Raw genomic sequence first — 55,354 nt, 5'->3', positions numbered from 1 at the left:
GCGACTGGGTCAACACCCCGACCGAAGACATGGGGCCGCAGCAGCTGGAAGACGCCGCGCGTGCACTGGCCGATGCACATGGTGCGCAGGTCGAGGCGATCACCGGCGATGAACTGCTGAAGCAGAACTTCCCGGCCATCCACGCCGTGGGCCGCGCTTCGCACCGTGCGCCGCGCCTGGTAGTGCTGCGCTGGGGCAAGGAAACCGACCCGGCACTGGTGCTGGTCGGCAAGGGCGTGTGCTTTGATACCGGCGGCCTGGACATCAAGCCGGCCGACGGCATGCGCAACATGAAGAAGGACATGGGCGGCGCCGCGCATGCGCTGGCCCTGGCCGGCCTGGTGATGGCGCGCGGACTGCCGGTGCGCCTGACGCTGCTGGTGCCGGCGGTGGAAAATGCGATCGGTCCGGATGCGTTCCGCCCGGGCGAAGTGATCGCCACCCGCAAGGGCCTGAGCGTGGAGATCGACAACACCGATGCCGAAGGCCGCGTGATCCTGTGCGATGCGCTGACCTTCGCCGGTGAGCAGAAGCCGGACCTTGTGCTGGATTTCGCCACTCTTACCGGTGCCGCACGCATCGCGCTGGGTCCGGATCTGCCGGCGCTCTTCAGCAATGACGACACGGTGGCGCAGCAGTGGCTGCAGGCCGGCGACGCAACCCGTGACCCGGTCTGGCGCATGCCGCTGTGGCGGCCCTACCTGCGCTATCTGAGCAGCGGCATTGCCGACCTGGCCAATGCCGGTTCGCGCATGGCCGGCTCGGTGACCGCCGCGCTGTACCTGGAACGCTTCCTCGAAGACGGCCAGCGCTGGGCGCACCTGGACGTGTACGCCTGGAACGACGGTGAACGCCCGGGCCGTCCGGCCGGTGGCGAAGCGCTGGCGCTGCGCTCGGCGTGGGCGATGTTGAAGGCGCGTTACAGCTGATCGGGTGGGTGCCGACCTTGGTCGGCACGCCGTCCCCGGCAAACTTGACGAAAATTTGAATACCGGGCCTGGAAGGGTTCTGCGAGGATGTGTGGGTCGACCACCCACACGCTCCGTGAAGGCAGGACTCCGACCATGTCGCTCTTCGGCTACACCCGTGCCGGCCAGACGCCAGGCGCACCGCGCAAGCATTCCCCCCTGCTCTGGATCGCGCTGATCGCGCTCATCCTGGGTACCGTGGCGCTGGCCTTCGCCTGGCTGGCCGGCTGGATGGGCGACCGCCTCACCGCGCAGCGCTTCACCGACACCATCGAGGCCACCGGCCCGGCCCATCCGGGCTTCCGCCGTGCACACAGCAAGGGCGTCTGCGTAAGCGGCTGGTTCGAACCCAGCGCGCAGGCCCCTACCCTGTCCAGTGCCCGGGTGTTCTCGCAGACGCGTGTGCCGGTGATGGGCCGCCTGTCGATCGGTGGCGGCGACCCCTACGGCGCCGACAACACCGCACGCGTGCGCAGCCTGGCGGTGCAGATGGTCAGCGATGATGGCCAGGAATGGCGCATGGCGATGAACAGCTTCCCGTTCTTCGCGGTACCCACGGCCGAGGCGTTCTACGAGCAGACCCGCGCCTCGATTCCCGACCCGGCCACCGGCAAGCCGGACCCGCAGAAGATGGCGGCAGTGCTGGCGAAATACCCCAGTGCGCAGGCGTTCCAGCAGTGGGCGAAGACAGCGCCATGGACCAGCAGCTGGGCCGACACCACTTTCAACAGCGTCAACAGTTTCTGGTTCACCAATGCGCAGGGCCAGAAGCGTGCGGTGCGCTGGCGCTGGCAGCCGCTGGCGCCGGTGGTGGAGATGGATGCGGAAGCGCGCAAGCAGGCCAGCGTCGATTTCCTCAGCCAGGAACTGCAGCAGCGCCTGGCCCGCGGCCCGGTACGCTGGAACCTGGTCGTGACCACCGCCGAGCCCGGCGATGCCATCGATGATCCGTCGGTGCCGTGGCCCGAGTCGCGTGACCAGGTAGTGGCGGGCGTACTCAGCCTGGACCGCATGCAGTCGCAGGAAGAAGGCGCCTGCGGCCAGATCAACTTCGATCCGCTGATCCTGCCCAGTGGGGTGCGCGGCAGTAATGATCCGATCCTGGCGGCCCGCTCGGCGGTGTACTCGCAGTCCTTCAACCGCCGTGAACGCGAGCGCGCCAGCGGCAACGTCGAACAACCGAAGGAGGCCGCACGATGAGCACCGGCAACGGCCACTTCAACCTGCTGGCGCGGGTGCTGCACTGGTCCATGGCGCTGATGATCGTCGCCATGCTGTTCATCGGCGTGACCATGGTCGCCTCGCTGCACCTGCGTCCCGCGCTGATCGACCTGCACCGCCCACTGGGCATCGCGATCCTGTTGCTGGCGCTGCTGCGCCTGTACAACCGGCAGCGCCATCGCCCACCGGCGCTGCCTGCCGACCTGCCGGTCTGGCAGGGGGTAGCGGCCAAGGCCTCGCACTGGATGCTGTACGCGCTGATGCTGGCGATGCCGTTGATCGGCTGGGCGATGCTGTCGGCCGGCGGATACCCGATCGTGTTGTGGGGAGGGCTGCACCTGCCGCCGATCGTGCCGCACACCCCGGCGTTGTATGCCGCCTTGCGCAATGCGCACAGCCTGTTGGCGTATGTGCTGTTCGCTACGGTGCTGATGCATGTGGGTGCGGCGTTGTTCCACCTGTGGGTGCGTCGCGACGGGGTGTTCCAGGCGATGGCGCGCGGGAAGAAGTGATGATCGGGTTCGCCGGGAGTTCCCGGCGGATCGTTTCCGCGACCGCAGGGGGTGTCACTTTTCTTTTCGCGCGAAAAGAAAAGTAACCAAAAGAAACGCGCCGCCAGAGCGCGAGCCGGTGCTGCGCACCGGTGCCCTGTGCTTCTCGGTGAATCAGGGGACGGCGCCGAACTCGCTACGCTCAAACACCGGCGCCTCTTCGCCCCTGATTCCCCTGCGATGCTCGGCTCGCTCAAGGCGGACCCAACATCAAGAGCGACAGCTGCACCCAGTAGATCCACGCCATGCGTGGATGCTCTTGCTGTTGATCTTGACCTTCAAGTCCGCCTTGAGCGAGCCGAGCACCGCAGGTCCGGCGAGGGCGAAGAGGTGCGGGTGTCTGAGCGCAGCGAGTTCCCGCACCGTCCCTCGACGGACCGAGGAGCGCAGGGCACCGGCGTGCGAAGCGCGCCGGCTCGCGGCCGGCGGAGCGTTTCTTTGGTTACTTTCTTTGCGCGCAAAGAAAGTGACACCCACCCGCGGTCGCGGAAACGACATCACCAGGAAAGGCAGGCCGCCCCTACAGCCACCCTTTCTGCCGCGCCAGCCGGTACGCCTCAATGCGATTGGCCACGCCCAGCTTGCCGATGCACTCGGACAGATAGTTGCGCACTGTGCCGTGCGACAACCCCAGCTGTTCGGCGATCTCGCTGGCGGTGCGGCCCTCGCCCGCCAGCCGCAGCACGCGACGCTCGCGGTCGGTCAGCGGATCGGCCTGCGACCACGCATCCAGTGCCAGCTGCGGGTCGATCGCGCGGATGCCCTGCTTCACCTTGCGCAGTGCCTCGGCCAGGTTCTCGGCCGGTGCGTCCTTCAGCAGATAGCCCAGCACGCCCGCTTCCAACGCACGGCGCAGGAAACCGGCGCGGGCAAAGGTGGTCACGATCACCACCTTGATCGGCAGCTCGTGACGCGCGATGCGCTGTGCAAGCTCCAACCCGGACAAGCCCGGCATCTCGATGTCGGTCACCAGGATGTCCGGCTGCAGCTGCTGCAGCATGCGCCACGCGGTTTCGCCGTCGGCGGCGCTGCCCAGCACTTCGATATCCGCTTCCAGGCCCAGCAGCGCCGACAGTGCGCCGCGTACCATCGCCTGGTCTTCGGCCAGCAGGATGCGGATCATGCGGCACCGTCCTGCACCAGCGACGGCGGCACGCCTGGCGGCAGCGGTGTGGTCGCGGCGGCCAGTGGCACGCGCACGGTCAGCACCGTACCCTCACCCCTTGCGGACTGCACCTGCAGGCTTCCACCCAGGGCGGCCACGCGTTCGCGCATGCCGCACAACCCATTGCCCTCGGCCTGCACGCCGCCACGACCATCGTCGCGGATCTGCATCGCCAGCATGCGTCCCTCCAGCATGAACTCCACCCGTGCCTGCGTCGCCTGTGCGTGGCGCACGATATTGGTGGCGGCCTCGCGCAGCACCAGCGCCAGCCCACGTTCGACATCCACCGGCATCGCCGGTGGGGGTGCGTATTGAAGGTGGACCTGCTGGCACTCCAGCAGCAGCCGCGCCGACGCCAGCTCACCGGCCAGGTCACTGGCGCGGATGCCGGTGACCGCGCTGCGGACCTGTGCCAGCGCTTCGCGGGCGATGGCCTCGGCCTCGCCGATCTCCACCCGCGCGCGCGCGTCGCCGCGGTCGTGCAGCTTGCGCGCCAGCTCCAGCTTCAACGTGATCAGCGACAGGGTGTGACCGAGCAGGTCATGCAGGTCGCGGCCGATGCGTTCGCGCTCGGCAGTGGCCGCCAGCCGCCGCACCTCGTCCTGCGACAGCTGCAGTGCCGCATCCTTCTGCTGGTTGAGTGCCTCCACGTTCACGACCAGGCCGACGATATAGGACACGGCGGGGATCCAGACCAGGCTCTGCCACGGGTACTGGAACAGCAGGGCGAGGCTGCAGAACAGGAGGTTCAGGCCAGTGAGCTGCAGCAGATACTGCCACCACCCTCCGCGACCGCTCACCCGCAGCAGCACGCAGCCGAACACGAAGTAGGTCAGCCCGGACGGGTACCAGGGCAGCAGCACCAGCGACATCGCGATCAGGCCCAGGGCATAGCGCGGGGCGTGATGGCGCGGCGCCACCATCACCTTGGCGTACAGCAGCAGGAACACCGGGTAGCTGGCCAGCGTCAGCAGCAGCCAGCGCAGGGTGAAGCCATGGCCAAGCAAGGGCGTCAGGAAGATCCACACTGACCACAGCAGGTGGATTGCCTCGCCCCAGGGGGACTTTCCCCGGCGCAGCGTATCGGCCACCGCCGAGTCGGGCGCGGGGCGCAGCAGCGAGGCAAGCCAGATGGACGGCACGGGCGGTTCCAGGCGGGGACGATCGCCGCCGATCATGCCAGTTCAGCCGCCTGCGCGCAGGCGCCACCGTCGGCTGGGCGGCACTGGCGCAGCCGAGCGCAGATCACGGTACGCTTGGCGGCGCCGCTGCGGCGGGCCGGCAATAGGGCGATCGGATCCACGGGCGGTACCGGTAGCGGAGACGTTGCCATCCTGTGCCGTCGTGGTCACATTTCGCAGTTGCCGCCGTCAGTGTCATCGGATGACAGCTGTCACTGCCGTCATCGCTGTGCCTGCCTTCATGCTGTGCCGCACGCTCCACCGCCGGAACCGCCGTCGTCCGCGCTTCCGGCCACACCCGCCCGAACGCCTGTGATGGAACGAATGAACGCTTCTGCCGAGCTGTTGAAGGAACTCCGTATCGACCGCAAGTCGCCGCCGCCGGCCTCCGGAGGCAATGGCGGTGGTCGCCGCTGGTTGTGGATCGCGATCATCGTGGTCGTGCTGCTGGTCGCCGCGGCCGTGGCCTACCTGTTCAGTCGCGCACCGGCCGTAGAGGTGGAAACCGCTCCCGCCGTGGCCATCCAGCAGGGCAGCGCCAGCAGTTCGGTGCTCGACGCCAGTGGCTACGTGGTTGCCCGTCGCATGGCCACGGTGTCGGCCAAGATCACCGGCAAGGTGCGCGAGGTGATGATCGAGGAAGGCATGCGGGTCGAAGCCGGCCAGGTGATGGCCACGCTCGACCCGATCGATGCCGACGCGCAGCGCAGCCTGTATGCCTCGCAGCTGCAGGCTGCGCGCAGCCAGGTGGCCGGCCTGGAGGCGCAGCAGAAGCAGGCCGCCGCCGAAGCCAGCCGCCTGCAGGCGCTGGTTGGCCAGCAGCTGGTCTCGCGCTCGCAGTACGACCAGGCCGTGGCCCAGCGCGACAGTCTGCGTGCGCAGCTGGATACCGCGCAGCGCAACGTCAAGGTTGCCAACGACCAGCTGGCCATCGCCGATCTGGGCGTGGACAACAACATCGTGCGCGCGCCGTTCTCCGGCGTGGTCACCGCCAAGGCGGCGCAGCCCGGCGAGATCGTTTCGCCGCTGTCGGCGGGTGGTGGGTTCACCCGTACCGGCATCGGCACCATCGTGGACATGGACTCGCTGGAGATCGAAGTCGAGGTCGGCGAGGCTTTCATCGGCCGCGTGCAGCCGAAGATGCCGGTAGAAGCCACGCTCAACGCCTACCCGGAATGGAAGATTCCCGGCGAGGTGATCGCCATCATCCCCACCGCCGACCGCGGCAAGGCCACGGTCAAGGTGCGCGTTGCGCTGAAGGTGAAGGACCCGCGCATCGTGCCGGAGATGGGCGTGCGCGTCAGCTTCCTGGAACAGGCGCAGCCGCAGGCCGCGGCCAAGCCGCAGGGCGTGCGCGTGCCCAGCGGCGCCGTGGTGCAGCGCGACGGTGCCTCGGTGGCCTTCGTGCTGGGTGACGAGAGCCGCGTGCAGCAGCGCACGGTCGAGGCCGGCCAGGCGATGGGCAAGGACCGCCAGATCCTCAAGGGCGTGAGCGCAGGTGAATCGGTGGTGGTGAACCCGCCGGGCACCCTGCGCGATGGCGCCAAGGTGCAACAGAAACAAGCGCAGTAACGGCCTGGCGCCCGTGGGCGCGGCCGGCAGTATCGCTCGACGCACGCCTGCGGCCGCCGCAGGTGCGCTTCCCCGTTTCCCGCCTCCCGTGGAGAACCACCCATGTCGACCCTGGTTTCACTGCGCAACATCACCAAGACCTACCAGCGTGGCCCCGAGCAAGTGCAGGTGCTGCACGGCATCGACCTGGACATCGCCAGCGGCGACTTCGTCGCGCTGATGGGCCCGTCCGGTTCGGGCAAGACCACCCTGCTCAACCTGATCGGCGGCCTGGACAGCCCCACTGGCGGCGAGATCAGCATCGAGGGCGAGCGCATCGACCAGATGAGTGGCGGCCAGCTGTCGACGTGGCGCAGCCACCATGTCGGCTTCGTATTCCAGTTCTACAACCTGATGCCGATGCTGACCGCGCAGAAGAACGTGGAACTGCCGCTGCTGCTGACCCACCTCAGTGCGGCGCAGCGCCGCCGCAATGCCGAAATCGCGCTCACCCTGGTCGGCCTGGCCGACCGCCGCAGCCACCGCCCGAATGAACTGTCCGGCGGCCAGCAGCAGCGCGTGGCGATCGCCCGCGCGATCGTCTCCGACCCGACCTTCCTGATCTGCGACGAACCAACCGGCGACCTCGACCGCCAATCGGCCGAGGAGATCCTCGGCCTGCTGCAGCAGCTCAACCGCGAGCACGGCAAGACCATCATCATGGTCACCCATGACCCGAAGGCCGCCGAGTACGCCACGCACACGGTGCACCTGGACAAGGGCGAGCTGGCCGACGCGCCGCTGGCCCACTGACGGAGGCCACGGCGATGAAATACTTCTCGTTGGTGTGGGCACAGCTGTTCCGCAGCCGTACCCGCACCCTGCTGACCCTGCTGTCGGTGGTGGCCGCGTTCCTGCTGTTCGGCATGCTCGATTCGGTGCGGGTGGCGTTCTCGTCGGGTGGCAGCGTGGAAGGTGCCAACCGGCTGATCGTGGCCTCGCGGCTGTCGATCACCCAGTCGCTGCCGATCCGGCTGGAAGCACAGGTGCGCCAGGTAGCCGGTGTCCGTGACGTGGCTTATGGCATGTGGTTTGGTGGCATCTACCAGGACCCGAAGAACTTCTTCCCGAACTTCTCGGTGTCACCCAACTACTTCGATGTCTACCGCGAGCTGCAGATCGATCCGGCACAACTGGAGGACTGGAAGCAGACCCGCACTGGCGCCATCGTCGGCGAAACCCTGGCCAAGCAGTTCGGCTGGAAAATCGGCGATACCATCCCGCTGCAGGCGACGATCTTCCCGCGTGGCGGCAGCAATGACTGGCCACTGGTGCTCAAGGGCATCTACCGCTCCAAGGACCGCGCGCTGGCCGCCAACGAAGAACGCCAGTTGATGATGAACTGGAAGTACTTCGACGAATCCAACGACTACATCAAGAACCAGGTGAGCTGGTACACGGTGACGCTGGACAACCCGGACCACTCTTCGCGGGTCGCACAGGCGATCGATGCGATCTCGGCCAACTCCGACCACGAGACCAAGACCCAGACCGAATCGGCGTTCCAGCAGGCCTTCGTCAAGCAGTTCGCGGATATCGGCATGATCGTCACCTCGATCATGGGCGCGGTGTTCTTCACCCTGCTGCTGTTGACCGGCAACACCATGGCGCAGGCCGTGCGCGAGCGCGTGCCGGAGCTGGCCACGCTGAAAACGCTGGGCTTCAAGGACAGCACCGTGCTGACCCTGGTGATGGTGGAGTCGGTGCTGCTGATCGGCCTGGGCGGCCTGATCGGCATGGGCCTGGCCGCCCTGATCCTGCCGGCCATAGGCCCGAAGAGCATGGGCATGCTGCCGCCGCACGTGCCGACGCCAACCTGGCTGATGGGGCTGGGCCTGATCGTGGTGATCGGCATCATCGTCGGCCTGTTGCCAGCGCTGCGTGCCAAGCGCCTGAAGATCGTCGACGCACTGGCCGGTCGCTGAGGAGAACACCGACATGTTCAAGAGCAAACTCAAGAAGTGGCTGGGCAACGGCGTGACGGTGCTGCTGCTGGCGGTCGGCCTGGTGCTGTGGATCAGCCTGCCGTGGATCGGCGTGCTGGCCGTGGCCGTGCTGGTGGCCCTGTGGTTGCTGCTGACCCGCGGTGGACGGCTGGCGTTGGCCGCCACCCGCATCGGCGTTGCCAGCCTGCCGCAGCGCTGGGGCGCGTCCTCGGTGATCGTGGTCGGCATCGCTGGCGTGGTCGGCGTGCTGGTGGCGATGCTGGCGATGGGCGAAGGCTTCCAGGCCACGCTCAACAACACCGGCGATGACACCACTGCCATCGTGCTGCGCGGTGGCTCGCAGGCCGAGACCAACTCGGTGATCACCCGCGAACAGGTACCCATGCTGTCCACCCTGCCCGGCATCAGCCGCGATGCGCAGGGCCGGCCGTTGTTGTCACCGGAGCTGTCGCAGGTGGTCAACCTGGTGTCCAAGTCCGATGGCACCGACGTCAACGCGCAGTTCCGCGGCGTCGGCCCGCAGGCGTGGGCGGTGCATGACAAGGTCAAGATCGTTGAGGGCCGCAAGTTCGCCACCGGGCTGCGCGAGATCGTGGTCGGCCAGGGCGCCAAGGGCCAGTTCCGCGACATGGAGGTCGGCAGGACGCTGACGCTGGGCAACCAGACCTGGACCGTGGTCGGTGTGTTCGCCACTGGCGATGCGCATGATTCGGAACTGTGGACCGACGCCGATACGCTGGCCACCACCTACCAGCGCAGCGCCTGGCAGTCGATCAGCGTGCGTACCGATGGCAAGGCCGGCTTCGATCAGTTCAAGGCGGCCGTCGCTGCCGACCCACGCCTGAAGCTGGACGTGGAAACCACCCGCGTCTACTACAGCAAGCAGGGCGGCGGGCTGACCAAGCTGATCGACATTCTGGGCAAGGTGATCGGCACGATCATGGCGGTCGGTGCGGTGTTCGGCGCGCTCAACACCATGTATGCGGCCGTGGCCACGCGCGCCCGCGAAATCGCCACCATGCGTGCGATCGGCTTCCGCGGCCTGCCGGTGGTGACGGCCGTGATGCTGGAAACGATGCTGCTGGCGCTGCTCGGTGGCCTGCTCGGCTGTGCGGTTGCATGGCTGCTGTTCAATGGCTACAGCGTGTCCACCATCGGCAGCAACTTCAGCGCGGTGGTGTTCAAGTTCCACGTATCACCGGAACTGCTGTGGACCGGCCTGAAATGGGCACTGGGCATCGGCCTGGTCGGCGGCCTGTTCCCAGCGCTGCGCGCGGCGCGCTTGCCGATCACTACGGCGCTGCGCGAAACCTGAGCATCATGCAGCGGTGGACTGCGCATCACGCAGGGGGACGGAGCGAAGGCTCCGTCCCTTTTTCGTTGCTGAACTCAGGCATCCATCGCCGCAACATCGGATGGTGGGTGCCGCAGGGCCAAATGCCGGCGAACAGCCTCCTCCGGCGCGTACGCCGTGCCCAGCGCGTGCTGCTCACCCGTATGCCTGTCGATGAAGATCGGGCCATTGCCGGCCAGCGCGTCCGAGATCTCGCCGGATTGCAGGTAGCGCAGCGACTGGAAGCAGAACAGCCAGCCTTCGACCATCTCATGCTCGTGCGTGATGGCAACCGGCTCATCGTCGCTGGCAAGTGCAGCCTGCACGCGACGGCGTGCTTCGTCGAGCTGGATCATTCCTTCGCCTCTTGTTTTCGATGACAGCGCGAAGAGCATTTCATGCGGGTGGATGCATCGCAACGGATAGGCACCTGCGTACAAGTGCGCACTGCAGCGTGTTGTCACAACAGCTCAAGCGTGGCGGTTCTGTGCCGCTATCGATGCCTCTACTCATCGCAGACGCAGTGCGCGTGACGCTGCGCACAGTGCATCTGTGGATTGTTGGTTGCGATTCATCTTCGCGCACTTCCAGCGGCGTCGAGACAAACAGTTACGAATGAAAACATTCTAGAATCGCGCCCCCCACGTTGGTTTGCAGCACCCCACGCGCCCATAGAACGGGCGCATGTTTTTACTGAAACACGAGATTTCACGGATGTCCCTGAAAACCAATCCGCTGCGCAACGCGATCGTCATCGCGCTGGCCGCCAGCTGCACCACCCCCGCCTTCGCACAGAGCGCCGGCGATACCCCGACCAACCTCGACCGCATCGAAATCACCGGCTCGCGCATCCGCCAGGCCAGTGTCGAAACCGCACAGCCGGTGGTCGCGCTCAACCGCGCCGAGATCGAGAAGAAGGGTTACGTCAACGTCGCCGACATCCTGCAGGACATTCCTGCCGCCGGTGCGCCGAGCATGAGCCGCGCCTCGTCGCTGACTTCTTCGCGCGATTTCGGCGGCATGTACGTCAGCCTGCGCAACCTTGGCCCGGAACGCAGCCTGGTGCTGATCGACGGCCGCCGCATGGGCGTCAGCGCCGGCGGCTACTCCGACCTGGCCTCGATCCCGTCGTCCATCGTCGAGCGCGTGGAAGTGCTGACCGACGGCGCCTCCGCGCTGTACGGCTCCGATGCCATCGCCGGTGTGGTCAACATCATCACCCGCAAGAATTTCGATGGTGGCGAGGCCAGCGTCTATGTCGGCCAGTACGGCCAGGGTGACGGCCAGAAGCGCGCATACAGTGCAACCTTCGGCAAGACCTTCGAGCGCGGCTGGTTCAGCGTGGGCGCCGAGCGCACCAAGGAAGACGAGGTGCTGGGCAAGGACCGCGAGTTCAGCCGTTACACCAACGGCCCGCGCCACCCGAACGATGGCCTCAACGGCAACACGCCGTGGGGCTACGTCACCGTCGGCGGCAAGAACCTGACCGTGGGTCCGGGCGGCGACCCAAGCAAGGCCGGCAACTTCCATGCGCCGAACCCGGCCGATGGTGCCAACACCAAGTCGAACATGAGCCTGCTGACCGGCCTGGAGCGCACCTCGGTGTTCGCCAACGGTGGCTTCTCGATCACCGACAACCTGCGCATCGTCGCCGACGCGCTGTACAGCAAGCGCGAGTCGACCAAGCACCTGGCCGGCTACCCGTACTCGGTCAGCGCCGCGCAGGCCCGCAATGGCAGCCGTGCCGCCCTGTCCAAGGACAGCGCGTTCAACCTGTGGGGCCAGGATGCGCTGTTCGCGCACCGCACCGAGGAACTGCCGCGCGGCACCGAGAACAACCTGGAAACCAAGCGCGCCAGCATCGGCCTGGAAGGCAGCTTCGAAACCGGTTCGCGGTACTGGGACTGGAACATCAACTACATGTACAACCGCAACGAAGGCGAGCGCATCGGTACCGGCAGCATGTACCAGCCGCACGTCAACCTGGCCGTCGGCCCGTCCTTCATGGACGGCAACGTGGCCCGTTGCGGTGCGCCGGGCGCGGTGATCGCCGGCTGCGTGCCGTGGAACCCGGCTGCCCCGATGGGTTACACCGGCCCGGGCTCGCTGAGCAACCAGGACGTGCAGGACTACCTGTTCACCCGCTTCGTCGACAAGATGCAGAGCACCACCAAGGTCGCCAGCGGCAACATCTCCGGTTCGCTGTTCACCCTGCCGGCCGGCGACATCCTGGCCGCGATGGGCTTCGAGCACCGCAGCGAGGAGGCCAGCTACACGCCGGACATGAAGGTGCAGAAGGGCGAGATCGCCGGCACCAGCGGCCAGCCGACCCGCGGCAACTACTCGCTCAACGAGGCCTACCTGGAACTGCAGGTGCCGTTGCTGGCCGACCTGCCGTTCGCCCGCGAACTGTCGCTGGACGTGGCCGGTCGCTACTCGGACTACAACAACTTCGGTTCCACCACCAACAGCAAGTTCGGCCTGAAGTGGAAGCCGATCGACAGCCTGCTGGTGCGCGCCACCTACGGCACCGGCTTCCGTGCGCCGACCGTGGATGACCTGTACGGCGGCACCGTCAGCAGCCGCGACTCGTTCACCGACCCGTGCGATACCTCCTTCGGCACCGCCGCCACCAGCCCGGCCGTCGCTGCCCGTTGCCAGGCGCTGAAGGTGCCGGCCAACTTCCGCCAGCTCAACAGCGATGGCAGCGTGGCCACCAAGCCCGGCCAGCAGGCCACCACCGATTTCAGCTCGGGTTCCAACCCGGACCTGAAGCCGGAAACCGCCAAGACCTGGACCGTGGGCCTGGTCTACAGCCCGGACTTCGTGCAGGGCCTGGACGTCAGCCTGGACTGGTGGAAGATCCGCATCGACAACGCCATCGTCGGTGAGTCGGCCACCAACATCCTGGAACAGTGCTACGTGCAGGGTTCGGATGCTGCCTGTGGCCGCTTCACCCGTGGCAGCAACGGCCAGGTCAACTCGCTGGACCGCTCGCTGGTCAACGCGGGCTACCGCGAAACTGCCGGCTATGACATCAACGTGCGTTACCGCCTGCCGGAAACCGCGTTCGGCAAGTTCGCCGTCAACTGGAACACCACCTACACCGATTATCTGGAGCAGCGCAACGACAGCGCCGCCACCACCCCGGTGGAACAGCGTACCGGTTGGGCGGGCGACTTCCGCGTGCGCTCCACCTTCAACCTGGATTGGCAGTATGGCGACCTCGGCATCGGCTGGACCGCGCGCTACTACTCCAGCATGAAGGAGAAGTGCTCGTACATGGACGAGTGCAACATGCCGGGCTTCAACTCGTCGTACACCAGCGCCTCGCCGACCAACAAGGTGGGCTCCAACACCTTCCACGACCTGCAGGTGCGCTACAGCCTGCCGTGGGATGGCACCGTGTCGCTGGGCGTGAACAACGTGTTCAACCACCAGGGCCCGATCATGTACAGCCAGCCGAACAGCAGCTTCACCTACTACGGTGGCTTCGACATCGGCCGCTTCATGTACATGAAGTACCAGCAGCGCTTCTAAGCCTGCAACCGCGTTCCCGCCACGGCCATCCCTCTCTCCTGGCCGTGGATGGAAGCAGAACGGCGCCCCTCGGGGCGCCGTTCTTTTTTTGCGTGGAAGCAGGGTCGGATCCCCGCCGGCGCTAGCGCTTGGCGCGCATCGTGCGGATGTTGTCGCCGACGAACAGCACCAGGCCAGCCCAGATCGCTGCAAACCCGATCGCCTTGGCAGTGTCGAATGCCTCATGGAAGAAGAACACACCCAGCAGAAGCTGCAGGCTCGGCGCGATGTACTGCAGGATGCCGACCAGCGACAGCGGAATGCGCTTCACGCCGTAGGCGAAGCCGATCAGCGGTACTGCGGTGACCGCGCCGCCGAAGATCAGCAGCAGGTCGTTGCGCCAGCCCCAACCATGGAAGAACGCACCGCCGTGGCCGTTCTCGGCCCAGATCGCAAACGCCAGCGCCGGCAGGAACAGGTACATGCTCTCCACGCCGAGGCCGGCCACCGGGTCGACCGAGACCAGCTTGCGCAGCAGGCCATACAAGCCGAACGAACAGGCCAGGCCCAGCGCGATCCACGGTGGCGTACCTGCATCGATGGTCAGCCAGGCCACGCCCACCGCCGCCATTGCCACCGCTACCCACTGCAGCCGGCGCAGCCGTTCCTTCAGCACCAGCACGCCCAGCAGCACGTTCACCAGCGGGTTGATGAAGTAGCCCAGGCTGGTCTCGATGACATGACCGGCGTTGACCGCCCAGATGTACAGGCCCCAGTTGAACGCGATGGTCAGGCTCGACACCAGCAGGATCGGCAGCGCGCGCGGCTGCGCGGCGATCTTCCGCCACCAGCCCAGGCGCGCACTGATCAACAGCCAACTCAGCACCAGCACCGTGCTCCAGATGATGCGGTGGGCGATGATCTGGAACGAGGGCACCTCGTTGAGCAGGTGCCAATAGACCGGCACCAGGCCCCAGATCACGAAGGTGGATGCAGTGACCAGCAGGCCCCGGCGTTGTTCTTTCTCGTCCATGCTCACTTCTTTCTCGTCCTTGCCATTGTCAGCACCACCACACCCAGAAGAATCACCGCCATCGCCAGCAGGTCGCGCCAACCGAAGCGCTCACCGTTGAGCAGCGCGCCCAGCAGCACCGCGATCACCGGATTGACATACGCGTAGCTGCCCGCGAGCGCCGGGCGCACGTTCTGCAGCAGCCACACGTAGGCAGTGAACGCGACGATGGAGCCGAACACGCACAGATAGGCCATCGCCAGCAGGCCACCGGTATCGGGCAGCGTGGTCGGGCGCTCGCCCACCGCCAGGCCGATCAGCACCAGCAGCACGCCGCCGCAGATCATCTGCCCGGCCGCGGTCATGAACGGACCCGGCAGGTCCAGGCCGCGTGCCCACACAGAACCGAACGCCCAGCCGATCGGCGCGATCAGCAGCAGCACCAGCCCGGTCGGCGAGCCGGTCAGGCTGCTGCCGGCGTTGAGCCAGACCACGCCGAGGAAGCCGATGGCGATGCCCAGCCACTCACCACGGTTGGCATGTTGCCCGCGCAGCGCCGAGAACAGCGCCATCCACAGCGGCACCGAGGCCACCGCCGTGGCGGCCAGGCCCGAGGACACCTCGCGCTCGGCCAGCACTACCATGCCGTTGCCCAGCACCAGCATGGTCACGCCCATGATGACCAGGTTGCGCCACTGCCGCAGCGTCGGGTTCGGCAGCTTCCAGAACAGGCGCAAGGCCAGGAACATCAGGCCGCCGGCAATGATGAAGCGGCTGCCGGAGACCATCGTCAGCGGCAGTGCGCCGCCGTGCAGGGCCTTGGCGATGCCCAGATAGGTCGAGCCCCAGACCACGTAGACCAGCAGCAGTGCCAGCGCGACAAGGCCACCCCGGGGGGCAGCCGCAGACGAAGAGGGGGGAGCCGACATGACACACCAGGGAGCCGGGGGAAGGCGGATTCTAGGACGTTTTGAGTATGGTCCGGGACCCCATACGGTGGCACGCTGTCATCCATCCATGCACCCTGCTCTGGTCTGCTACCCCGTGTTGACGGCCGATGCAGTACCAAGAAGGCTGCCCGGCCGCGCCGCCCCAAGACCGGACGCCGTTTTCCCTGCGCACGGACGCGCCGCATCGAGGATTTCCACCCAGATGAGCACCACGTCCCAACCTGTTGTCCCCGCGAACGACCGTGCCGCCTTGCGGCGGTCGATCTCCAACACCCTCAAAGGCTCCGCCGGCAACCTGGTGGAGTGGTATGACGTCTACGTGTACTCGGTGTTCGCCGTGTACTTCGAATCGCAGTTCTTCTCGCCGGACGACAAGAACTCCACCCTGTACGTGTGGGCGATCTTCGCGGCGACCTTCCTGATGCGCCCGATCGGCGCCTGGTTCTTCGGCCGCTTCGCCGACCGCCACGGCCGCCGCCTGGCGCTGACCGTCTCGGTCACGTTGATGGCGCTGTGCTCGTTCCTCATCGCCATCACCCCCACCGCCGCCAGCATCGGCATCTGGGCCGCCGTGATCCTGTTGTTCGCGCGCCTGCTGCAGGGCTTCGCCACTGGCGGCGAGTATGGTGCCAGCGCCACTTACATGTCCGAGGCCGCCATTCCGGGCCGTCGCGGCTTCCTGTCCTCGTTCCACTACGTCACCCTGGTCGGCGGCCACGTGCTGGCCCAGCTGACCCTGCTGCTGATGCTGACCTTCTGGGGCAAGCCGGAGATCTCCGAGTGGGGCTGGCGCATCGCCTTCGGTATCGGTGGCATCGCTGCGGTGGTGGTGTTCTGGCTGCGCCGGGGCATGGACGAATCGCTGTCGGAGTCGTCCATCGAGGCCGCGCGCGAGGGCAAGGCAAAGAAGTCCGGTTCGATGTACGAGTTGTTCGTGCACCAGTGGCGGCCGCTGCTGCTGTGCTTCCTGATCACCGCTGGCGGCACCGTGGCCTTCTACACCTACTCGGTGAACGGCCCGAAGATGATCCAGAGCGCCTTCGCCGGCAACGACCCGATGACCGGCACCCTGATCAACCTGGGCGTGCTGGCCTTCCTGATGGTGCTGCAACCGGTCGGCGGCTGGCTGTCGGACATCATCGGCCGCAAGACCCTGCTGGTGTTCTTCGGCGTCGGCGGCGTGCTGTACAGCTGGTACCTGATCACCCAGCTGCCGCACCAGCATGACGCCACCCTGGCCTTCCTGACCCTGGCGCTGGCATTCGTCATCCTCACCGGCTACACCTCGATCAACGCGGTGGTGAAGGCCGAGCTGTTCCCCACCCACGTGCGTGCACTGGGCGTGGGCCTGGGCTATGCGCTGGCCAACTCGCTGTTCGGCGGCACCGCCCCGCTGCTGTACCAGGGCGCGCTGAAGACCGGCCACGTCGATTGGTTCGCCATCTACGTGACCGCCACGATCGCGGTATCGTTGGTGGTCTATGTGTTCTTCCTTACCAACAAGGGCCCGAACTGGCTCGACGGCACCCGCAAGTAAGCGCGTTGCCCTGATCGCGGCCACTGGCGCAATGCCGGTGGCCGCTACGTCTCCCGCCACCACGCTGATGTGGATCGCGGTGACGCTGGCCGCAGCCACGGCATTGGCCTGGGTGCTGCGCCGCCCCAACGCGCAGGCCACGTGGCCGCGCACGGGTTTCGGGATCGCCCTGCTGGTGTTCTGCGCCGCGCTGGCGCTGCAGCTGGCGATGGACCTGGGCAGCGGCCACAGCTCGCTGCACCTGCGGCTGCATCGCGGCGTCAACGCGGGGCCGCTGGTCGGCCTGCGCACGATGGCGGCGTGCTATCTGGCCGCGCTCGCCGCCGGCGGCTGGGGCGCGTGGAAGCTGCTGCGACGGCGCGGGTAGTGCCGGCCGCTGGCCGGCAAAGCCGCCGTCTTTCGGTAGTGCCGGCCGCTGGCCGGCAACCTCATGAACCTCCGGAAAGAGCAGGGAGTTGCCGGCCAGCGGCCGGCATTACTCAGCGGCGGGCCGCTTCGCTCTTGTCGCGCGCGCCGCGGAACTCCGATTCCTTTTCCCACGTCGGCCAGCGGCGGCTGTTGGCCAGCTCGGCACCCAGGTCGTAGACCAGCAGCGTGTCGGCAGCGTGGCCGCTCGGGTCCCAGCTCGGCGTCCAGGCATCACAGGCCTGGTGGTAGCAGTCGGCGAAGTACTTTTCGCGCAGCGCGCGGCCGCCTTCAACGCCACCGTCCAGCTTGTCCAGGCCCGGGCCGATGGTGATCGCCGGCACGCCCAGGCGGGCGAAGGCAAAGTGATCGGCACGGTAGAAGAAGCCGGCTTCCAGGTTCGGGTCCGGACTGTAGCTGCGGCCACGGGCCTTGGCCACGCGCTCCAGATCGCCTTCCAACGACACCCGGCCCTTGCCCCACGAGGCAATGTCGCGGGTCGGGCCATCCGGGCTGAACATCTCGATGTTCAGCACCGCAGCGGTCTTGTCCAGCGGCGCCAGCGGGTGCGCAGCATAGTAGCTGGCCCCCAGCAGGCCCTTCTCTTCAGCGGTCAGCGCCACGAAGTACAGCGTGCGCTGTGGCTGCGGGCCGGCAGCGAACACCCGACCCAGCTCCAGCACCGTGGCCACGCCGGTGGCGTTGTCGATCGCACCGCGGCGGATGCGGTCCCCCTTGGCGTCGGGCTGACCGATGCCGAACGCATCCCAGTGCGCGGAGAAGATCACGGCCTCGTCAGCATGTTCACCACCGGGCAGCTTGGCGACCACGTTGCGGGTCACCACCTGCTCGCGCTTGAGCGCGAAATCCACGCTCAATTTCGCGTTGTCCAGTGCCACCGGGCGGAAGTCGGCACGCATCGCCTTGCGCTTCTCCGCATCGAAGTCGAGGCCGGCGTCGGCGAAGATCGCCTCGGCCAGCTCGCGCTGCATCCAGCCGCGCAGCGGGGTGTGCTGCGCCATCGCTTCGGCGTGGCCGCGCTCGATGTCGAACAGCGGCGAAGTGCCCGAGCTCTTTACCGTGGCCCAGCCATACGCGGCCGGCGCGGTCTCGTGCACGATCAGCACGCCTTCGGCACCCCGGCGTGCGGCTTCCTCGAACTTGTAGGTCCACCGGCCGTAGTAGGTCACCGCCTTGCCATCGAACGCGCCCGGCGCGTCGGCCTCGAAGTCGGCGTCGTTGATCAGCACCACGGCGATCTTGCCGTGCAGGTCCACGTCCTTGTAGTCGTTCCAGTGGCGTTCCGGTGCGTCGATGCCGTAGCCGACGAACACCAACGGTGCATCCTTGATCTGCACGCGCTTGCGCGGCTGCAGGCTCTGCAGGGTCACGTCCACGCCATTGGCCAGCGCACGCTTGCCCTGCTTCAGCGACAGGCTGGCCTTGGCCTCACCCTCCAGCTGCGCGCGCACCAGCGGCACCGGCTGCACCCAGCTGCCGTCCACGCCGCCCGGCTGCAGGCCATAGCTGCGGAACTGCTCGATCAGGTACTGCACCGTGCGCTCTTCGCCCTCGGTGGCCGGTGCGCGGCCCTCGAACTCATCCGACGCCAGCACACGCACATGCCGCGACAGTGCCTGCGGATCGATGCCGCCACCCGGCAGGTCGTTGGCCGCATGGGCCAGGCCCCCGACGAACAGGCAGGACGACAGCAGCAACACGCGCATCGGATTCACGGCAGTACCACGGCTAGCTTGGAAGTCACCAGAGTGTAACGTGGTCGTGACACCACGGCGCGGCTTGGGCCTGTGTCATCCACGCATCGCGTTGATCTACCTGCTGATGCGATCCAGCCAGCAGGCCAGGCCCTGTGCGTTGAGTTCGATGTCCATCGCCAGCACGGCAATCACCGCCGCATCGTCCAGCGCACAACCATGCTGCTGCGCCCGTTCCAGGTACAGCGCCTGCAGTGCGGCCAGCAGGCAGCGGTGGCGGTCCGGCCGGCCATCGCACTGGCGGCCGATCGCGGCCATCGCATCGATCTGTTCGAACAGGTCGTTGGCCAGTTTCTGCACCTGCTGCACGCGCCCATAGTGGGTCAGGTACATCGCCTGCGGGCCGTAGCCCAGCATGCGTCGGATCGAGGCCTTCATCGCCTCCGGGTCGAACTGCACCGGCGAGGAAGTCGGGAAGATGAAAGCGCCCTGCGCGCTGTCCAGCTCGCGGTAGGAGATGCCGAACGTATCGCCAGTGAACCAGCTGCGGCTGCGCGCATCCCACACGCAATAATGGTGCAGTGCGTGGCCCGGCGTGTGCAGCAGCACCAGCTCGCGGCCAGCGAGATCGATGCGGTGGCCGTCTTCGGCCACCACCACGCGGTGTTCGGGAATCGGCTCGATGCGGCCGTAGCTGCGCGCGATCTCCTCGGCGCCGTACACCGCCGTCGCACCCGCAATCAGCCGGGTCGGGTCGATCATGTGCGGCGCACCGCGCGGATGCAGCACCGCCTTTGCGTTGGGCAGCTGCTGCATCAGCAGTCCGGCGCCGCCGGCGTGGTCCAGGTGCACGTGCGTGAGCAGCAGCCAGTCCACGGCATCCACGCCCAGGCCAGCGTCCACCAGCGCCTGCAGCATCGCCGGCACAGACAGGCCGGTGCCGCAGTCGACGAAGGCCGCGCGGCCGTTTTCAACGATCAGGTAGGCCGCGTCGAAGTCCGGGCGCTGGAAGCCGGTATCGATGGTGTGGATGCTGGGATCGGCGGTCATCGGCACGCACCTGGCAGTCTCGGAAACAGACGCCCATGGTAGGCGCGCAGGCGGTCCGGGTTCGATGCGGCTTTGGTCGGGTAGTGCCGGCCGCTGGCCGGCAACCTCGGGATGGCCGGGAGAATGCATGTGCCGCCGGCCAGCGGCCGGCACTACCGATCAGCCAGAACGCAATCCGAACCGCGGCCGCAGCAGCAACGCCAGCACCAGCACCGCCAGGAACGCGCCATAGGCATACAGCACCGCCAGCACCTGCGGCCAGATCGGGCCGGCGCCGGGCTGCACCACGCCAATGCGGTAGCCCCACAGCATCGACACGATGCTCAGCGCGAACGCCACGACCAGGGTGGTGCCATCGAACAGGCGCCGCCGCGCGCTGCGCGGCTGGCGCGGAAACAGCCAGTACAGGCTGCCCAGCAGCAGGAACCAGGGCAGGAACAGCAGCAGCGACAACCAGGCCATCGCAGACTCCATGTCATCGCGCCAGAGGCGCGCGGACATCATGCCATGGGTGCTGTGCCACGGTCGTGCTGGCGGGGGTCTTCCCTGTAGAGCCGAGCCCATGCTCGGCTGGTTAGCAAAGCAGCCGAGCGTGGACTCGGCTCTACAGAGGCGGAGCCGGGTCGAGCATGGCTCGACTCTACAAAGGGCAGGCAGGCCCGGCGATCAGGCAGCTTCGCGCAACGCAGCCAGGGCGGCCAGCACGGCGTCCACCTCGGTTTCCAGCTTGAACAGCTCGCTCTGCAACTGGTCGCCCTGCTCGGCCTGCTTGATCACCGCAATCAACTGGCCGGCATCGCGTGGCGAATCGAAGCCTTCGCTCTGGATCAGCAGCGTGCCGTCACCGGCGGTCAGCTTGAAGTAGAAGCGGCCGTCCTTTTCGCGGTACTGCTTGAACTGCGGCGGCGCCACGCGGGCCACGCCGGCATCTTCGCTGGCGATGTCACCGGCACTGGACAGGTCACGCAGGCCCACCGCATGGCGCAGCTCGTCCAGCAGCGGTGCCGCCAGCTGCTCGCGCAGCTGCTGGCCACGGCGCTTGAGCAGCGCTTCGATCTTCTCCGGCTCGGCCATCAGCGCGTTGTAGCGCTCGCGCAGCGGCGACAGCTCGCTGTCGATACGCTCGAACAGCTGCTGCTTGGCGTCGCCCCAACTGATGCCGGCGGCGAAGGCCCTGGCGAATTCCGCGGTCTGTTCCGGCGTGGCGAACGCCTGGTACATCTGGAACAGCGCCGAGCCCTCGGTGTCCTTCGGCTCGCCCGGTGCGCGCGAGTCGGTCAGGATCGAGAACACCAGCTTCTTCAGCTCCTCGCGCGGCACGAACAGCGGAATGGTGTTGTGGTAGCTCTTGCTCATCTTGCGGCCATCCAGGCCCGCCAGCGTTGCCACCTGCTCATCGATCACCACGTCCGGCAGCGGGAAGTACTCCTTGCCGTACACGTGGTTGAAGCGCTGGGCGAAATCGCGCGCCATCTCGATGTGCTGGATCTGGTCACGGCCCACCGGTACCTGGTTGGCCTTGAAGATCAGGATGTCGGCGGCCATCAGCACCGGGTACATGAACAGACCGGCGCTGACGCCTGCGTCCTCGTCCACGCCTTCCTCGCGGTTCTTGTCCACTGCCGCCTTGTAGGCGTGCGCGCGGTTGAGGATGCCCTTGCTGGCGATGGCGGTCAGGAACCACATCAGCTCGGTGGTCTCACGGATGTCGCTCTGGCGGTAGAACCACACGTGTTCCGGGTCCAGGCCGCAGGCCAGCCAGCTGGCCGCGATCTCCAGGGTCGCGCGCTGGGTGCGCTGCGGGTCCTGCGACTTGATCAGGCTGTGCAGGTCGGCCAGGAAGAAGAAGCTCTCGATCCCCGGCGCGCGGCTGGCCGCGATCGCCGGACGGATGGCGCCAACGTAGTTGCCCAGGTGGGGCGTGCCGGAGGGGGTGATGCCGGTAAGGACTCGGGTCGTCATGACTGCGTGGGGTAACCTTCGATGAACGGGGCCAGTTTACCTTGCACGCCACCAACCCCGTCAGGGCCTGCGGCGCGTTCATTCACGCAACCCCGCTGGAGACGCCCGATGAAACGCCTGCTGCCCCTGCTGCTGATCCTGCCCCTGGCCGGTTTCCGCCCGGCTCCCCTGCCGCCGCCGGTGTACGACGGCGGCCCCGTGCGCATGGCCCTGGTCGACCGCGACCGCGGCACCGAACTGCGCAGCTACCCTGCCGACGGCCAGCGCTGGGTGGCCGGCGAGCGCGGCCACCGCTACGCCGTGCGCCTGTACAACGACAGCCCTCGCCGGGTACTGGTAGTGCTGTCGGTGGACGGCGTCAACGCCATCTCCGGCGAGGATGCCGATCCCTCGCAGACCGGCTACGTGCTCAATCCCGGCCAGCGCGCCGACATCACCGGCTGGCGCAAGAGCCAGGACGAAGTGGCGCAGTTCGTGTTCAGCAGCCCCAGCGGCAGCTATGCCAGCCGCACCGGCCGCCCGGACAACATCGGTGTGGTCGGCGTGGCCGTGTTCGAGGAAGCGCGTCGCTGGCGCCCCGAGCCGATCCTGCGCCGTGGCCTGCCGCCGCCGGCTCCAGCCGCACAGGCCGAAGCGGCGGCCGACGCCAGTGCCAGCCGCATCGAGGGTTACGCCAGCAAGTCGCAGGCCCCGGCGCTGGGTACCGGCCATGGCGCACGCGAGCAATCCTCGGTACGCGACACCGACTTCGAACGTGCCAGCCGCAGCCCTGCACAGGTATTGCAGCTGCGCTACGACAGTGCCCGCAACCTGCGTGCGCGCGGCATCCTGGTCGACGCGCCCTCGCGCCTGCCGCGCGAACCGCAGGCGTTCCCCAACCGCTACGTGCCGGACCCTCCGGCCCGCTGATCGTCCCGCGCAGACAACACGACGCCCGCAACCTCACGGTGCGGGCGTCGTGATGTGGGGGAAACCGAAGCGCTTACTTGTAGTCCGGGTAGTCCTTGCTCACCGCGTCCTGGAACTCACGCACTTCCTTCTCCGCGCGGTCCTTGGCCCAGCCATAACGTTCCTGCAGGCGGCCGGCCAGATACTCGGCATTGCCTTCGGCCACATCGAAGTCGTCGTTGGTCAGATCGCCCCACTTGGCCTGGGCCTTGCCCTTCAGCTGCGACCACTTGCCGGAAATGATGTCTTTGTTCATTGCTGGGAGTCCTTGGTTGCAACGGCGTTCTTACCGTGGCTCCAGCTTCGCGCAGCAGCTGTTGAATGCCGGTCAACCGGCAATGAAATGCACGCTCACCTGCTTGAATGGTTCACTACGCTTCGACACGTACGCTGCAGAGAAACGCGCAAGCAAAAAGGCCGGGGAGATCCCCCCGGCCTTTTTGCTTTCCGTTCCACTTCAGGCTCAACGGCCCTTGGCGGCATCCTCAACCTTTTCACCGGCCTTCTGCACGTCCTTGCCGGCACCGGCCACGGTGTTGCAACCGGCCAGCAGGGCCACCGAGAACATCGACAACAGCATCAGGGCAACTACGCGCTTCATGGGCTTCTCCTTGGGTTCGCCGCTATACCGCTTCATTCGCGGATGGGATTCTTTCGCTCGGCGGGAGGGCACCAATGCCCACTGCCGCCGCGTGAAGTGCAATCTGGCGGCAGGGGCGTGGAGCGGGCGTGAACGGTTCGGCGATCCGTTCAGCAGGGGGCGGTCAGTCGCGCATCAGGGTGGACTTGCCGAACAGGCTTTCCACCAGGTCCACGGCCAGTTCGGCGGTGGCATTCTGCTTGTCCAGCAAGGGGTTGAGCTCGACGATGTCCAGCGATCCCATGCGCCCGGTATCGGCGATCATTTCCATCACCAGCTGCGCCTCCCGATAGTTCACCCCACCCGGCACCGTGGTGCCGACGCCCGGCGCGATGCTGGGGTCGAGGAAATCCACATCGAAGCTGACGTGCAGGTGGGTGTTCTCATCAATGCCGGCCAGCGCCGCTTCCACGGCACGCTTCATGCCGTTCTCGTCGATGTAGCGCATGTCATAGACATCCACCTTGTGGGTCTTGATCAGGCGCTTCTCTTCCGGGTCCACCGAGCGGATGCCGATCTGGTGCATCTGCGCCGGGGTGATCGCCGGTGCGCTGCCGCCCAGACGGGTCAGCGCGTCCGGGCCGAGGCCGCACAGGCAGGCCACCGGCATGCCGTGGATGTTGCCCGACGGCGTGACATCGCTGGTGTTGAAGTCCGAATGCGCATCCAGCCACAGCACGCGCAGATTCTTCCCCTGCTCGCGGCACCAGCGCGCAACGGCGGTGATCGAACCGATGCCCAGGCAATGGTCGCCACCGAGCATGATCGGCATGCGCCCGGCCTGCAGCTCGGCGTAGCTGGCTTCCATCAGTGCGCGGTTCCAGGCCACCACCTCATCCAGGTGGCGGTAGCCCTCCACCGGCGCGGTCCACGGGTTGCGCGGGCCATCCAGGTTGCCCACGTCGCGCACGTCCACGCCGCGCGCTTCCAGCGCCTCCGGCAGGCCCGCCACGCGCAGCGCCTCCGGCCCCAGCCGTGCGCCGCGATGGCCCGCACCGACATCGGTGGGAACGCCAATCAGGGATACGGAAATGGGATGGGCCATGGGTGCCTCCTGCGGTGCGGAAAAAGAAGCACAGTCTAGCCAGAGCTGTGTGACACCACTCGCGGCGGTGCAGCAGGGCATGGGTCAGATCGCCGCGGCCTGCCAGCCGTATCCGGTCAGGCATTCCAGCGCTGGGTCGTCAGGAATTGGACCTTCCGCGATCCACCTCACATCCCGGTCGGTTTCGCCTCTTACGCAAGGCTGTTGTTGTGTCCACGCTGCGCAGGCACCCTGAAGGTGCCGCCTCACTTCCTCAATCATGGAGCACCACGCGCATGAAACATGCACTCAATGGACTTGCGGTACTGGCAATTGCCCTGGGCGGACTGTTTCCCGCCGCTGCCAGTGCACCCTCGCAACGCATCACGCATACGGTGACCACCGACGCGTATCCCATGCAGACGGCAGGCGCACGCCAGGTACTCGACTGGGTGGCGCAGCGGGTGAAGCCGTCGTTCGCCCCGCAGGGCTACGGCAACGTACAGGTGGAACGACAGGCAGTCTCCGTAGGCCTCGCGTCTGCACGCTCGGATGAATCGATTCCTGGAAAACTGCCAGACCAGGGAATTCCCGGTGAGATCTACCGGGTGGAAAACCTGCTCCCCGACGGCTCCCTGCAGACGTGGGAATTCACCTGGGTGGAGCCCTCATCCGGCCATGGAGGCGGCTGGAACGTAACTGGCTACACCTACAAGAAGGGAAATGACCCGGTGAACCAGCAGTAGCGGAACGGGGGCAACGCGCACCGCGCTGCCCCCTTAGACACGCCGCCGCCGCGCCTCAACCGCCGCGGCGGTGAACCGGCGTCAGGCTCTGCACCTGACCGTTGTTGCGCATCATGCACAGGAAACGGCCGTCGGGATAATCGATGATCAGTTCCTGGTAATCGCTGCCCACCGGCATCTGGGTGACCAGCGCGCCCTGAGCGCCCTTGCGCATGTTGCAGGCGCCCAACGCGGTATCGCCTGCCGGCGCCGGGGTGGTCACCGAAGACACATTGCGGAACACCGCGCGGCAGCCGCCATTGACCCACACCGAGTGCCGCGACAGGCCCCAGTTCCTGCCTTCCTCGCAGCGGGTGCGGCTGAGCTGGCGCACGATTTCCACATTGCCGCGGGTATTCAGATCGCACGACACCTGCTGCTCGCCAGTGGATTCGCAGGTGACTTCGCGCGGCAGCGCGGCATCGCCGGCGGCAGCGTCGCGAGGGCGGGCGCTGCTTGCAGCGGGCGCGGGCGTGCCGCTGGTACTGACCTGACAGATGCCATTGGCGCCGCCTCGGTCGGTGTAGCTGATCTGCGGCGTACCGTCATCGTTGCGGATGATCGACAGGGTGATGCCGCTGTTGGTATCGCGTGCTTCGAAATAGCGGTCGTTGAAGCGCTTCAGCGCCGTCTCGCGGCCCTGCACGTAGACCGGCCCGCCATCGTCTGCGTGAACATCGATGCCGCCCGGGCAGCTGGCGTTGAAGAACGGCACGGCGGCCATGGCCGGGGCTGAGAAGGTTGTGACCAACAGTGCGACGGTGAGCCGCAGGGCGTGGCGACGCATGGGCGTGTCCCGAAGGGCATGTGTCCCCAGTATGTGTCGGGGGTCTGCAAATGGTCTGTGAGGAGAATCAAAAAGCCGGCAGCGCATTCGGGCGTTTGTGTTTGCTATGGTAGCTGTGGAGCCTTGCCCGGGCTGTTAAGTCACCTTTACTTCGTGGGCCAGCTCAGGGCATGCGGCAGCGATGGTTCGGGCAGATTTCTCGCTGATGGCGCCACTGCGCAATCTGTCGCTTCTGGCATTGCGATGCCCGAAACGGGCCAAACGCGATAATTCATTTTTCCTCTCAGATCACCCGATGCCATCGAAACAAACGACTGGCAGGCGGGGATTTCGCGTGCGCATGATGAATCGCCACCTTCAGCGAGGGGGCCGGGATTTCCAACCCGAAGACTGAAAGCTGTATACGCTTGCCAGCCGGCGTCGTCCTTTCCAGGTGCGGCGCCGGCTGGCAATCCGTTCGCCGATCGACGGCGGGCGGTGCGTGGGGGCCTCGTGCCCACCGGCTAATTCAGTCCCGGGATTGGAAACCACGTATCGCCCGCCACCCTTCTCCGGTGGCATCTCTGTTCCTGCCGAGGATGCCCGCATGTCCAGAAACTACCACCCGTACCTGACCGCCACCCTCGGCGAGGCGGCTCTGCGTCTGCCACCTGAACTGGCGCAGCCATTGGAAGCCGCTTTCGCCGCTGCGAACGAGGCGCCTGCGTCCATCAACCTGCCCAGCTGCCTGCAGCGCATCCGCGCCGGTGACGCCGCCGATGGACAGCCGTGGACGGGGCCCGCCAGCACACCCGGCCAGGCCGTGGCCGCCGCACGCCGGGATCGCGCTGCGGTTGGCCTGGTGTCGCTGTTGGAGCTGTACCACGCCACCGAGCGCGTGCGCGTGGACGGGGAAGAGAAGGACGACATCGGCGACGGCACGCGCGAAGGGCTGATGCTGGCCTGCCGGGGGCTGGCGGAGTATGTGGCGTTGCAGGTGGGTAGCTGAGGCTGCGGCGGTCGCAGTGTGTGTGCGGCATTGATCGAAGGATCTGTCCGCGCCATACAGTGAGTTGACTCACCGGGTTGGGACGAGAAAACCAGCGAATGGCGGTTTCTTCATTTTCGTTCCATCGCCTTTGCGACCGGCGCCGCGCCGACGCATCATGATCGGCGCCTGTGCTTATGCTGCGCTGGCGTGCAAGCGCACACCCAAGGCACGGATCACGGACCCAATCCGCAGTCAAAAGATGCTGTGCTAGATTCAAGAGCGTGACAGTGGCGCGAGAGATGCTTTCATGGATGCGTGGGTCGAGAAATGCGATTCTTCATCAAAACGCGGACTTCGGCGCCGCCTCTGGATCGCAGCGCGTCGTCGCCTCGCGATCGTTATTCCGGCGCTGGTGCTGACAGCATGTTCGAGCGCCGCGACGCCGCCCCCATCAGATCATGTGAATCAAAGACAGGCCATCAAATCAGGGAGTGAAGCTGGTATGGAGCGATTCAAGAACAGCATCGAGCGATTGTCCAATGTGCGTTTTGGCGATATCGATGCGTTGAACGAACAGCTTCACACGCATCTTGGAAAACCGACCCGGCAGGGCCTGAGAGACGAGCGAACCGCAGAACGTGGAATGTTGGGCGGCCTTGAAGTTCGGAACATCTCACTGAGAAGTGCTGTCGATAATCCTGCGCAGGCGAAGCTGACCTTCGATGTCGCGCCACCGAGCGTCGCGCTCAAAGAAGTCATCTGGGAGGGAACCGCGCAATATCCACCTCGGCCTGATGCCCCTGACTCACGCCCTTACTGGACCGCGCCAGTGAACGGTGCTGAGGTTGTACTCACTCTGGCCCCTGACAATGCGACATTGACCCACGTATTGATCAGTCAGCGTTGACCCCCAGGGCAGGAGCTCCAACATGGAACGTACTGAAGACTCTGTACTGCCGCAGCCGCAGGGGGGGCCTCGCCCAGGACCCGTACGTCGGCCGGACTCCCCGTTAGCTGACCCCTCGCTGGCGCCGCTTCTAGCGAAATCCCCAACACTTCGGGCGGGTCTCGCACAGGCCGAGCGCGACGATCTGGAGGTTGTCTGGGGACAAGCCGGTAGGGGCACCTATCTTGTTCCCGGTGAGAAGATCGTTATTGACGAGAACGCGGTTGGACAAGGCTCCAGAATCGCGCGCTCTCTTTCACACGAGGTGGGGCACCATCTCTTCACCGAACGTCCCGATCCGACGTCCAAGCAAACCTATGTAAACACCCTGCTACGCGGAGAAGCCGCTGCGACGCTCAGTAATGTCCAGGTCCAGCGTGAACTAATTGCGGCCGGTGGACCAGACATTGGCGTGTCGGGTACGGGTAATCGACCGCAACAATATGGAGCCATTGCCGTTGAACTCCAGGCCGGGCGCATCAATCGAAACCAGGCGCTTGGACAGATCGCTGAGGTGTTCAAAACGGAGGCTCCTTCTGTTGGTCCTCATGCGACATACGAGCTTTACTATGGCGCGCACTATGATCAGCACATAGCACCCACGCAGCGTCGACGTAGGCCCGAGCCAGAATTTGACGCCGAGCGCACTTCGGCTGCGGAAAGAGACGCCGTGGTCGCCGACGACTCACTCTCAGTGCAGCGAACAGCTTCCTCAGTAGCTGAACTCGGAAACGCTGACCGCTCTCTCTACATGCAGATAAGAGCGGGTGTGGAACGCTTGGACGCCCAGAGCGGGAAGCAGTGGGATGAGTCGAGCCAGCGCTTGTCCGCGAGTCTGTTGGTGCTCGCGAAGGAGCAAGGGTTTTCAAGAGTTGACCACGTTGTATTGAACAACCCGACAGAGTCCCTTGCACGTGGCGAGAAAGTCTTCATCGTCGAGGGGGCGATGGACGATCCTGCCCAACGCCGTGGAACCATGAATACGATGGACGCGCTTCGCGCGCCTGAAGCAGAGTCCCTTCATCGCGCTGAAGCGTTGGCAGCAAATCTTGAACAGCCGCCAGCGCAGCAGGTTCATGCGCAGGACGGGCCATCGTTCTCAAGGTAAGGCCGTCGACGCAACCGCTCTGCCGCCTTTCGAACAAATGGGAGTGCCTGAAGCAGCGCAAAGAGGCGCTGACTCATGGGAATGGGGGCGATTATCCTAGTCGAACGGATGACCTGGTTGTCGTGGAACACCTGACACGATTCGCTGGAGCGGAGGCATCAGCCCCGCTTTCATGTGGGGACAAGATGCGCACAATTGCAATCTTCCTGGTTGGCGTCTGCACCATTGTTCTTTCAGGCTGCGCGACTACCACACTTCCCAATGGGGTTGCTTCAGCGGGATACACTGAAGTTGTTTCCGTCCCTCTAGGCCCTCTCCGTTACTTCCATACGACTTCTGTTCTACCGGGGAAGAACGCCGTAGGCGCTACGAACCTCGTCCGCTGCACGAACACCGCGCGGACGATCAACCTGCAGATCGCGAACGGGCTGGCGCTTGATGCCGCAGATGTGTGCGCACGTATCGATGCTGCGGCTGCGGCATCCGAGTCATGGATACCGGCAGCATCAAACAGGTACCGAATCCTTCTTGTGCCGGAAGGCACTGCTGGGGCAATACGAACAAGATCGCTTGGCCTCTTTGCCACAGGCAGGCAGCTTGCGTTTGTGGCACCTGTATACAGCAATCAACATAGAACCTTCGCGAATCTTGTTGACTTGGTTGCGCACGAAAGCTTTCACGCTTTAGGCCACGCTGAAAAAAATCCCCGAGGACAGGATGAAAGAAGCGCCTACTACGCGGGCCTGTGCGCGCAACTTCGGATCAACGGCCTCATTGCAGAAGAAGACTTACCGGGGGCCCCTCTCGCGTCCGGCGATCAGGCGGTACGCTACTCCTCGCAGGAAGCCTATCGCGTGCGCCTGGAAACCTATCCGTTGCTGGCGGACGGAGGCATCCGGCTTGGAGCTTCATCCGGCGACTTGATGCTGGACCGATGCCAGCAGATCAGAAGCGAGGTTGTCGGGCTTCAGTCGAGCTCATTAGTTCCTCCTGGGGGTCTGCTTCCCTGAGGTCAGCGTAGGGACGGACGGCAGACGCAGGAAAGCCAGCGTACTGCGCTGGCCTTTTTCGTTGAAACCCCTGTTTTCAAGGCGTTTCAGAGCTTCCCAGGTGGTGCCGCTTATCCGAATCGAACGGATGACCTACTGTTTACAAGACAGTTGCTCTACCAACTGAGCTAAAGCGGCATGGGTGGTGCACCGGCGGCAGCGCCGCGGTAAGGGGATTCTAGCGCAACCGCGTGCATTCCAGCGACCGGCTCTGCGCCGCGCCGCTGCGCTGCTGGGCCTGGGCCGGCTGCGTGCCCGCCGCCAGCTGCCCTTCCAGCCACCATTGGCCGGCGTCGCCGCTGGCGACCAGGCGCGGCTGGAAGCCGGCGGCCTGCACCGCCGCCATGCGCCGTTCGGCGCCTTCGCGGTTGCGGTACTGGCCCAGCGCCACGGCGTTGGCCTCCTCACCCTGGCTGATGATGTAGTAGTCGCTCAGGCCGGCGGCGACGATGCGTTTCACGGTGGCCTGGGCTTCGTCACGGTTGGCGGCGGCCGGCAGCATCACCCGGTAGCGGGCACTGCCGCTGGCAGCGGGCTGTTCGCGCAGGCGCACCTGGCTGAGCAGCGTGCCGGCCTTGCCCTGCGCGCTGCTGGCGGCGGCGCGGTCGGCGAACGGGCCCAGCGCGACGCAGCGCGGCGGCTCGGCGGCCGCGGGCGGGGCTACGGGCTTTTCCGCTGCCGGAACGGGTGCAGGCGGTGTTACCGGCTTGGCAGCGGCAGCAACCAGCGCAGCCTCAGCCACCTGCGGCTTGGCGATCTCCGGCTTTGGCGGCGCAACGGGCGCGGGTGTCGCAGCCACCGCGGTCTTCGCCGCCGGTTCGCGCTCCATCAGCGGTGCAGTCGGGGCGGCGGCGGTGGCCTCGGCTGCGGCATTGGCATCCACGCCACCGGGCACCCAGCGCAGCTCGGCGACGCCAGCCGGTTGCGGCGCAGGCGCAGGCTTCTGCGGCGCCTCGCGCAGCAGCCACCAGCAGGCGACGCCGAGATTGAGAATGGCCAGTACGACGATCAGGGCACGGGTGAGCATGCGCGGATACTAGCGCGCGGGCTGGTGCACCGCCCAGCGGGCGAGGCCATCCAGCACCAGCGAGGGGTGGTAATCGGCAGCGGGCAACAACGGCATCAGCGCCGCTGCGCCGCCACCGTGCACCAGCAGCGACGGTGCCACGCCCAGCAGCGTGTGCGCGTGCTGTGCGCTGCGTTCAATCAGCGCCACCGCAGCGCCATCGCAGCCGGAAGCCAGCGCGTCGGCGGTGTCGTTGGCGAACTCGCTGTAGCCGCCACCGGTCGCGGGCAGCTGCACGGCACGGGCGTGCAGTGCTTCGCGCATGGTGGTGGGCGATGCGGAGATGCGGCCACCGTGGTGCTGGCCGTCGGCGTCGAGCAGGTCAATCGTCAGCGCGGTGCCCACGCCGACCACCAGCACCGGGCGTTGTGCCTTTGCGGCAGCCAGCAGGGCCAGGAAGCGGTCGACGCCGAACTTTTCCGGCTTGGCATAGGCAATGCGCACGCCGGCGCATTCGGCGCTGGTGCGCACCACATGCACATGCTCGAAGCGGCGCTGCAGCTGGTCCAGCATCGCGCTGGTCAGCGACGGTGCGGCCACGCTGGCCACGAACGCGGTGCGGCCGCTGGGCAGGCTGTGCGGCGGCTGCCCGGCCATGCCTTCGGCGCCATGCGCCCAGGCCTGTACGTCACCGGCACGGTCACCCTGCAACGGCGCGAACTTGAAGCGCGAGTTGCCGAGGTCGAACAACCAATCGCTCATGCCGCCCTCACGCTGACTTCGCCGGCGTGCAGCAGGCGTTCCTGGCCATCGATGCGCACGCGCAATGCGCCGTCATCGGCCAGGCCAAGCGCAGTACCGTGCTGCCACTGCCCGTCCAGTTCCACGCGCACTTCGCGGCTGGCCAGCATGTCGAAGGCAGCGTAGCGCGGCAGGAACGGAGCGAGGCCTTCGCGATCGAATTGTTCCAGCGCCGGCAGCAGCCGCGCCAGCACGGCGGCAACGACCACGTTTCGATCCACTGGCTTGCCAGCCAGCGTGTCAAGGTCCACCCACGGCTGGGTGATCTGCTCGCCGAACGACGGCGGCATGTGGGTGTTGATGCCGATGCCGATCACCGCGCGCGCCGGGCCGGCGTATTCGCCACCGCCCTCGGCAAGCAGGCCGACCAGCTTGCGCTTGCCATCGACGATCAGGTCGTTCGGCCACTTCAACTGCGCCTGGGTGTAGCCCAGGTCGTGCAGCGCTTCGGCCACGGCGATGCCGGCCACCAGGCTCAACCCGGCCAAGCGGCCCAGGCCGCCGGAGTACAGGCGCATCACCGACAGGTAGATATGCGCGGCCAACGGCGAGGCCCAGGTGCGGCCACGACGGCCGCGGCCGCCAGTCTGGCGTTCGGCCAGCAGGACGCTGACTCCGCGCTGGGGCGCGCTGCACCGCAGCAATTCGGCGTTGGTAGAGTCCACCGTCCAGGCCACCTGCAGGTCGTGCAGCAGGGCCTGGGCATCGGCGGGCAGGCCGGCGCGGATCGCCGCCGGGTCCAGCAGGTCGACCGGGCGGGTCAGGCCATAGCCCTCGCCAGCACGGCCCTCGATGTCCACACCTGCGGCCCTAAGCCCTTGAATACGCTTCCAAATAGCCGCCCGGGTCTGGCCCAGCTCTCGGGCCAGGGCGTCGCCGGACAGGCGACCGGCAGCGAGTTTGGCCAGCAATTGGCGATCGTCCACGGCAGCTTCCACGAAGTCAGGCAGGAATTATGCGGGAAAGCCGCCAGCGACGCCTGCCACGCTGGGTTCCGCAGGGGCTTCCAACGGGGCGCCGGGTTCGGGCTAGAATCGGGAACTCACCCTCCCTTAACGTGGATGTCGTCAATGCGCCGTTATGCCCATTGCCTGATCCTGCTGATGATGCCCTTCGCGGCGTCTGCAACGGCAGCGCTGGACGACAGCCGCGGCGCCTGCGTGTCCTCCAACGGTGATGCCGCCTCGCAGCGCGCGCCGACCGCGACCGCCTCGGCTGCGACCACCAAGCCGGCACCGGTACGCCCTGCGGCCAGCAGTGCCACCAGCACCGGGGGCGGCGGCAGCGACGACGACGTGCTGCAGCGCATCCGTGCGCCGAAGTGGCACAGCTACCTGCCGGGAATGTTCCGCTGATCAAGTCGTTGCTGCAGTGGCTGCGGCCCTCGCCGCGGCCGATCGACGATGCGCTTTGGGAAGACGCCTGCCGCCGTGCGGCCTGGCTGCACGGCCTGGACGACGAACGCCGCGCGCGACTGCGCGTGCTGGCCACGCGCTTCCTGCATGAGAAGACCATTACCCCTGTCGGTGAACTGCAACTGCAGGCTGGCGATGGCGTGCTGCTGGCGGCGCTGTGCTGCCTGCCGCTGCTGGAATTCGGTGAAGTGGGGCTGGAAGGCTGGTCGCAGCTGATCGTCTACCCGGATGCGTTCCGCGTGCACCGCAGCCACATGGATGCGGCCGGCGTGTTGCACGAGTGGGATGACGAGCTGATCGGCGAGTCGTGGGACAGTGGTCCGTTGATCCTGTCCTGGGCCGATGTGCAGGCCGACCTGGCCGCGCCGCACGACGGCTACTGCGTGGCGGTACATGAGATGGTGCACAAGCTCGATGCACTGGATGGTGCGATGGACGGCACACCGCCGCTGCCGCGGCAATGGCAGCGCGAGTGGGCGGCCACGTTCCAGCGCGCCTACGACGCCTTCTGCGCGCAGGTGGACGCCGGCGAAGAGACCCTGATCGATCCGTATGCGGCCGAGGCGCCGGAGGAGTTCTTCGCGGTGAGCAGCGAGTACCACTTCTCGGCACCGGATCTGCTGCAGCAGGCGTTGCCGGAGGTGGCCGCGCAGCTGCGGCGGTTCTATGGCGAGCCGCCGAAGATCGAAATGCCGTAGTGCCGGCCGCTGGCCGGCAACCTCATGATCTTCGATGGCATTGCTTGGTTGCCGGCCAGCGGCCGGCACTACCGATCAACGAGGTTTACGGCCCCGGCGGCAAGCGCACTTCGAAGCGGGCGCCACCCAGTTCGGCCGAACGGCCCACGCTCAGTTCGCCGCGGTAGTCCTTGATCAGGTCCTGCACGATCGACAGGCCGATGCCGTGGCCCTGCACGCGCTCGTCGCCACGCACGCCACGCTGCAGCACCTTGCCGATGTCATCCGGGGCGATGCCCGGGCCATCGTCGTCCACCGCCAGCAGCAGGCCGGCACGGCGCGCGTTCGGCGCCGGCAGCGGCTGCGCGGTCAGCAGCACGCGGCGGTTGGCCCACTTGAAGGCGTTCTCCAGCAGGTTGCCGAGCAGTTCCTGCAGGTCACCCGGCTCGCCGTGGAAGCGCGCGGCCGGGTCGATATCGAATTCGCACAGCACGCCCTTGGCGGCGTAGACCTTTTCCAGGCCACGCACGATTTCCTCGGCGTTGGACTCGATCGGCAGCGGCGCGGAGAACAGCTTGTGGCCCGACGAGGCCGCGCGTGCCAGCTGGTACGAAACCAGGTTGTTCATGCGCTGCAGCTGCACGTCCAGTTCTTCGCGCAGCGCACCGTCGCCGGCGCCGCTGTCCATCTGCGTGCGCAGTACCGCGATTGGCGTTTTCAGGCTGTGCGCCAGATCGGCAAGGGTATTGCGCTGGCGCTCGAGGTTCTCGCGCTCGCTTTCGATGAAGGCGTTGATGCTGTCGGTCAGCGGTTCCAGCTCGCGCGGGTGGCGCTCGCTCATGCGCTCGGTCTCGCCGCGCTGCACCTTGGTCAGCTCGGTGATCACCCGGCGCAACGGGCGCAGGCTCCACTGCAGGATGACGGTCTGCAGCAGCAGCAGGATCAGGCCGATGCCGCCCAGGTAGAACCAGACGCGGCCACGGAACACGCGCAGCTGCGCACCCAGCGCGCGCGAGTCTTCCATCACGTAGATGGTGTACGGGAATTCGGTGGCGGGGTCGGCGTCGGCGCCCCACACCAGGCCCAGGCCATAGCGGTACACCGAGCCCTGGCTGCCATCGATCTGGATCATCGGCAGCGGACCTTCGAACACTTCCTGGCGCGGCGCCAGCAGGCCGCCACCGACGGTGGGCAGCATCGGGCCTTCGGCGGACATCGAATTGCCCTTGCCGTGCGGCATCACCACCTGCAGGTACAGGCCACTGCCCGGTACGTCGAAGCGCGAATCCGGCGGCTGCTCGCGGATGTACAGCGAGCGGTCGCGGGTGAAGTCGATGCCGGCCGCATAGGAGGTGGCGTAGTTCTTCAGGCGCTCACGCAGGTTCGCCTTCGCCGTATCGGCGAAGGCGGCGTCGAGCGCGTAACCGGCCAGCGCCAGGAACGCGACCAGGCCCACGGACGCGGCGAGCATCTGGCGCGCCTGCAGTGAGCGCGGCCGCCAGCGTCGGAAGAACCACAGACGGCCGGACATCGTGTTATCGCCAGGGTGAGCCGGCTCAGCCCTCGTTGCGCGGGATCGCGAAACGGTAGCCGCGACCGCGCACGGTCTCGATCGGCTTCAGTTCTCCATCCGGGTCCAGCTTCTTGCGCAGGCGGCCGATGAAGACCTCCAGCACGTTGGAGTCGCGGTCGAAGTCCTGCTGGTAGATGTGTTCGGTGAGGTCGGCCTTGGAGACCAGTTCACCGGCATGCATCATCAGGTACTCCAGCACCTTGTACTCGTAGCTGGTCAGGTCGACATTGCTGCCGGCCACGCTGACCGTCTGGGCAGCAAGGTCCAGGGCGACCGGGCCGCATTCCAGGGTCGGCTTGCTCCAGCCGGCGGCGCGGCGCAGCAGCGCGTTGACGCGGGCCAGCAACTCTTCCACGTGGAACGGCTTGACCAGGTAATCGTCGGCGCCCTGCTTCAGGCCCTCGACCTTGTCCTGCCAGCTCGAACGCGCGGTCAGGATCAGTACCGGGAACTTCTTGCCTTCGTCACGCAGGGCCTTGATCAGCTCCATGCCCGACATCTTGGGCAGGCCGAGGTCGATGATGCCGACATCGAACGGAACTTCGCGCCCCATGTAGAGGCCTTCCTCGCCGTCCTGCGCAGCATCGACGGCAAAGCCTTCGCGCTTGAGCCGGGCTGCCAGGGTCTCACGCAGCGGGGCTTCGTCTTCGACCAGAAGGATACGCATGAACTCTCCCTAGTGTCCTGGGTGTGGCCCGGAGGCCTGTGGGGTACGGGTTGATACCGACGACTATCCCTGTTCAGGGGTTATCGCCGCGTAGTGATGACATATCCGACCGCGGCGTGCGCGGCTGTGAACGCGACGGGGCGGGGTCGTCCATGTAGCGGACCCGGCCCCGGTCGTCCATGTACTTCACCCGGTTGATATCACGACCATCGAACGGCACGCGCTCGGCGCCGAGGATGTGGCCGCCGGTGCTGCGCTGCACGCGGCGCACGGCATCGGACAGCGAACGCTCGTCGCCACGGTTGCCGCGCTCTCTCCGATCCATCATTTCCGCCCGTGCCTGCTCGCCGCGCGGCGGCTGTTGCGCCAGCGCCGACGACAGCGGCGCAGCCGACAGCACCACGCAGGTGGCCAGGGCAATGCGGCAATGGAAGGGAGCGGAAGACATCGATGCGATCCTAGCCGAGCACGGCGATTCGTTCAAAAGTCGTAAATCCGGGAGCCGGGTGCGGGACCCGGCCTTTACAATTCCTTTGCAAATTCTTGGTTTGGGGCAGTGAATCCGGTCTGAACTTTTCCGGCCGCAGCCCTGCGATGTTCAGCTAGGTGAACATTCGGGACGAATCGCCGTCCCTTGTCAAGTCAGGAATGTGACTGCGGTCACGCTGCGGCACGATCGGCTTCGCGCTCGGTGACCGACAGCGCCTGCTCGACCAGGCTCCAGTCGGCGCCCGGGCGGTGCGCGCCCTCGCTCAGCACCTGGCGGAACGCGCGGCCACCGGGCTGGCCGTGGAACAGGCCGAGCAGGTGGCGGGTGATGTGCTTCAGTGCCAGACCTTCGCCCAGGCGCGCTTCCACGTAGGGACGCAGCGTGCGCAGCAGGTCACCGCGCGCCTGCAACGGCGCGCCGGTCTGCAGCGCCTCCAGCTGATGCAGCAGGTAGGGGTCGTGGTAGGCCGCGCGGCCCAGCATCACGCCATCGACGTGCGCGGCCTGCGCCTGCACCGCCTCGATGCTGGCCAGGCCGCCATTGAGCACCACCGGCAGCGCCGGGCGCTCCTGCTTCAGGCGGTAGGCCCAGTCGTACTTCAGTGGCGGAACCTCGCGGTTCTCCTTCGGCGACAGGCCCTTCAGCCACGCGTTGCGCGCATGCACCACCACCATTGCGGCACCGGCGGCGACCTGGCGGTCGACGAAGGCGGCGAACACGTCATAGTCGTTGTCCTCGTCCACGCCCAGGCGGCACTTCACCGTCACCGGGATCCCGATCGCGTCGACCATCGCCGCCACGCAGTCGGCTACCAGCGCCGGCTCGCGCATCAGGCAGGCGCCAAAACGCCCGGCCTGCACGCGGTCGGACGGACAGCCGCAGTTGAGGTTGACCTCGTCGTAGCCCCACTCCGCGGCGATGCGCGCGGCCTGCGCCAGCAGCGCCGGGTCGCTGCCCCCCAACTGCAGCGCCAGCGGCTGCTCGCTGCGGTCGAAGCCGAGCAGGCGCTCGCGATCACCGTGGATGACCGCATTGGCGTGCACCATTTCCGTGTACAGGCGCACACCCGGCGCCAGCACGCGGTGGAACACGCGGCAATGGCGGTCGGTCCAGTCCATCATGGGGGCCACGGACAGGCGCAGGGAATCGGCGTAACGGGCGGTGGCGGACGTCATCGGGGTGTTGATCGGGGAGACTGGCATTGCCAGTGAGATCAATAGTTTACACCGGACGGCTGAACGGCGGCGGGTGGCGCCGGGACTGGCCGCTCGACCGGCCCCGGGGTCGCCGCGTGGCTTACAACCCGCGGTTGCGCACCTGTTCCTGCTGCTCCTGCGCACGCTGGTTGAACTGGCTGTCCAGCGCTTCGCTTTGCCGGCTGCTGGCCTCGACCGAGTGCGATACCGCCTGCTGGCGGTCGACGAAGGTCCGCTGCGCCGCCGGGTCGCCCAGCTCGCCCTGCACCGCAAACAGACCGGTGCCGTCGGGGCGGGCCACGACGTGGTCGATCTGGCGCATCCCGGACACCTTGCTTTCGTACGCCAGCTGGCCGGCCGCCCGCTCAACCTCCTGCGGGTTGGCGAACAGTGGCTTCAGGCCGGCCTGGGCACGCTGCTGCTCCAGCGCCTGCAGCTTGCCCAGCGCCTGGCCGAAGCGCGCGTTGTCGGCGTGCCCGGGGTCGCGCATGCTGGCCGGCTCTGCGGGCTCGGCCCGGGCCGGTGCCGCCGGCGGGGTACCGGCCTTGACCGCGTTGGGGGCATCGACCTGCGCCAGGGTCTTGCGGCCTGCCTTGCCATCGTCGTCCAGGCCGTTGTTGGCCTGGAACTGCTTGACCGCCGCAAAGGTGTCCTTGCCATACACACCATCGGCGTGCAGCGGCTTGCCATCGGCCCCGGCATAGCCCAGCGCCGCCAGCTTGCCCTGCAAGGCCTTGACCTCATCGCCGCGCTCGCCCTGCTTCAGCACGCCATCGGCCATCGGCGCCTGCTGTGCACTGCGTGCGGCCTGCGCGGCCTCGGGGCCCTGCGCGTGGACCTTGCCGCCCAGGGTGATGCGGTCATTGAGCATGTCACCCAGGAACCTGCGGTACTGGTCCGGCTCGAGCTCGATATGTGCGTGCACGGCACCCGGGGTGCCGGCATCGGACTGGCGGATCAACGGCGCGCCGTACTCGACGAAATCACCAGTCTTGTAGGGGGTGCTTCCACGTGCACCATGCAGCACCTGCCCGACCAGTTCACGCTGCGGATGCCCGGCCGGATGGCTCCAGATGCTGATGGAGTTCCACTTGTCGTTGTTGACCTGCACGTAGCCCGCGACCGGATTGGGAATCATCACTTCCCGGTCGCCGCGCGAAGTACTCAGGATCAGATCCTTGTGCACCAGCGGAATGCCGTTGCGATCACCACGGGTCCGCACCGTTTCCAGCTCGCCCTCGACCATTGCCGACGGGCGGTCAGCCTTGGCGGCATTGCCGGTGCGCACGGCCTCGGCGTTGGTGTTGGGGTGATGGATCTTCAGTTCGCGGTAGGCATCCTCGCCACTGGTGCCATGACGCAGTGTGCGGTTGCTGCTGCCGTTGCCAAAGGGTTCGACCACGACGATGCGCTGGCCACCGGGTGCGGCAGCGGCATCGGGTTCGCGCGCAGTCGCGGGTGCGGGTGCCGCAGCAGGCGTGGCCGGTGCCACAGGCTGCGCCGGCGTGTGCTCGCGTACCACCGTATCCAGAGCCTGCAGGGTCTGCCGGCCGGCCTTGCCATCAACGGTCAGCCCATGCGCCTGCTGGAACTCGCGCACTGCATGCTCGGTGTTGGCACCGTAGTGGCTATCGGCTGTCAGAGGTTGCCCGTTGCGGCCGGTATGGCCGGCCTGGATCAACTTGGCCTGCAGGGCCTGGACCTCGGTACCGTGCTCGCCGGGTGCCAGCACGCCGTCGGCCATCGCCGATGCGGCCGCGCGCTGCCCGCGCCGGCCCGGCTCAGGTTCACCGAACGCTTGCTGGTAATCCTTGCCCCGGTAAGCCTCGGGGTTTTGGTTGACCTGGTCGTAGCGCGCCAGCCCGACCAGCGCGTTCTTCTCGGTGAGCGCACGATCACGCAGCGAATCCCACAGGGTGGGCGAGCTCTGGAAGTGCGACTGCACGTTGGCGTGCTTGTAGTCCTGCACCGCGCGGACAATCTGCTCGTCACTCAGCTCAGCCAGCTTGAAGTCTTCGCTGTAGGCTTGCTGGAGACCCTTCTGGAACACCGAACGTGTCATGCCGCGGTACTGCACCGAGGTGCTCCACAGCGCGTCCTGCACGGCCGGACCACGGCCGGAAAGATCAATGCCTACATCCTTCAGGCGGCCCATCTGCACGTCGTAGTACTGGTGCTGGATGAAGTCGTGCTGATCCCTGGCAAACCCTGCCGGATCGGCCGCCGCCACTTCCTTCCAGCGTTCGGTGAAGGCCGGGGTTCCTGCCTGCAGGCCGTTGAAGCGGTTGCCATAGCGCGAGGCGGCGACGTATTCGTCCACGCCGCCAACGTTGGTGGCGTACTGGTAACTGCCATACGACACGCCACCATGGTCGCCCCTGCCGGTGGAAACGTGGCCGGGGCCACGACCTCCGGTTTCGAAATGCGCCGACGTCTGGCCGCGATGCCAGCTGTCCATTGCCTGCTTTGCCTGGGTCACAACATCCATCTTCCTGCACTCCTTTGCGGGGGATTTACTTTGAGGTCAGTGCCTGCAGCACATCGGCACGGTTGGCGGTGCGATTGATCCGGCAGGACTGCGCGTCCAGCATCTGCCCCTGCCCGTCTTCGGCAGGGTTCCAGCTGCAGTAGCGATTGGTATCGGACATGTAGGCAGCCTGCTCGTCCATCAGCCTGTCCTTGTCCTTGCCATCGGGGCCGTCAACGATCTTCATGAAAGCCTGCTCGAGCCGCTGCTCCTGCCAAGCAAGCTCGTCATCACCACACGCCTGCAGTGCCGATGTCTCGCCGCCGCTGGATCTCACGCATGCAGCATACTGCGGCCGCAACGTCGCCTTGTTGTAGGAATCATCCGGGCGCTGCGGCGGCATGTCCTGGTCATCGGCATCGGCCACCGTCGTGGCAGGTGCGGCACGTGCAGGCTCTGCAGTGGCGGGCGGCGATGCAGTGGCCGGCGCGGCGGCCGCGGGAGCAGCTGCCGTATCCGCCTCCGGGCTCTTGGCCTGGCATGCCGCCAGGCTGAGGCCAAAGGCCAGCGCAAGGGCGATGGCCCCAGCCTTGCCGAACGTTTCACGGGGGGCCGCTGGAAGGTGGTTTATTCCCTGCATTGCTTGCATCTCCTTGGCATCCAGGCGCGTGGCCCGTCAACGCGGGGCCGTCCATCGGCCCCATCAGGAAACGCATGCTACGCGAGCGCCGGTTTCAGATGCCTGACCGGATTCAGAATGCGTGCACCTCGTCGCAGAAGCAGGATGCGTAAGCCTCAATGCCCGCCCGCGCGCCCGCCCACCTGTTCGATCAGCGTCTGGCTAGCCACATTGAGGCTTACCACCACCACCTCCGCCCCATGCGCGGCCAGCTTTTCCTGCGCACGTTCCAGCGCGGCCACTGCGGTCAGGTCCCACAGGTGGGCGTCACGCAGGTCGATCTGCACCTTCGGCGCGACGTGCTGGTAGTCAAACGCCGCGCCCAGCTGGCCGGCAGACGCAAAGAACACCTGCCCGCGTACGCGGTAGACCTGCGTGTCTCCGGCATCCTCGCGCTGCACCTCCAGCATGCGGCCGACCTTGCGGGCGAAGAACAGCGCCGACAGCAGCACGCCACTGAGCACGCCCTTGGCCAGGTCGTGGGTGGCCACGGTGACCACCACGGTCAGCAACATCACGGCCGAGGAACTGCGCGGATGCGTGCGCAGGTCGCGCAGCGAGCGCCAGCTGAAAGTGCCGATGCTGACCATGATCATCACCGCCACCAGCGCAGCCATCGGGATCTGCCGCACCAGGTCGCTGCCGTACACCACCAGCACCAGCAGCAGCACGCCGGCCACCAGGCAGGACAGGCGGCCGCGGCCACCAGACGTCACGTTGATGACCGACTGGCCGATCATCGCGCAGCCGGCCATTCCGCCGAGGAACCCGGTGACCGTGTTGGCCACGCCCTGGCCGACGCATTCGCGGTTGCGCTCGCTGGGCGTCTCGGTGATGTCCTCGACGATCTGCAGGGTCATCATCGATTCGAGCAAGCCGACCACGGCCAGCGTGGCCGACACCGGCAGCAGGATGCGCAGCGTTTCCCAGCTGAGCGGTACATCGGGGATGAGGAACTGCGGCAGGCTGTCCGGCAGCTGGCCCATGTCACCAACACTGCGCACGTCCACGCCAAAGCCGATCACTACGGCGGTGAGCACGACGATTGCCACCAGCGGCGAAGGCACAGCGCGGGTGAGGCGCGGCAGCAGGTAGATGATCGCCAGTGCGGCGGCACACAGCACGTAGACGGTGGGACCGCGGCCGATCAGTTCCGGCATCTGCGCCAGGAAGATCAGGATCGCCAGCGCGTTGACGAAGCCGGTGATGACCGAGCGCGAGACGAATCGCATCAGCGACCCAAGCTTGAACACACCGGCCAGCACCTGCAGCAGGCCGGCCAGGATGCTGGCGGCGAACAGGTACTGCAGGCCATGGTCCTTGACCAGGTCGACCATCACCAGCGCCATTGCACCGGTGGCGGCGGAGATCATGCCCGGCCGGCCGCCAGCGATGGCGGTGACCACCGCGATGGAAAACGCGGCGTACAGGCCAACCTTGGGGTCGACGCCGGCGATGAGCGAGAAGGCGATGGCCTCGGGAATCAGGGCCAGGGCGACGACCATGCCGGACAGCAGATCACCACGGATGTTGCCGAGCCATTGCTGGCGCAGGGGGTAGGACGTTTGCATGGAAAAACTCCGCGCGCACGCGGGCGTGGCCGCATGGCGCTGCAGTGGAAAGACGCGGGTTCCTGAGCCGGGCGGGCCGGCTGCCGAGATGCGGCAAGGGTCAGGGTGGCGTGATCACTGCAGGCGGGAATCGGTACGTGGGAGGGACGCAGTCTACGGCACAGGGCTGCCAAGGGACAGCGTCGACAGTCCGCAACGGCAGCGGAGCATGGCTCCGCTCTACAATCGCGCCATGGCCACCGACCACGCACAGTTCTTCGATCCCGCCACCGAACAAGGCGTGCTGCGCCTGTCCATCGCAGGCTCACTGCTGCTGGCCGCGGCAGCGGTAGTGTTCGGCCTGCTGGCCAATTCCTCGCTGATCATCTTCGACGGCATCTACGGCCTGATCGATGTGGTGATGACCTGGCTGTCACTGCTGGTCGCGCGGCTGATCGCACTGTCCACCAGCACCGACGCGCTGCAGTCGCGGCTCAACCAGCGCTTCACCATGGGCTTCTGGCACCTGGAGCCGATCGTGCTGGGGGTGAGCGGCACGCTGATGATCGGCGCTGCGCTGTATGCGCTGGTCAATGCGGTCGACGCGCTGATGTCCGGCGGCCGCCACATCGCGCTCGGTCCGGCCATCGCCTTCGCCGGGTTGTCGATCGTCGGCGAAGGTGCGCTGGCCTGGTTCGTGCTGCGCGCCAACCGCCGCATCGGCTCGGAGTTCATCGCACTGGATGCGAAAAACTGGGTGATCGCGGCCAGCATGTCGGCCTGCTACCTGCTGGCCTTCCTCGGCGGCGTGCTGGTGCAGGGCACCTCCTGGGCCTGGGTCGGGCCGTACATCGACCCGGCCATCCTCGCCTTCGTCTGCGTGCTGGTGATGATCGCCCCGCTCGGCACCGTGCGCCGGGCGCTGGCCGGCATCCTGCTGGTCACCCCGCCGGAACTGCAGGCGCATGTGGATGCGGTGGCACGCGCGATCGTGGCCAGGCACGGCTTCGTTGAGCACCGCAGCTACGTCGCGCAGGTGGGGCGTGGCGAGCAGATCGAGCTGTTCTTTGTGGTGCCGGAAGACGACCCGCCGCGGCCCTTGGTGGAATGGGACCGGCTGCGCGACGAGATCGGCGAAGCGCTGGGCGAGGCCTCGCCGGACCGCTGGCTGACCATCATGTTCACCACCGACCGCGAGTGGACGATCTAGGCCGGCAGGACGATTGATCAAGTTTTTCGTACGCGTTGCAACCCAACGTACGCGGAAAGCGGGCAAAGTAGGCTCCAACGCAACACCCACCCACTGACCAGGAGCATCCCGATGTCCATCGAAAAGGTTCTGTACACCGCCCAGGCCACCTCTACCGGCGGCCGCGAAGGCCGTTCCGTCTCCTCCGACAACGTGCTGGACATCCAGCTGTCGACCCCGCGCGAGCTGGGCGGCGCCGGCGGCCCGGGCACCAACCCGGAACAACTGTTCGCCGCCGGCTACTCGGCCTGCTTCCTGGGCGCGTTGAAGTTCGTGGCCGGCCAGGCCAAGGTCGCGTTGCCGGCCGACACCACCGTCACCGGCAAGGTCGGCATCGGTCAGATCCCGACCGGTTTCGGCATCGAGGCCGAGCTGACCATCAACGTGCCGGGCGTGCCGCGCGAGCAGGTCGAAGAGCTTGTGCAGAAGGCGCACATCGTGTGCCCGTACTCGAATGCCACCCGCGGCAACATCGACGTGACGCTGATCGTTGCCTGATGCAGCGCCGGGGTCGGATCCCTTTGCCAACAGCAAAGGGCTCTGACCCCATCCCAGGCCCGGCACGGCTATATGGGGTCAGAGCCCTTTCGCGTTGCGAAAGGGATCCGACCCCAGTGATCAGCCCCCCCCCAAAAAAATGGGCGGATGCCGGTCGAAACCGAGCATCCGCCCATCCCACCTCGGGTGGGCCCCGGCACGTGGCCGGGGACGCATTCGCTACGGCGCGCATCCATCCTTCTGGAGGAGAGCCCCCTTGTTGTTCAAGGGGGTGCGCCAACGGCGCGGGGATAAGGTGGAATGCGCGGACCAGCGACCGGTTACCGGTCGCTGGTGATGAGCTGCACGACGCTGGAGAAATCCAGCTTGCCGCGGCCGGCCTGGTGGTTCATCGAGTACAGGTTGCGGGCCACTTCGCCCAGCGGGATCGAGGCGCCGACACTCATCGCCGCTTCCACCGCCAGGCCCATGTCCTTCAGCATCAGATCGCTGCCGAAACCGCCGCTGTAGCCGCGCGAGGCCGGCGCATTTTCCAGCACGCCCGGCCACGGGTTGCACACTTCGGTGGCCCAGCTGCGGCCGGTGCTGACCGCCATCATCTGCGACAGCACCTTCGGGTCCAGCCCGTGCGCAACACCCAGCGCGATGGCTTCACCGGTCACCGCCATGATCACGCCCAGCGCCATGTTGTTGCACAGCTTGGCGACCTGGCCGGCACCGCTGGCGCCGACATGGAAGATGTTCTTGCCCATCGCCTGCAGCACCGGGCGAGCGCGTTCCAGCGCGTCCTCTTCGCCACCGACGATGAAGGTCAGGGTGCCGGCCTGGGCGCCCGCGGTACCGCCGGAGACCGGCGCGTCGATCATCTGCAGGCCACGCGCGGCGGCCGCTTCGGAAACCTTGCGGGCACTGGCCGGTGCGATCGTGCTGCAGTCGATGACCAGTGCACCCGCTGGGATGGCGGCGAGGATGCCGTCATCGCCCAGGTACACCCCTTCGACGTGGCGGCTGGCCGGCAGCATCGAGATCACGACTTCCGCATCGGCCAGGGTGTCGCGTGCCGACGACGCCGCGCTGGCACCGGCATCGACGGCGGCCTGCACCGCAGCCGGGACCAGATCGAACACGCGCACGGTGTGGCCGTTCTTGACCAGATTGGCGGCCATCGGGCCACCCATGTTGCCCAACCCGATGAATGCAATGCGGCTCATGCAAGGCTCCTTTCAACAAGGGGAGTGCCCAGGTCGGCCAGCGGATGCGCGGCAGCGGCCCAGGGGGAAGCAAAGAAGGTGTCGGCCCACGCGCCGGTGGCCTCGGCCAGGGTGGCCGGGTTCCACTGCGGATTGCGGTCCTTGTCGATCAGCAGTGCGCGGATGCCTTCGGCGAAATCGCCGTGGGCGGCGCAGTGCAGCGCGGTGATGTACTCCAGCCGGTAGACGCTGGCCAGGTCCTGGCCGGCGCTGCGGCGCTGCAGCTCGAACGCCAGACGTGCCGAGCCGGGCGCGCCGGCGGCAAGCGTCTTCTGTGCCGCCTGCAGCCAGGCATCGTCGGTCTGCAGCGCGCTGATGCGTTTGATGATCGCGGGCAGGTCATCGCCTTCGCACAACGCATCGACCTGCGCCGCGTTGGCCAGCAGCGGACCGGTCGCAGCATCACTGGCATGCGACTGCAGCAGATGGGTCAGGCGTTCGTGGTTGTGTGCGGAATCACTGGACCAGGCCACCTGCAGCAGCGCATCGAACACCGCGCTGCGGCGTTCTTCAGCCACGTGCACATCGGCCAGGCCGGCATAGATGGCATCGCCCGGATTGAGCAACGCGCCGGTCAGGGCCAGGAACAGGCCGCCCTTGCCCGGCACGCGCGGCAGCAGCCAGCTGCCACCGACATCCGGGAACAGGCCAACGGTGATTTCCGGGAAGGCCAGCTTGGAGCGCTCGCTGACCACGCGGTGGCTGGCGCCGGACATCAGGCCGATACCACCGCCCATCACGATGCCGTGGCCCCAGCACAGGATCGGCTTGGTATAGGTGTGGATGAGGTAATCGACGCGGTACTCGACGTCGAAGAACTCGGCGGCGTAGTCGTTCTCGCGGATGTCGCTGCGGCCGTCCTCACGGAAGGCGACCATGGCCTTGTACAGGCTGTGCAGGTCGCCGCCAGCGCAGAACGCCTTTTCGCCAGCACCCTGCAGCACCACCATGGCGATGCCGTCGTCGTCGGCCCAAGCGTTCAACTGCTCCAGCAGCAGGTGTGCCATCGGCAGCGAGAAGCCATTGAGCGTGCGCGGCGCGTTGAGCGTGGCGAGGCCGATGCGCACGCCGTTACCGGCCACGCGCTCCTCGAACAGCACAGGTGCGTCGTCGGCAGCGGTGTCGGCGCTCATGCGTTCTTCCACTGCGCGGCGCGCTTTTCCAGGAAGGCAGTCACGCCCTCGACCTGGTCGGCGGTGTCGAACAGGTCGACGAAGGCTTCGCGCTCGGCCACCAGCGCCGAGGCGTGGGTGCCGGTGCGGGTGGACTGCACCAGGGTCTTGCAGGCGGCGATGCTGGTCGGGCTCTGCTTGCCGGCCTTTTTCGCCCATTCCAGCGCCAGTGCCTTGGCTTCGCCCTTGCCGACCTTTTCTTCGGCCAGCCCGATGCGCAGCGCGGTCTCGGCGTTGATGCGCTCACCCAGCAGGATCATGCGCTTGGCCCAGCCTTCGCCAACCAGGCGCGGCAGGTTCTGGGTGCCACCGGCGCACGGCAGCAGGCCGACGGTGGCCTCCGGCAGCGCCACCTGGGCGTGCTCTTCGATGATGCGCAGGTCGCAGGCCAGTGCGCATTCCAGGCCTCCGCCCATCGCGTAGCCGTTGATCGCGGCGATCGACACGCCACGGAAACCGGACAACGCCTCGAAGGCTTCGCCGAAACGGCGCGCGGCTTCGCGCGCTGCGGCCTTGTCGCCGGAAGCGAACTGGTTGAGGTCGGCACCGGCGGAGAAGAACTTCTCGCCGTCACCGGTGATCACCAGTGCGTAGACGTCACGGTCTGCGTTGAGCGCGCCGACCAGGTCGCGCAGCGCCGACAGGCTGTGCACGGTCCAGGTGTGCGCCGGCGGGTTGTTCAGGGTGACCACGGCGGTGTGGCCGTCGGCCTCGACCTTCAGGCCCACGTGCTCCTGGGTACGCCAATCCTTCATCGCAGTTCCTCTTCGGTGTTGAGCAGGTGACGGGCAACGATCACCCGCATGATCTCGTTGGTGCCTTCCAGGATCTGGTGCACGCGGCAGTCACGCAGCAGGCGCTCGATCGGGTACTCGCGGATGTAGCCGTAGCCACCGTGGATCTGCAGCGCTTCATTGCAGACGTTGAAGCCGGCATCGGTGGCGAAGCGCTTGGCCATCGCGCACCATACGTTGGCATCGCTGGCCCCGGCATCGAGCTTGCGTGCGGCGGTGTGCACCATCTGCCGCGCGGCCACCAGCTGGGTGACCATGTCGGCCAGCTTGAACTGCAGCGCCTGGAACTCGGCCAGCGCCTTGCCGAACTGGCGGCGCTCGCCCATGTAGCGGCGCGCGGCATCCAGCGCGCCCTGCGCGGCACCCAGCGAGCAGGCGGCAATGTTGATGCGGCCACCATCAAGCCCCTTCATCGCCAGCTTGAAGCCGCCGCCTTCCTCTCCCAGAAGGTGGCTGACCGGCACGCGGACGTTTTCGAAGGTGATGCCACGGGTGGGCTGGCTGTTCCAGCCCATCTTCTCTTCCTTGCGGCCGAAGCTGATGCCCGGCAGGTCCGACGGCACTGCAATGGCGCTGACGCCGCCGGCACCGGCACCGCCGGTACGTGCCATCACCACCAGCAGTTCGGTGGCACCGGCGCCGGAGATGAAGGCCTTCGAGCCGTTCAGCACGTAATGATCGCCGTCGCGCACGGCGGTGGTCTTCAGCGAGGCCGCATCGGAGCCGGCACCCGGTTCGGTCAGGCAGTACGAGGCCAGCCTGTTGCCCGAGGACAGGTCAGTGCCCCACGCATCGCGCAGTGCTGGCTGGCCCCACGTGGACACCATCCACGAGGCCATGTTGTGGATGCTGATGTAGGCCGCAGTCGACGGATCGACGTTGGCGAGCTCCTCGATGACGACGGCGGCGTCCAGCCGGCTCAGGCCGCTGCCGCCCACTTCCGGGTCCATGTACAGACCGCAGAAGCCCAGTTCACCGGCCTTGGCGATCGCCTCGCGCGGAAAGATGCCCTCCGCATCCCATCGCGCGGCGTGTGGCGCCAGTTCGGCCTGTGCGAAGTCGCGCGCCGCCTCGCGGTACGCCTGCTGCGCTTCTTCCAGTTCCGTCGTCATCGAGTGGCTCATGGCTGCTCCTGCCGTTACTTCAGGCTGATCGTGGTGTTGACGCCGTGGCTCAGCGTCTCGTCATCGAACCAGCGCGCGGTGACCGTCTTGGTCTGGGTGTAGAACAGCACCACCTGCTTGCCATACGGGCCCAGGTCACCCAGCTTGGAGGCGCGCGAACCGGTGAACGAGAACAGCGGCACCGGCACCGGGATCGGCACGTTGATGCCGACCTGGCCGACGTCGATGTCTTCCTGGAACTTGCGCGCGGCCGCGCCGGACTGGGTGAACAGTGCGGTGCCGTTGCCGTTCGGGTTGCTGTTGACCATCGCGATGGCGTCTTCCAGCGTTTCTGCTTCGAGGATGACCAGCACCGGCCCGAAGATTTCTTCCTGGTAGATGCGCATGTCGGTGGTGACACCGGCAAAGATGGTCGGGCCGACGAAGTTGCCCTTCTCGAAGCCATCGACCTGCGGGTTGCGGCCGTCGAGTACCAGCTTGGCGCCCTGCTCCACGCCCGAGGCGATCAGGCCTTCCACGCGCTCGCGGGCGCTGCAGGAAATGACCGGGCCGACGTCGGTGCCGGACACGGTGCCGGCGCTGACCTTCAACGTCTTGGCCTTTTCGACCAGGTCCTGCACCCAGTTGCGCGCCTCACCGACGAGCACCAGGGTGGAGGCGGCCATGCAGCGCTGGCCCGCGGCACCAAAGGCGGCACCGACCATCGCGTTGAGGGTCTGTTCCTTGTTGGCGTCCGGCAGCACCACGGCGTGGTTCTTGGCGCCCATCATGCACTGCACGCGCTTGCCGGCCAGCGAGGCGCGGTTGTAGACGTGGGTGCCGACGCGGGTGGAACCGACGAACGACACGGCCTTGATGTCCGGGTGGTCGCAGATCGCGTTGACCACTTCTTCGCCACCGTGGACGACGTTCAGCACGCCCTTCGGAATGCCGGCTTCCAGGGCAAGCTCGACCAGGCGCATGGTCACCATCGGGTCCTGCTCGGACGGCTTGAGGATGAAGGTGTTGCCCGTTGCAATCGCCATCGGGAACATCCACAGCGGGATCATCGCCGGGAAGTTGAACGGTGTGATGCCGGCGCACACGCCCAGCGGCTGCATGATCGTGTAGGTGTCCACGCCATTGGCCACGTTGTTGGCCAGCTCGCCCAGCTGCAGGTTGCCGATGGCGGCGGCGTGCTCGACCACTTCCAGGCCGCGGAACACATCGCCTTCGGCGTCGGGCAGAGTCTTGCCCTGTTCGGCGGTGAGGATGTGGGCCAGCTCGCTCATGTTCTCGCGGATCAGCTGCTGGTACTTCAGGAAGATGCGCGCGCGGGTGCCGATCGGGGTCTTGCGCCAGGTCTTGAAGGCTTCCTTGGCGGCGGCGACGGCGGCGTCCACTTCGCCGGTGGTGGCGAAGGGCACCTTGGCCAGCACGTCCTGGGTGGCCGGATTGATCACGTCCTGCCAGTGGGAGGTGGCCGATTCAACGAACTGGCCATCGATCAGCATGCGGATACGGGGCGCTGCAACAGTCATGACGACAATCCCACAGGGTGCGAAAGATGCTTGGCATTATTCACAGCACCCAGCTCGATTTCTGGGCTGAATCCGCTTAATCTGGCCAACACGCCCCACGATTCCTGTTAATTCTGTGAATCCCTCAGCTCCCCAGCGGCAACTCGGCCTGCGCCTGCGGCGGTTGCGCGAACAGCGCGGCTACAGCCAGGTTGACCTGGCGCGGGCGCTAGGGCTGTCGGCCAGCTACCTGAACCAGATCGAGCGCAACAAGCGCCCACTGACCCCGGCCGTGCAGAAGAAGCTGGGCCAGGTACTCGGCGATGTTTCCGCACTGTTCGACGAAGATGAGCCCGCCGCGCTGCAGGAAGCGCTGGGCGAGACCCTGCGCGACCTGGGCCTGGCCGAAGTCAGCGCCACCGAACTGCGCACCCTGGCGGGCAACCTGCCGCAGGTCAGCCGTGCGCTGCTGGACCTGCACCGCCGCCACCTGGCACTGCGCGAGCATGCCGCCGCGCTGGAATTCCAGCTGGGCGAGCCCGGCGCCGGCAGCACCCTGCCGGCCGGCGACCAGGTACGCGAGTTCTTCAACCGCATGCACAACCATATTCCCGAGCTGGACGAACTGGCCGAGCGCCTGTTCGCCGAGTGGGGGCTATCGCCTGGGCATGTGGCGCCGCGCTTGCGCCAGCTGCTGGCCGACCGCCACGGCGTGCTGGTGGAAGTGGCCGCACTGCAGGCCGGGCGCGAGAAGCGCCATTACGATGCCGGCACGCGCCGGTTGTGGCTGCCGGACTACCTGGAGCCAGGCCAGCAGGCGTTCCAGATGGCCGCCGAACTGGCCCTGCACGGCTACCTGCCGCAGATCGACGCGGTGGTGGCGCGTGCGGGCTTCACCGATGACGCGCGCATCGCGCAGGCGCGGGTGGGTCTTTCGAACTACTTCGCCGGCGCGCTGGTCATGCCCTACATGCGCTTCCTGCGTGCGGCCGAGGCCAGCAGCTACGACATCGAACTGCTGGCGCACCAGTTCGGCGTCGGCTTCGAGGCGGTCTGCCACCGGCTGAGCACGCTGGCACGGCGCAGTGCGCCCGGCCTGCCGTTCTTCTTCATCCGCGTGGACCGCGCGGGCAACGTATCCAAGCGCCATTCGGCCACCGACTTCCACTTCTCGCAGGTGGGCGGCTCGTGCCCGCTATGGATCGTCTACGAGGCGTTCAACCAGCCAGGCCGCATCCTTACCCAGACCGCGCGCATGCCCGATGGCCGCCGCCATTTCTGGCTGGCGCGGCAGGTCAGCAGTGGCCCGGTGGGCCATGGCCAGCCCCGCAAGACCTTCGCGGTGGCGCTGGGCTGCGATCTGCAGCATGCCGAACGCATGGTGTATTCGCTGGGGCTGGATGTGCAGAGCCCAGGGAACTCGGTTTCGATCGGACCGGGTTGCCGGGTGTGCCCACGCGAGGACTGCATGCAGCGTGCGTTCGCGCAGTTGCCGGGCAGGTAGGGGGTTTTGCAGGGCTGCGCCCCGCACCTGCGGTAGTGCCGGCCGCTGGCCGGCAACCTCAAAGGCAAAAGCGGGCATTCCGTGGGTTGGCGGGGTGGGTCCGGTTGCAGGGGACGCTGCAAGTACCCCTCCGGGGCCCGGCCCAGCCGCTGGCGGCTGTGCGTTCGGGCGCTTGCGAAGCAGTGCTTCGCAAGCAAAGCGTCCTCACCCATGTAAGCTCGGTCGCCGCTTGCTCGTGTGCGCTGTCCTGCGCACACGGCAAGAGCGGGGTTGGGCGTCCTGCCCAACCCGCCCGAGGCACGCCTCGGGCCCATGCGGCTCACGCCCCTGCCACCGGACCCACCCCATCCGGATGAATTCTCATTTTGGAATGCATCCACGCGTGGCGTGGCTCTACTGGTAGGTGCCAACCCTGGTTGGCGCGTTTTAGTCCCAGAACACGGTCAGTACGCGGTGGCCTTCCGAGGGCACAGGTGCGTCGATGTGTTGGCCGTACGGCCAGCCTTCGCCCACACCGTCGCATTCCAGACCCTGCAGCCAGCCTTCCACGGTCTCGACGTCGGCACTGGTCAGCACATGCACGTTCTCCGCAGCAGGCCATTCGCTGTCGTCTTCCAATGCACTGCCCCAGTCCTGGTGCAGGCCGACGTACACGCCTTCCACTTCAGGCTTCGCTGCAATCACGGCCAGGCGCGCGTACAGCTCGGCAATCGGCGGGCGGCCGAAACCCCATTGGTTGGGCGCGATGCATTCTTCGAAATCATTGCCTTCGAAGTACGCAGCCAGTGGCACCACCGGCAGGTGTTCCGGGTCGCGAGTATCGAGGCGTTCAAGCAGATCCAGCAGTTCCTGGCGGGCAGACATCCACAGCTCCTTGCGACATGAAGCACGATTGTATCGATCGCGCTCAGTAGATCGGCGTCACCTTCATCTGCGGCAGCGGGCGCGGTGCGCCGTCGGTCAGGTCCGGGCCAAGGTCTTCCCACGTGCGGCCCTGCTCGACCATCTGCGCCCACAGCTGCTGCGAGCCGCGACGTTTGTCTTCCGAGCCGAGCTTGTACGACGGCGGTGCCGGCTCGCCACGGGCAACCATCGAGTACGCCGCGCGATAGGCCAGCACCTGCTGCGCCGGGTCGTCGGTACGCGCCACTTCCAACGTGTAGCGCTGATAGGCCGAGGCCAGGTTGCGCCAGCGGATCCAGTAGTGGTTCCCGAACGAGAACGAACAGAAGCGCGCGCCCGCCAGGCTGCCCTTGTCGGCGATGCGGGTCAGCACCTCCTGCGGCATGTCCAGGTTCATGCCGCCTTCGTCGCCCTGCAGGCTGACGTGCACGATACGGTCGCGGTAACCCGGCGCGCGTGCCTGCAGCAGGTCACGCCAGTTCTGCATGGTCGCCACGACTGCGAACAGGAAGCGCCCCAGCTCGGCTGCGGCGAGCGGCGTGGCAATGGACTGGTAATGCCGTTGCCAACCGTGGCGGTTTTCGGTGGGCAGGAACACGGCACGTTCCAGCGCCTGTCGGCCATCACTGCCACGTCCCACGTCCTCGGCATGCTGCGGGTAGACCAGGTTGATGGCGAAGGTCGGCCAGCGCGGTAGGGCGGCATCAAACAGATGGATCGGGAAGTTGCTGCTGATGCCACCATCGGAGAACCAGCAGATGCGGAACGCGGTAATCACCGGGCCGCAGGTCTGCCCGGCGCTGGTCAGCCCTTCCATGCTGTCGGCCACGTTGTGTTCCTGGTCGGCGGCAGGTGCAGTGGGTTCGCAGCGGCGTTCGCGGCGCGAGGGCTCATGCAGCGGCACCGCGCTGATCAGCAACGGGAAGCTCAGGCTCATGCGCGTGGCCACCAGCACCGGCAGCTTCGGACCCTGCGGCAGGTGGTAGTACCGGCGCCCTTCCACCTCCAGCGGCGGGCCGGCCTGCGTCACCAGCCACTGCACCACGCTGGCGGGGAACAACTGCTCGAACTCCTCGCGCAGGAACCAGAACTGCGCGCCGCCCAGCGGCAGTGTGCGTGGTTCGTTGTGCGATACGCAGGTGGTGATCATCTGCAGGCTGATCGCATGCGGGCTGTCCGGCTCGCCGGCATAGCGCGGCGCGTCATGCAGGTCGGCAAAGGTCAGCGGTGCATCCAGCGGCTTGCCGGACAACTGCTGCAGGCATTCATGCAGCCACTCGGTCAATGCCGGTTTACGTGCATCGCGACCGAGGCCACTGCACAGGCCCAGCAGGTTGCGCCGGGCCACGCGCGCCACGCGCAGCGCGGCTCCGGCCACGCCTGCACCGTAGGCGCACAGCAGCGACGGCAGCAGCGTCGCGGCCACGCCGCTCCAACCACCGCCCCACCCGCCCAGACCGAGCAGCAGCGCCAGCGACACCAGCACTTCCAGCGGCGCGATCTCGAATACCGCCACCGCCAGGCACAGCAGTTTGTGCGGCAAGCTGGCATTGCCGGTCAGCACCACCAGCAGCCGATAGGCCGCACGCGCGCCCCGCGCCGGTTGGAACAGGCTGTAGATGAACCCCCGCCGCGACAACTGCGCCGACACCGCCGACAGCCCGCCATAACCGGCATCACCGGGCAGGTGCTCGCCGGCCTGCTGGCGCCGATCACCGTATGCCGCCGCAGCCGCCACCGCCGCAGCGATGGCGCCGGCAGAGGTGCCGCCGATGCTCTTGAACCGATACTCGCGTGCCAGCGCCAGTACCGCGTTGGGGTACACGATGCCGCTGGTGATGCCGCCTTTCATGACCAGATCGCAGTACTTGTCCGCCACCGTCTTGCCCCCGAGCCTACCGTCCGCCGCGTGGATGCCAGTATGGCGCAGCGGCTTCTCAGGGCCTGAGAACACCACCGCAGTCCGGGCAGGAATCTGCGGCGTTCAGCAGATGGCAGGCCTGCAGGCTTGACCGGATACACCATCGGCGTAGCATCTGCAGCAAGCCAAGGGACAGACCCGCGGCTGCCACAACGACATGAGGGATTCTCATGGAATTCGACTATCTCGTCTTCATCGGGCGATTCGAGCCCTTCCACAACGGCCACGCCGCCGTTGCCCGCCTGGCCCTGAGCCGGGCCCGCAAGCTGATCTTCCTGGTCGGCTCTGCCGATACCCCCCGCAGCCTCCGCAATCCCTGGACCGTGGCCGAACGCGCCGTGATGATCCAGGCCGCCCTCGATGGCCACACCGACCGCCTGCTGATCCGCCCGCTGCGTGACCACCTGTACAACGAAGCACAGTGGATCGCCAGCGTGCAGCGCCAGGTGGCCGACGCCCTGCGCAACGACGGTGCCGCCGCCGATGCAAAGGTGGGCCTGATCGGCATGGACAAGGATGCCTCCAGCTACTACCTG

The 55,354-nt window shown here is 66.8% G+C and carries 52 protein-coding genes and 1 tRNA gene (2 of these 53 only partly in view); 22 read left to right on the top strand and 31 right to left on the bottom strand.

Features of this window, described 5'->3' with window-relative positions:
• The 3 genes from ACM0PB_RS13785 to ACM0PB_RS13775 all read left to right on the top strand — a co-directional run.
• Positions 1-929 carry the 3' portion of a leucyl aminopeptidase family protein gene (locus ACM0PB_RS13785; protein ID WP_053499499.1) on the top strand. The gene continues 439 nt to the left of window position 1, outside the view, so the window shows 929 of its 1,368 coding nt (coding positions 440-1,368); its start codon lies off the left edge, out of view; its stop codon occupies positions 927-929.
• Positions 930-1,064: 135 nt separating this feature from the next.
• Positions 1,065-2,168 (top strand): catalase family peroxidase, encoded by a 1,104-nt coding sequence (locus ACM0PB_RS13780; RefSeq protein ID WP_414604644.1) that lies wholly within the window; start codon positions 1,065-1,067, stop codon positions 2,166-2,168.
• Positions 2,165-2,701: a cytochrome b gene (locus ACM0PB_RS13775; RefSeq protein ID WP_414604643.1), complete on the top strand. Its 537-nt coding sequence runs from the start codon at positions 2,165-2,167 to the stop codon at positions 2,699-2,701. Before ACM0PB_RS13780 ends, ACM0PB_RS13775 begins: the two co-directional genes overlap by 4 nt.
• Positions 2,702-3,260: 559 nt before the next feature.
• Here the strand turns inward: ACM0PB_RS13775 and ACM0PB_RS13770 are convergent.
• Together ACM0PB_RS13770 and ACM0PB_RS13765 are read right to left on the bottom strand one after the other, a co-directional pair.
• Complete coding sequence (locus ACM0PB_RS13770; RefSeq protein ID WP_005420563.1) at positions 3,261-3,863, bottom strand: response regulator transcription factor; 603 nt, start codon at positions 3,861-3,863, stop codon at positions 3,261-3,263.
• Entirely contained in the window at positions 3,860-5,083 is a 1,224-nt protein-coding gene (locus tag ACM0PB_RS13765) for a sensor histidine kinase (protein ID WP_065185640.1), read from the bottom strand. Before ACM0PB_RS13765 ends, ACM0PB_RS13770 begins: the two co-directional genes overlap by 4 nt.
• 327 nt (positions 5,084-5,410) lie before the next feature.
• On the opposite strand from ACM0PB_RS13765, the gene ACM0PB_RS13760 reads away from it, so the two are divergent.
• The 4 genes from ACM0PB_RS13760 to ACM0PB_RS13745 all read left to right on the top strand — a co-directional run bounded on the left by ACM0PB_RS13760 (position 5,411) and on the right by ACM0PB_RS13745 (position 9,958).
• The gene (locus tag ACM0PB_RS13760; RefSeq protein WP_414604642.1) at positions 5,411-6,658 is read left to right on the top strand and encodes an efflux RND transporter periplasmic adaptor subunit; all 1,248 of its coding nucleotides are present in this window, start codon (positions 5,411-5,413) and stop codon (positions 6,656-6,658) included.
• A 102-nt stretch (positions 6,659-6,760) separates the two neighbouring features.
• On the top strand, positions 6,761-7,450 hold the full coding sequence (locus ACM0PB_RS13755) for an ABC transporter ATP-binding protein (RefSeq protein ID WP_005420572.1): 690 nt from the start codon (positions 6,761-6,763) through the stop codon (positions 7,448-7,450).
• A gap of 14 nt (positions 7,451-7,464) precedes the next feature.
• Positions 7,465-8,622: an ABC transporter permease gene (locus ACM0PB_RS13750; RefSeq protein ID WP_072168722.1), complete on the top strand. Its 1,158-nt coding sequence runs from the start codon at positions 7,465-7,467 to the stop codon at positions 8,620-8,622.
• A 13-nt stretch (positions 8,623-8,635) separates the two neighbouring features.
• The gene (locus ACM0PB_RS13745) at positions 8,636-9,958 is read left to right on the top strand and encodes an ABC transporter permease (RefSeq protein ID WP_005420576.1); all 1,323 of its coding nucleotides are present in this window, start codon (positions 8,636-8,638) and stop codon (positions 9,956-9,958) included.
• 74 nt (positions 9,959-10,032) lie between these two features.
• Here ACM0PB_RS13745 and ACM0PB_RS13740 read toward each other — a convergent pair whose 3' ends face one another.
• A complete protein-coding gene (locus tag ACM0PB_RS13740; RefSeq protein WP_139726626.1) occupies positions 10,033-10,332 on the bottom strand; it encodes a YrhB domain-containing protein in 300 nt (99 codons plus the stop codon).
• Positions 10,333-10,690: 358 nt separating this feature from the next.
• Between ACM0PB_RS13740 and ACM0PB_RS13735 the strand changes: the two genes are divergently transcribed.
• Entirely contained in the window at positions 10,691-13,516 is a 2,826-nt protein-coding gene (locus ACM0PB_RS13735; protein ID WP_065178982.1) for a TonB-dependent receptor, read from the top strand.
• Between the two features lie 121 nt (positions 13,517-13,637).
• Here the strand turns inward: ACM0PB_RS13735 and rarD are convergent, their stop codons facing one another.
• Together rarD and yedA are read right to left on the bottom strand one after the other, a co-directional pair.
• Positions 13,638-14,534: an EamA family transporter RarD gene (gene rarD, locus ACM0PB_RS13730; protein ID WP_065185636.1), complete on the bottom strand. Its 897-nt coding sequence runs from the start codon at positions 14,532-14,534 to the stop codon at positions 13,638-13,640.
• A complete protein-coding gene (gene yedA / locus ACM0PB_RS13725) occupies positions 14,531-15,436 on the bottom strand; it encodes a drug/metabolite exporter YedA (RefSeq protein WP_235649713.1) in 906 nt (301 codons plus the stop codon). Before yedA ends, rarD begins: the two co-directional genes overlap by 4 nt.
• Positions 15,437-15,659: 223 nt before the next feature.
• On the opposite strand from yedA, the gene ACM0PB_RS13720 reads away from it, so the two are divergent.
• Together ACM0PB_RS13720 and ACM0PB_RS13715 are read left to right on the top strand one after the other, a co-directional pair.
• The gene (locus ACM0PB_RS13720) at positions 15,660-16,994 is read left to right on the top strand and encodes an MFS transporter (protein WP_005420583.1); all 1,335 of its coding nucleotides are present in this window, start codon (positions 15,660-15,662) and stop codon (positions 16,992-16,994) included.
• Positions 16,995-17,025: 31 nt separating this feature from the next.
• Positions 17,026-17,361 (top strand): hypothetical protein, encoded by a 336-nt coding sequence (locus ACM0PB_RS13715; RefSeq protein WP_231109056.1) that lies wholly within the window; start codon positions 17,026-17,028, stop codon positions 17,359-17,361.
• A 112-nt stretch (positions 17,362-17,473) separates the two neighbouring features.
• Here ACM0PB_RS13715 and ACM0PB_RS13710 read toward each other — a convergent pair whose 3' ends face one another.
• From ACM0PB_RS13710 to ACM0PB_RS13695, 4 genes are all read right to left on the bottom strand, one after another.
• Positions 17,474-19,126 carry a M28 family metallopeptidase gene (locus tag ACM0PB_RS13710; RefSeq protein WP_053498772.1) on the bottom strand — a complete coding sequence of 551 codons (1,653 nt, stop codon included), beginning with the start codon at positions 19,124-19,126 and terminating at the stop codon, positions 17,474-17,476.
• A gap of 105 nt (positions 19,127-19,231) precedes the next feature.
• Positions 19,232-20,164 carry an MBL fold metallo-hydrolase gene (locus ACM0PB_RS13705; RefSeq protein WP_065185635.1) on the bottom strand — a complete coding sequence of 311 codons (933 nt, stop codon included), beginning with the start codon at positions 20,162-20,164 and terminating at the stop codon, positions 19,232-19,234.
• 159 nt (positions 20,165-20,323) lie between these two features.
• Positions 20,324-20,626 (bottom strand): hypothetical protein, encoded by a 303-nt coding sequence (locus ACM0PB_RS13700; RefSeq protein ID WP_032954673.1) that lies wholly within the window; start codon positions 20,624-20,626, stop codon positions 20,324-20,326.
• 204 nt (positions 20,627-20,830) lie between these two features.
• Positions 20,831-22,126 carry a tryptophan--tRNA ligase gene (locus ACM0PB_RS13695; RefSeq protein WP_065178978.1) on the bottom strand — a complete coding sequence of 432 codons (1,296 nt, stop codon included), beginning with the start codon at positions 22,124-22,126 and terminating at the stop codon, positions 20,831-20,833.
• Between the two features lie 108 nt (positions 22,127-22,234).
• Between ACM0PB_RS13695 and ACM0PB_RS13690 the strand changes: the two genes are divergently transcribed.
• Positions 22,235-23,035 carry a hypothetical protein gene (locus ACM0PB_RS13690; protein WP_065185634.1) on the top strand — a complete coding sequence of 267 codons (801 nt, stop codon included), beginning with the start codon at positions 22,235-22,237 and terminating at the stop codon, positions 23,033-23,035.
• Positions 23,036-23,108: 73 nt separating this feature from the next.
• Here ACM0PB_RS13690 and ACM0PB_RS13685 read toward each other — a convergent pair whose 3' ends face one another.
• From ACM0PB_RS13685 to rocF, 3 genes are all read right to left on the bottom strand, one after another.
• Entirely contained in the window at positions 23,109-23,330 is a 222-nt protein-coding gene (locus ACM0PB_RS13685; RefSeq protein ID WP_004153772.1) for a CsbD family protein, read from the bottom strand.
• A 207-nt stretch (positions 23,331-23,537) separates the two neighbouring features.
• Positions 23,538-23,675: an entericidin A/B family lipoprotein gene (locus tag ACM0PB_RS13680; RefSeq protein ID WP_005407710.1), complete on the bottom strand. Its 138-nt coding sequence runs from the start codon at positions 23,673-23,675 to the stop codon at positions 23,538-23,540.
• Positions 23,676-23,838: 163 nt separating this feature from the next.
• Positions 23,839-24,759, bottom strand: a complete 921-nt coding sequence (gene rocF / locus ACM0PB_RS13675; protein WP_005420594.1) for an arginase — start codon at positions 24,757-24,759, stop codon at positions 23,839-23,841.
• Between the two features lie 275 nt (positions 24,760-25,034).
• Here rocF and ACM0PB_RS13670 point away from each other — a divergent pair, with 275 nt between their 5' ends.
• A complete protein-coding gene (locus ACM0PB_RS13670) occupies positions 25,035-25,484 on the top strand; it encodes a hypothetical protein (protein WP_065185633.1) in 450 nt (149 codons plus the stop codon).
• 55 nt (positions 25,485-25,539) lie between these two features.
• Here the strand turns inward: ACM0PB_RS13670 and ACM0PB_RS13665 are convergent, their stop codons facing one another.
• Positions 25,540-26,310 (bottom strand): DUF3011 domain-containing protein, encoded by a 771-nt coding sequence (locus ACM0PB_RS13665; protein WP_065185632.1) that lies wholly within the window; start codon positions 26,308-26,310, stop codon positions 25,540-25,542.
• A gap of 586 nt (positions 26,311-26,896) precedes the next feature.
• Between ACM0PB_RS13665 and ACM0PB_RS13660 the strand changes: the two genes are divergently transcribed.
• The 4 genes from ACM0PB_RS13660 (at position 26,897) to ACM0PB_RS13645 (ending at position 30,344) form a co-directional block, all read left to right on the top strand.
• Positions 26,897-27,298, top strand: coding sequence for a hypothetical protein (locus tag ACM0PB_RS13660; RefSeq protein ID WP_065196026.1), 402 nt, complete (start codon positions 26,897-26,899; stop codon positions 27,296-27,298).
• A 289-nt stretch (positions 27,299-27,587) separates the two neighbouring features.
• Positions 27,588-28,187, top strand: coding sequence for a hypothetical protein (locus ACM0PB_RS13655; protein ID WP_139726619.1), 600 nt, complete (start codon positions 27,588-27,590; stop codon positions 28,185-28,187).
• A 22-nt stretch (positions 28,188-28,209) separates the two neighbouring features.
• The gene (locus ACM0PB_RS13650) at positions 28,210-29,334 is read left to right on the top strand and encodes an XVIPCD domain-containing protein (protein ID WP_081275771.1); all 1,125 of its coding nucleotides are present in this window, start codon (positions 28,210-28,212) and stop codon (positions 29,332-29,334) included.
• 185 nt (positions 29,335-29,519) lie between these two features.
• Positions 29,520-30,344: a hypothetical protein gene (locus ACM0PB_RS13645; RefSeq protein ID WP_414603803.1), complete on the top strand. Its 825-nt coding sequence runs from the start codon at positions 29,520-29,522 to the stop codon at positions 30,342-30,344.
• Positions 30,345-30,445: 101 nt separating this feature from the next.
• On the opposite strand, the gene ACM0PB_RS13640 is transcribed toward ACM0PB_RS13645, so the two are convergent.
• The 4 genes from ACM0PB_RS13640 to birA form a co-directional block, all read right to left on the bottom strand.
• Positions 30,446-30,521 (bottom strand) — tRNA-Thr (locus tag ACM0PB_RS13640).
• A gap of 40 nt (positions 30,522-30,561) precedes the next feature.
• A complete protein-coding gene (locus tag ACM0PB_RS13635; protein ID WP_065185600.1) occupies positions 30,562-31,410 on the bottom strand; it encodes an SPOR domain-containing protein in 849 nt (282 codons plus the stop codon).
• Between the two features lie 9 nt (positions 31,411-31,419).
• Positions 31,420-32,151 (bottom strand): type III pantothenate kinase, encoded by a 732-nt coding sequence (locus tag ACM0PB_RS13630; RefSeq protein ID WP_065185599.1) that lies wholly within the window; start codon positions 32,149-32,151, stop codon positions 31,420-31,422.
• Positions 32,148-33,116, bottom strand: a complete 969-nt coding sequence (gene birA / locus ACM0PB_RS13625; protein ID WP_065185598.1) for a bifunctional biotin--[acetyl-CoA-carboxylase] ligase/biotin operon repressor BirA — start codon at positions 33,114-33,116, stop codon at positions 32,148-32,150. Before birA ends, ACM0PB_RS13630 begins: the two co-directional genes overlap by 4 nt.
• Before the next feature lie 144 nt (positions 33,117-33,260).
• Here birA and ACM0PB_RS13620 point away from each other — a divergent pair, with 144 nt between their 5' ends.
• Together ACM0PB_RS13620 and ACM0PB_RS13615 are read left to right on the top strand one after the other, a co-directional pair.
• Entirely contained in the window at positions 33,261-33,545 is a 285-nt protein-coding gene (locus tag ACM0PB_RS13620; protein ID WP_014645622.1) for a hypothetical protein, read from the top strand.
• Positions 33,512-34,303 carry a M90 family metallopeptidase gene (locus tag ACM0PB_RS13615; protein WP_171956254.1) on the top strand — a complete coding sequence of 264 codons (792 nt, stop codon included), beginning with the start codon at positions 33,512-33,514 and terminating at the stop codon, positions 34,301-34,303. The genes ACM0PB_RS13620 and ACM0PB_RS13615 overlap by 34 nt, the downstream gene beginning before the upstream one ends.
• An 85-nt stretch (positions 34,304-34,388) precedes the next feature.
• Here ACM0PB_RS13615 and ACM0PB_RS13610 read toward each other — a convergent pair whose 3' ends face one another.
• From ACM0PB_RS13610 to ACM0PB_RS13580, 7 genes are all read right to left on the bottom strand, one after another.
• Positions 34,389-35,813, bottom strand: coding sequence for an ATP-binding protein (locus tag ACM0PB_RS13610; RefSeq protein ID WP_065185596.1), 1,425 nt, complete (start codon positions 35,811-35,813; stop codon positions 34,389-34,391).
• Between the two features lie 25 nt (positions 35,814-35,838).
• A complete protein-coding gene (locus ACM0PB_RS13605) occupies positions 35,839-36,522 on the bottom strand; it encodes a response regulator transcription factor (RefSeq protein ID WP_004136763.1) in 684 nt (227 codons plus the stop codon).
• A gap of 73 nt (positions 36,523-36,595) precedes the next feature.
• Entirely contained in the window at positions 36,596-36,970 is a 375-nt protein-coding gene (locus ACM0PB_RS13600; protein ID WP_414603802.1) for a hypothetical protein, read from the bottom strand.
• A 212-nt stretch (positions 36,971-37,182) separates the two neighbouring features.
• Positions 37,183-38,214 (bottom strand): tRNA dihydrouridine(20/20a) synthase DusA, encoded by a 1,032-nt coding sequence (gene dusA, locus ACM0PB_RS13595; RefSeq protein ID WP_235649708.1) that lies wholly within the window; start codon positions 38,212-38,214, stop codon positions 37,183-37,185.
• A gap of 94 nt (positions 38,215-38,308) precedes the next feature.
• A complete protein-coding gene (locus ACM0PB_RS13590; protein WP_414603801.1) occupies positions 38,309-40,696 on the bottom strand; it encodes a VgrG-related protein in 2,388 nt (795 codons plus the stop codon).
• A 25-nt stretch (positions 40,697-40,721) separates the two neighbouring features.
• Positions 40,722-41,315 (bottom strand): lysozyme inhibitor LprI family protein, encoded by a 594-nt coding sequence (locus ACM0PB_RS13585; protein ID WP_053498749.1) that lies wholly within the window; start codon positions 41,313-41,315, stop codon positions 40,722-40,724.
• 155 nt (positions 41,316-41,470) lie between these two features.
• Entirely contained in the window at positions 41,471-42,925 is a 1,455-nt protein-coding gene (locus ACM0PB_RS13580) for a SulP family inorganic anion transporter (RefSeq protein ID WP_065178425.1), read from the bottom strand.
• A gap of 208 nt (positions 42,926-43,133) precedes the next feature.
• Here ACM0PB_RS13580 and ACM0PB_RS13575 point away from each other — a divergent pair, with 208 nt between their 5' ends.
• Together ACM0PB_RS13575 and ACM0PB_RS13570 are read left to right on the top strand one after the other, a co-directional pair.
• The gene (locus tag ACM0PB_RS13575) at positions 43,134-44,114 is read left to right on the top strand and encodes a cation diffusion facilitator family transporter (protein WP_065185593.1); all 981 of its coding nucleotides are present in this window, start codon (positions 43,134-43,136) and stop codon (positions 44,112-44,114) included.
• 111 nt (positions 44,115-44,225) lie between these two features.
• Positions 44,226-44,651, top strand: coding sequence for an organic hydroperoxide resistance protein (locus ACM0PB_RS13570; protein WP_004153735.1), 426 nt, complete (start codon positions 44,226-44,228; stop codon positions 44,649-44,651).
• 320 nt (positions 44,652-44,971) lie between these two features.
• On the opposite strand, the gene mmsB is transcribed toward ACM0PB_RS13570, so the two are convergent.
• From mmsB to ACM0PB_RS13545, 5 genes are read right to left on the bottom strand one after another with little or no spacing between them, the layout of a single operon-like run.
• Positions 44,972-45,862: a 3-hydroxyisobutyrate dehydrogenase gene (gene mmsB / locus ACM0PB_RS13565; RefSeq protein ID WP_005420650.1), complete on the bottom strand. Its 891-nt coding sequence runs from the start codon at positions 45,860-45,862 to the stop codon at positions 44,972-44,974.
• Positions 45,859-47,034 carry an enoyl-CoA hydratase/isomerase family protein gene (locus ACM0PB_RS13560; RefSeq protein ID WP_164093131.1) on the bottom strand — a complete coding sequence of 392 codons (1,176 nt, stop codon included), beginning with the start codon at positions 47,032-47,034 and terminating at the stop codon, positions 45,859-45,861. The genes mmsB and ACM0PB_RS13560 overlap by 4 nt, the downstream gene beginning before the upstream one ends.
• Positions 47,031-47,828 carry an enoyl-CoA hydratase gene (locus ACM0PB_RS13555; RefSeq protein ID WP_139726615.1) on the bottom strand — a complete coding sequence of 266 codons (798 nt, stop codon included), beginning with the start codon at positions 47,826-47,828 and terminating at the stop codon, positions 47,031-47,033. The genes ACM0PB_RS13560 and ACM0PB_RS13555 overlap by 4 nt, the downstream gene beginning before the upstream one ends.
• Complete coding sequence (locus ACM0PB_RS13550; protein WP_065185591.1) at positions 47,825-48,991, bottom strand: acyl-CoA dehydrogenase family protein; 1,167 nt, start codon at positions 48,989-48,991, stop codon at positions 47,825-47,827. The genes ACM0PB_RS13555 and ACM0PB_RS13550 overlap by 4 nt, the downstream gene beginning before the upstream one ends.
• A 14-nt stretch (positions 48,992-49,005) precedes the next feature.
• Positions 49,006-50,511 carry a CoA-acylating methylmalonate-semialdehyde dehydrogenase gene (locus tag ACM0PB_RS13545; RefSeq protein ID WP_005420657.1) on the bottom strand — a complete coding sequence of 502 codons (1,506 nt, stop codon included), beginning with the start codon at positions 50,509-50,511 and terminating at the stop codon, positions 49,006-49,008.
• 115 nt (positions 50,512-50,626) lie between these two features.
• Here ACM0PB_RS13545 and ACM0PB_RS13540 point away from each other — a divergent pair, with 115 nt between their 5' ends.
• Entirely contained in the window at positions 50,627-51,994 is a 1,368-nt protein-coding gene (locus tag ACM0PB_RS13540) for a helix-turn-helix domain-containing protein (protein ID WP_065196016.1), read from the top strand.
• A 426-nt stretch (positions 51,995-52,420) separates the two neighbouring features.
• Here ACM0PB_RS13540 and ACM0PB_RS13535 read toward each other — a convergent pair whose 3' ends face one another.
• Together ACM0PB_RS13535 and ACM0PB_RS13530 are read right to left on the bottom strand one after the other, a co-directional pair.
• Positions 52,421-52,858 (bottom strand): YfbO family protein, encoded by a 438-nt coding sequence (locus ACM0PB_RS13535; RefSeq protein WP_065185588.1) that lies wholly within the window; start codon positions 52,856-52,858, stop codon positions 52,421-52,423.
• Between the two features lie 43 nt (positions 52,859-52,901).
• Entirely contained in the window at positions 52,902-54,749 is a 1,848-nt protein-coding gene (locus tag ACM0PB_RS13530; protein WP_065178417.1) for a patatin-like phospholipase family protein, read from the bottom strand.
• A gap of 239 nt (positions 54,750-54,988) precedes the next feature.
• Here ACM0PB_RS13530 and ACM0PB_RS13525 point away from each other — a divergent pair, with 239 nt between their 5' ends.
• Positions 54,989-55,354: the 5' end (the start) of a bifunctional nicotinamide-nucleotide adenylyltransferase/Nudix hydroxylase gene (locus ACM0PB_RS13525; RefSeq protein ID WP_414604762.1), read on the top strand. 684 nt of this gene lie beyond the right edge of the window; only the first 366 of its 1,050 coding nucleotides appear in the window; the start codon lies at positions 54,989-54,991; the stop codon falls past the right edge of the window.

The organism is Stenotrophomonas sp. AR029, assembly GCF_047520695.2.
In the GTDB taxonomy this organism is placed as follows: domain Bacteria; phylum Pseudomonadota; class Gammaproteobacteria; order Xanthomonadales; family Xanthomonadaceae; genus Stenotrophomonas; species Stenotrophomonas sepilia.
The sequence above is the reverse complement of the archived record's forward strand: the minus strand, read 5'-3'. Positions and strand labels throughout refer to the sequence as shown.

Coding starts and splice junctions, on each gene's coding strand:
- ACM0PB_RS13780 (WP_414604644.1), top strand. CDS start 1,065: ATGTCGCTCTTCGGCTACACCCGTGCCGGCCAGACGCCAGGCGCACCG.
- ACM0PB_RS13775 (WP_414604643.1), top strand. CDS start 2,165: ATGAGCACCGGCAACGGCCACTTCAACCTGCTGGCGCGGGTGCTGCAC.
- ACM0PB_RS13770 (WP_005420563.1), bottom strand. CDS start 3,863: ATGATCCGCATCCTGCTGGCCGAAGACCAGGCGATGGTACGCGGCGCA.
- ACM0PB_RS13765 (WP_065185640.1), bottom strand. CDS start 5,083: ATGATCGGCGGCGATCGTCCCCGCCTGGAACCGCCCGTGCCGTCCATC.
- ACM0PB_RS13760 (WP_414604642.1), top strand. CDS start 5,411: ATGAACGCTTCTGCCGAGCTGTTGAAGGAACTCCGTATCGACCGCAAG.
- ACM0PB_RS13755 (WP_005420572.1), top strand. CDS start 6,761: ATGTCGACCCTGGTTTCACTGCGCAACATCACCAAGACCTACCAGCGT.
- ACM0PB_RS13750 (WP_072168722.1), top strand. CDS start 7,465: ATGAAATACTTCTCGTTGGTGTGGGCACAGCTGTTCCGCAGCCGTACC.
- ACM0PB_RS13745 (WP_005420576.1), top strand. CDS start 8,636: ATGTTCAAGAGCAAACTCAAGAAGTGGCTGGGCAACGGCGTGACGGTG.
- ACM0PB_RS13740 (WP_139726626.1), bottom strand. CDS start 10,332: ATGATCCAGCTCGACGAAGCACGCCGTCGCGTGCAGGCTGCACTTGCC.
- ACM0PB_RS13735 (WP_065178982.1), top strand. CDS start 10,691: ATGTCCCTGAAAACCAATCCGCTGCGCAACGCGATCGTCATCGCGCTG.
- yedA (WP_235649713.1), bottom strand. CDS start 15,436: ATGTCGGCTCCCCCCTCTTCGTCTGCGGCTGCCCCCCGGGGTGGCCTT.
- ACM0PB_RS13720 (WP_005420583.1), top strand. CDS start 15,660: ATGAGCACCACGTCCCAACCTGTTGTCCCCGCGAACGACCGTGCCGCC.
- ACM0PB_RS13715 (WP_231109056.1), top strand. CDS start 17,026: ATGCCGGTGGCCGCTACGTCTCCCGCCACCACGCTGATGTGGATCGCG.
- ACM0PB_RS13710 (WP_053498772.1), bottom strand. CDS start 19,126: ATGCGCGTGTTGCTGCTGTCGTCCTGCCTGTTCGTCGGGGGCCTGGCC.
- ACM0PB_RS13705 (WP_065185635.1), bottom strand. CDS start 20,164: ATGACCGCCGATCCCAGCATCCACACCATCGATACCGGCTTCCAGCGC.
- ACM0PB_RS13700 (WP_032954673.1), bottom strand. CDS start 20,626: ATGGCCTGGTTGTCGCTGCTGCTGTTCCTGCCCTGGTTCCTGCTGCTG.
- ACM0PB_RS13695 (WP_065178978.1), bottom strand. CDS start 22,126: ATGACGACCCGAGTCCTTACCGGCATCACCCCCTCCGGCACGCCCCAC.
- ACM0PB_RS13690 (WP_065185634.1), top strand. CDS start 22,235: ATGAAACGCCTGCTGCCCCTGCTGCTGATCCTGCCCCTGGCCGGTTTC.
- ACM0PB_RS13685 (WP_004153772.1), bottom strand. CDS start 23,330: ATGAACAAAGACATCATTTCCGGCAAGTGGTCGCAGCTGAAGGGCAAG.
- ACM0PB_RS13680 (WP_005407710.1), bottom strand. CDS start 23,675: ATGAAGCGCGTAGTTGCCCTGATGCTGTTGTCGATGTTCTCGGTGGCC.
- rocF (WP_005420594.1), bottom strand. CDS start 24,759: ATGGCCCATCCCATTTCCGTATCCCTGATTGGCGTTCCCACCGATGTC.
- ACM0PB_RS13670 (WP_065185633.1), top strand. CDS start 25,035: ATGAAACATGCACTCAATGGACTTGCGGTACTGGCAATTGCCCTGGGC.
- ACM0PB_RS13665 (WP_065185632.1), bottom strand. CDS start 26,310: ATGCGTCGCCACGCCCTGCGGCTCACCGTCGCACTGTTGGTCACAACC.
- ACM0PB_RS13660 (WP_065196026.1), top strand. CDS start 26,897: ATGTCCAGAAACTACCACCCGTACCTGACCGCCACCCTCGGCGAGGCG.
- ACM0PB_RS13655 (WP_139726619.1), top strand. CDS start 27,588: ATGGATGCGTGGGTCGAGAAATGCGATTCTTCATCAAAACGCGGACTT.
- ACM0PB_RS13650 (WP_081275771.1), top strand. CDS start 28,210: ATGGAACGTACTGAAGACTCTGTACTGCCGCAGCCGCAGGGGGGGCCT.
- ACM0PB_RS13645 (WP_414603803.1), top strand. CDS start 29,520: ATGCGCACAATTGCAATCTTCCTGGTTGGCGTCTGCACCATTGTTCTT.
- ACM0PB_RS13635 (WP_065185600.1), bottom strand. CDS start 31,410: ATGCTCACCCGTGCCCTGATCGTCGTACTGGCCATTCTCAATCTCGGC.
- ACM0PB_RS13630 (WP_065185599.1), bottom strand. CDS start 32,151: ATGAGCGATTGGTTGTTCGACCTCGGCAACTCGCGCTTCAAGTTCGCG.
- ACM0PB_RS13620 (WP_014645622.1), top strand. CDS start 33,261: ATGCGCCGTTATGCCCATTGCCTGATCCTGCTGATGATGCCCTTCGCG.
- ACM0PB_RS13610 (WP_065185596.1), bottom strand. CDS start 35,813: ATGTCCGGCCGTCTGTGGTTCTTCCGACGCTGGCGGCCGCGCTCACTG.
- ACM0PB_RS13605 (WP_004136763.1), bottom strand. CDS start 36,522: ATGCGTATCCTTCTGGTCGAAGACGAAGCCCCGCTGCGTGAGACCCTG.
- ACM0PB_RS13600 (WP_414603802.1), bottom strand. CDS start 36,970: ATGTCTTCCGCTCCCTTCCATTGCCGCATTGCCCTGGCCACCTGCGTG.
- dusA (WP_235649708.1), bottom strand. CDS start 38,214: ATGCCAGTCTCCCCGATCAACACCCCGATGACGTCCGCCACCGCCCGT.
- ACM0PB_RS13590 (WP_414603801.1), bottom strand. CDS start 40,696: ATGGATGTTGTGACCCAGGCAAAGCAGGCAATGGACAGCTGGCATCGC.
- ACM0PB_RS13585 (WP_053498749.1), bottom strand. CDS start 41,315: ATGCAGGGAATAAACCACCTTCCAGCGGCCCCCCGTGAAACGTTCGGC.
- ACM0PB_RS13580 (WP_065178425.1), bottom strand. CDS start 42,925: ATGCAAACGTCCTACCCCCTGCGCCAGCAATGGCTCGGCAACATCCGT.
- ACM0PB_RS13575 (WP_065185593.1), top strand. CDS start 43,134: ATGGCTCCGCTCTACAATCGCGCCATGGCCACCGACCACGCACAGTTC.
- ACM0PB_RS13570 (WP_004153735.1), top strand. CDS start 44,226: ATGTCCATCGAAAAGGTTCTGTACACCGCCCAGGCCACCTCTACCGGC.
- mmsB (WP_005420650.1), bottom strand. CDS start 45,862: ATGAGCCGCATTGCATTCATCGGGTTGGGCAACATGGGTGGCCCGATG.
- ACM0PB_RS13560 (WP_164093131.1), bottom strand. CDS start 47,034: ATGAGCGCCGACACCGCTGCCGACGACGCACCTGTGCTGTTCGAGGAG.
- ACM0PB_RS13555 (WP_139726615.1), bottom strand. CDS start 47,828: ATGAAGGATTGGCGTACCCAGGAGCACGTGGGCCTGAAGGTCGAGGCC.
- ACM0PB_RS13550 (WP_065185591.1), bottom strand. CDS start 48,991: ATGAGCCACTCGATGACGACGGAACTGGAAGAAGCGCAGCAGGCGTAC.
- ACM0PB_RS13545 (WP_005420657.1), bottom strand. CDS start 50,511: ATGACTGTTGCAGCGCCCCGTATCCGCATGCTGATCGATGGCCAGTTC.
- ACM0PB_RS13535 (WP_065185588.1), bottom strand. CDS start 52,858: ATGTCTGCCCGCCAGGAACTGCTGGATCTGCTTGAACGCCTCGATACT.
- ACM0PB_RS13530 (WP_065178417.1), bottom strand. CDS start 54,749: ATGAAAGGCGGCATCACCAGCGGCATCGTGTACCCCAACGCGGTACTG.